Source organism: Catenuloplanes japonicus (assembly GCF_000717135.1).
GTDB lineage: Bacteria > Actinomycetota > Actinomycetes > Mycobacteriales > Micromonosporaceae > Catenuloplanes > Catenuloplanes japonicus.
In genome coordinates, this window is the sequence record NZ_JNXY01000006.1 from 115,344 (window position 1) to 172,682 (window position 57,339).

The 57,339-nt window shown below is 69.1% G+C and carries 54 protein-coding genes (1 of these 54 cut by a window edge); 33 read left to right on the forward strand and 21 right to left on the reverse strand.

Annotation, left to right across the window (positions count from 1 at the left end):
• Both OP04_RS11295 and OP04_RS51585 read right to left on the reverse strand, forming a co-directional pair.
• On the reverse strand, positions 1 to 2,709 hold the 5' portion of the coding sequence (locus OP04_RS11295; protein WP_085066374.1) for a lantibiotic dehydratase. Its footprint begins 354 nt before the window's first position; only the first 2,709 of its 3,063 coding nucleotides appear in the window; the start codon lies at positions 2,707 to 2,709; its stop codon lies off the left edge, out of view.
• Positions 2,710 to 2,778: 69 nt separating this feature from the next.
• Positions 2,779 to 2,940 carry an FxLD family lanthipeptide gene (locus OP04_RS51585; RefSeq protein ID WP_085066375.1) on the reverse strand — a complete coding sequence of 54 codons (162 nt, stop codon included), beginning with the start codon at positions 2,938 to 2,940 and terminating at the stop codon, positions 2,779 to 2,781.
• A gap of 321 nt (positions 2,941 to 3,261) precedes the next feature.
• Between OP04_RS51585 and OP04_RS11300 the strand changes: the two genes are divergently transcribed.
• The gene (locus tag OP04_RS11300) at positions 3,262 to 4,647 is read left to right on the forward strand and encodes a hypothetical protein (protein WP_051797549.1); all 1,386 of its coding nucleotides are present in this window, start codon (positions 3,262 to 3,264) and stop codon (positions 4,645 to 4,647) included.
• Positions 4,647 to 5,174 (forward strand): NUDIX hydrolase, encoded by a 528-nt coding sequence (locus OP04_RS11305; protein ID WP_033339538.1) that lies wholly within the window; start codon positions 4,647 to 4,649, stop codon positions 5,172 to 5,174. The genes OP04_RS11300 and OP04_RS11305 overlap by 1 nt, the downstream gene beginning before the upstream one ends.
• Positions 5,175 to 5,301: 127 nt before the next feature.
• On the opposite strand, the gene OP04_RS51590 is transcribed toward OP04_RS11305, so the two are convergent.
• From OP04_RS51590 to OP04_RS11320, 4 genes are all read right to left on the reverse strand, one after another.
• A complete protein-coding gene (locus OP04_RS51590) occupies positions 5,302 to 6,183 on the reverse strand; it encodes a phosphotransferase family protein (protein WP_085066376.1) in 882 nt (293 codons plus the stop codon).
• Positions 6,180 to 7,541 (reverse strand): hypothetical protein, encoded by a 1,362-nt coding sequence (locus OP04_RS11310; RefSeq protein ID WP_232323553.1) that lies wholly within the window; start codon positions 7,539 to 7,541, stop codon positions 6,180 to 6,182. The genes OP04_RS51590 and OP04_RS11310 overlap by 4 nt, the downstream gene beginning before the upstream one ends.
• 211 nt (positions 7,542 to 7,752) lie before the next feature.
• Positions 7,753 to 7,998, reverse strand: a complete 246-nt coding sequence (locus OP04_RS11315; protein ID WP_332309668.1) for a DUF397 domain-containing protein — start codon at positions 7,996 to 7,998, stop codon at positions 7,753 to 7,755.
• A complete protein-coding gene (locus tag OP04_RS11320; RefSeq protein ID WP_033339539.1) occupies positions 7,995 to 8,876 on the reverse strand; it encodes a helix-turn-helix domain-containing protein in 882 nt (293 codons plus the stop codon). The genes OP04_RS11315 and OP04_RS11320 overlap by 4 nt, the downstream gene beginning before the upstream one ends.
• 654 nt (positions 8,877 to 9,530) lie before the next feature.
• On the opposite strand from OP04_RS11320, the gene OP04_RS11325 reads away from it, so the two are divergent.
• The 15 genes from OP04_RS11325 (at position 9,531) to OP04_RS11390 (ending at position 24,362) form a co-directional block, all read left to right on the forward strand.
• Complete coding sequence (locus OP04_RS11325; RefSeq protein ID WP_085066377.1) at positions 9,531 to 10,343, forward strand: GOLPH3/VPS74 family protein; 813 nt, start codon at positions 9,531 to 9,533, stop codon at positions 10,341 to 10,343.
• A gap of 46 nt (positions 10,344 to 10,389) precedes the next feature.
• The gene (locus tag OP04_RS11330) at positions 10,390 to 11,901 is read left to right on the forward strand and encodes an APC family permease (protein ID WP_033339541.1); all 1,512 of its coding nucleotides are present in this window, start codon (positions 10,390 to 10,392) and stop codon (positions 11,899 to 11,901) included.
• Positions 11,902 to 11,963: 62 nt separating this feature from the next.
• Positions 11,964 to 12,503 carry a GNAT family N-acetyltransferase gene (locus tag OP04_RS11335; RefSeq protein WP_157239641.1) on the forward strand — a complete coding sequence of 180 codons (540 nt, stop codon included), beginning with the start codon at positions 11,964 to 11,966 and terminating at the stop codon, positions 12,501 to 12,503.
• Positions 12,504 to 12,626: 123 nt separating this feature from the next.
• On the forward strand, positions 12,627 to 13,409 hold the full coding sequence (locus OP04_RS49480) for an NADAR family protein (protein ID WP_051797551.1): 783 nt from the start codon (positions 12,627 to 12,629) through the stop codon (positions 13,407 to 13,409).
• Between the two features lie 559 nt (positions 13,410 to 13,968).
• Positions 13,969 to 14,628, forward strand: coding sequence for a hypothetical protein (locus tag OP04_RS49485; protein ID WP_051797553.1), 660 nt, complete (start codon positions 13,969 to 13,971; stop codon positions 14,626 to 14,628).
• Positions 14,621 to 15,364, forward strand: a complete 744-nt coding sequence (locus tag OP04_RS11350; protein WP_051797554.1) for an SAM-dependent methyltransferase — start codon at positions 14,621 to 14,623, stop codon at positions 15,362 to 15,364. The genes OP04_RS49485 and OP04_RS11350 overlap by 8 nt, the downstream gene beginning before the upstream one ends.
• 38 nt (positions 15,365 to 15,402) lie before the next feature.
• Complete coding sequence (locus OP04_RS49490; protein WP_051797557.1) at positions 15,403 to 16,404, forward strand: HAD family hydrolase; 1,002 nt, start codon at positions 15,403 to 15,405, stop codon at positions 16,402 to 16,404.
• Positions 16,405 to 16,519: 115 nt separating this feature from the next.
• Positions 16,520 to 17,830, forward strand: a complete 1,311-nt coding sequence (locus OP04_RS11360; protein WP_157239645.1) for a hypothetical protein — start codon at positions 16,520 to 16,522, stop codon at positions 17,828 to 17,830.
• An 87-nt stretch (positions 17,831 to 17,917) separates the two neighbouring features.
• Positions 17,918 to 18,883 (forward strand): CPBP family intramembrane glutamic endopeptidase, encoded by a 966-nt coding sequence (locus OP04_RS49495; protein WP_051797559.1) that lies wholly within the window; start codon positions 17,918 to 17,920, stop codon positions 18,881 to 18,883.
• Complete coding sequence (locus OP04_RS11370) at positions 18,880 to 19,899, forward strand: LysR family transcriptional regulator (protein ID WP_063746586.1); 1,020 nt, start codon at positions 18,880 to 18,882, stop codon at positions 19,897 to 19,899. The genes OP04_RS49495 and OP04_RS11370 overlap by 4 nt, the downstream gene beginning before the upstream one ends.
• Positions 19,900 to 19,928: 29 nt before the next feature.
• Positions 19,929 to 20,552 (forward strand): GNAT family N-acetyltransferase, encoded by a 624-nt coding sequence (locus OP04_RS49500; protein ID WP_051797563.1) that lies wholly within the window; start codon positions 19,929 to 19,931, stop codon positions 20,550 to 20,552.
• Complete coding sequence (locus OP04_RS49505; protein ID WP_051797565.1) at positions 20,549 to 21,877, forward strand: hypothetical protein; 1,329 nt, start codon at positions 20,549 to 20,551, stop codon at positions 21,875 to 21,877. The genes OP04_RS49500 and OP04_RS49505 overlap by 4 nt, the downstream gene beginning before the upstream one ends.
• 60 nt (positions 21,878 to 21,937) lie before the next feature.
• On the forward strand, positions 21,938 to 22,345 hold the full coding sequence (locus OP04_RS53200) for a hypothetical protein (RefSeq protein ID WP_157239647.1): 408 nt from the start codon (positions 21,938 to 21,940) through the stop codon (positions 22,343 to 22,345).
• A 167-nt stretch (positions 22,346 to 22,512) separates the two neighbouring features.
• Positions 22,513 to 23,652: a CPBP family intramembrane glutamic endopeptidase gene (locus tag OP04_RS49510; protein WP_051797567.1), complete on the forward strand. Its 1,140-nt coding sequence runs from the start codon at positions 22,513 to 22,515 to the stop codon at positions 23,650 to 23,652.
• Between the two features lie 62 nt (positions 23,653 to 23,714).
• Positions 23,715 to 24,362 (forward strand): hypothetical protein, encoded by a 648-nt coding sequence (locus OP04_RS11390; RefSeq protein ID WP_033339545.1) that lies wholly within the window; start codon positions 23,715 to 23,717, stop codon positions 24,360 to 24,362.
• Here OP04_RS11390 and OP04_RS11395 read toward each other — a convergent pair.
• Positions 24,359 to 24,565, reverse strand: a complete 207-nt coding sequence (locus tag OP04_RS11395; protein WP_157239649.1) for a hypothetical protein — start codon at positions 24,563 to 24,565, stop codon at positions 24,359 to 24,361. The two genes, OP04_RS11390 and OP04_RS11395, sit on opposite strands and share 4 nt — an antisense overlap.
• Positions 24,566 to 25,129: 564 nt before the next feature.
• On the opposite strand from OP04_RS11395, the gene OP04_RS11400 reads away from it, so the two are divergent.
• Both OP04_RS11400 and OP04_RS11405 read left to right on the forward strand, forming a co-directional pair.
• The gene (locus OP04_RS11400) at positions 25,130 to 25,669 is read left to right on the forward strand and encodes a hypothetical protein (protein WP_033339547.1); all 540 of its coding nucleotides are present in this window, start codon (positions 25,130 to 25,132) and stop codon (positions 25,667 to 25,669) included.
• 52 nt (positions 25,670 to 25,721) lie between these two features.
• Positions 25,722 to 27,608, forward strand: a complete 1,887-nt coding sequence (locus OP04_RS11405; RefSeq protein ID WP_157239651.1) for a hypothetical protein — start codon at positions 25,722 to 25,724, stop codon at positions 27,606 to 27,608.
• Between the two features lie 212 nt (positions 27,609 to 27,820).
• Here the strand turns inward: OP04_RS11405 and OP04_RS11410 are convergent, their stop codons facing one another.
• From OP04_RS11410 to OP04_RS11425, 4 genes are all read right to left on the reverse strand, one after another.
• Entirely contained in the window at positions 27,821 to 28,864 is a 1,044-nt protein-coding gene (locus tag OP04_RS11410) for a M23 family metallopeptidase (RefSeq protein ID WP_033339549.1), read from the reverse strand.
• Between the two features lie 86 nt (positions 28,865 to 28,950).
• Complete coding sequence (locus OP04_RS11415) at positions 28,951 to 30,177, reverse strand: MAB_1171c family putative transporter (protein WP_033339550.1); 1,227 nt, start codon at positions 30,175 to 30,177, stop codon at positions 28,951 to 28,953.
• On the reverse strand, positions 30,174 to 30,698 hold the full coding sequence (locus OP04_RS11420; RefSeq protein ID WP_051797569.1) for a hypothetical protein: 525 nt from the start codon (positions 30,696 to 30,698) through the stop codon (positions 30,174 to 30,176). The genes OP04_RS11415 and OP04_RS11420 overlap by 4 nt, the downstream gene beginning before the upstream one ends.
• 206 nt (positions 30,699 to 30,904) lie before the next feature.
• Entirely contained in the window at positions 30,905 to 31,477 is a 573-nt protein-coding gene (locus OP04_RS11425; RefSeq protein WP_198153791.1) for a helix-turn-helix domain-containing protein, read from the reverse strand.
• A gap of 79 nt (positions 31,478 to 31,556) precedes the next feature.
• Here OP04_RS11425 and OP04_RS11430 point away from each other — a divergent pair, with 79 nt between their 5' ends.
• From OP04_RS11430 to OP04_RS11475, 9 genes are all read left to right on the forward strand, one after another.
• Entirely contained in the window at positions 31,557 to 31,859 is a 303-nt protein-coding gene (locus tag OP04_RS11430) for a hypothetical protein (RefSeq protein ID WP_033339552.1), read from the forward strand.
• Between the two features lie 66 nt (positions 31,860 to 31,925).
• The gene (locus OP04_RS11435; protein WP_157239653.1) at positions 31,926 to 32,618 is read left to right on the forward strand and encodes a hypothetical protein; all 693 of its coding nucleotides are present in this window, start codon (positions 31,926 to 31,928) and stop codon (positions 32,616 to 32,618) included.
• A complete protein-coding gene (locus OP04_RS11440; protein WP_033339554.1) occupies positions 32,615 to 34,471 on the forward strand; it encodes a hypothetical protein in 1,857 nt (618 codons plus the stop codon). Before OP04_RS11435 ends, OP04_RS11440 begins: the two co-directional genes overlap by 4 nt.
• Positions 34,468 to 36,015 carry an SCO6880 family protein gene (locus OP04_RS11445; protein WP_051797571.1) on the forward strand — a complete coding sequence of 516 codons (1,548 nt, stop codon included), beginning with the start codon at positions 34,468 to 34,470 and terminating at the stop codon, positions 36,013 to 36,015. Before OP04_RS11440 ends, OP04_RS11445 begins: the two co-directional genes overlap by 4 nt.
• A gap of 2 nt (positions 36,016 to 36,017) precedes the next feature.
• Positions 36,018 to 37,520, forward strand: coding sequence for a VirB4 family type IV secretion system protein (locus OP04_RS11450; RefSeq protein ID WP_198153792.1), 1,503 nt, complete (start codon positions 36,018 to 36,020; stop codon positions 37,518 to 37,520).
• Positions 37,521 to 37,524: 4 nt separating this feature from the next.
• A complete protein-coding gene (locus tag OP04_RS11460; protein ID WP_051797574.1) occupies positions 37,525 to 39,318 on the forward strand; it encodes a type IV secretory system conjugative DNA transfer family protein in 1,794 nt (597 codons plus the stop codon).
• Positions 39,315 to 40,097, forward strand: coding sequence for a hypothetical protein (locus tag OP04_RS11465; protein ID WP_157239655.1), 783 nt, complete (start codon positions 39,315 to 39,317; stop codon positions 40,095 to 40,097). Before OP04_RS11460 ends, OP04_RS11465 begins: the two co-directional genes overlap by 4 nt.
• Positions 40,097 to 41,107 carry a DnaB-like helicase N-terminal domain-containing protein gene (locus tag OP04_RS11470; protein WP_033339558.1) on the forward strand — a complete coding sequence of 337 codons (1,011 nt, stop codon included), beginning with the start codon at positions 40,097 to 40,099 and terminating at the stop codon, positions 41,105 to 41,107. Before OP04_RS11465 ends, OP04_RS11470 begins: the two co-directional genes overlap by 1 nt.
• 14 nt (positions 41,108 to 41,121) lie before the next feature.
• Entirely contained in the window at positions 41,122 to 41,382 is a 261-nt protein-coding gene (locus OP04_RS11475) for a hypothetical protein (protein ID WP_157239657.1), read from the forward strand.
• A gap of 131 nt (positions 41,383 to 41,513) precedes the next feature.
• On the opposite strand, the gene OP04_RS11480 is transcribed toward OP04_RS11475, so the two are convergent.
• A complete protein-coding gene (locus tag OP04_RS11480) occupies positions 41,514 to 42,263 on the reverse strand; it encodes a carbon-nitrogen hydrolase family protein (protein ID WP_033339850.1) in 750 nt (249 codons plus the stop codon).
• A 132-nt stretch (positions 42,264 to 42,395) separates the two neighbouring features.
• Here OP04_RS11480 and OP04_RS11485 point away from each other — a divergent pair, with 132 nt between their 5' ends.
• A complete protein-coding gene (locus OP04_RS11485) occupies positions 42,396 to 44,081 on the forward strand; it encodes a hypothetical protein (RefSeq protein WP_033339560.1) in 1,686 nt (561 codons plus the stop codon).
• An 11-nt stretch (positions 44,082 to 44,092) separates the two neighbouring features.
• On the opposite strand, the gene OP04_RS53205 is transcribed toward OP04_RS11485, so the two are convergent.
• Positions 44,093 to 44,278 (reverse strand): hypothetical protein, encoded by a 186-nt coding sequence (locus tag OP04_RS53205; protein WP_157239659.1) that lies wholly within the window; start codon positions 44,276 to 44,278, stop codon positions 44,093 to 44,095.
• Between the two features lie 133 nt (positions 44,279 to 44,411).
• On the opposite strand from OP04_RS53205, the gene OP04_RS11490 reads away from it, so the two are divergent.
• Positions 44,412 to 45,602 carry a hypothetical protein gene (locus tag OP04_RS11490; RefSeq protein WP_157239662.1) on the forward strand — a complete coding sequence of 397 codons (1,191 nt, stop codon included), beginning with the start codon at positions 44,412 to 44,414 and terminating at the stop codon, positions 45,600 to 45,602.
• 33 nt (positions 45,603 to 45,635) lie between these two features.
• Here the strand turns inward: OP04_RS11490 and OP04_RS11495 are convergent, their stop codons facing one another.
• A complete protein-coding gene (locus OP04_RS11495; RefSeq protein ID WP_033339562.1) occupies positions 45,636 to 45,941 on the reverse strand; it encodes a hypothetical protein in 306 nt (101 codons plus the stop codon).
• Between the two features lie 598 nt (positions 45,942 to 46,539).
• On the opposite strand from OP04_RS11495, the gene OP04_RS11500 reads away from it, so the two are divergent.
• Positions 46,540 to 46,842 (forward strand): hypothetical protein, encoded by a 303-nt coding sequence (locus tag OP04_RS11500; protein ID WP_033339563.1) that lies wholly within the window; start codon positions 46,540 to 46,542, stop codon positions 46,840 to 46,842.
• Between the two features lie 276 nt (positions 46,843 to 47,118).
• On the opposite strand, the gene OP04_RS11505 is transcribed toward OP04_RS11500, so the two are convergent.
• The 5 genes from OP04_RS11505 to mobF form a co-directional block, all read right to left on the reverse strand.
• Positions 47,119 to 47,367, reverse strand: a complete 249-nt coding sequence (locus OP04_RS11505; RefSeq protein WP_157239664.1) for a hypothetical protein — start codon at positions 47,365 to 47,367, stop codon at positions 47,119 to 47,121.
• Positions 47,368 to 47,624: 257 nt separating this feature from the next.
• A complete protein-coding gene (locus tag OP04_RS53210; RefSeq protein ID WP_033339565.1) occupies positions 47,625 to 48,068 on the reverse strand; it encodes a site-specific integrase in 444 nt (147 codons plus the stop codon).
• 96 nt (positions 48,069 to 48,164) lie between these two features.
• Positions 48,165 to 48,524: a hypothetical protein gene (locus OP04_RS11515; RefSeq protein WP_157239666.1), complete on the reverse strand. Its 360-nt coding sequence runs from the start codon at positions 48,522 to 48,524 to the stop codon at positions 48,165 to 48,167.
• A gap of 177 nt (positions 48,525 to 48,701) precedes the next feature.
• Positions 48,702 to 49,289, reverse strand: coding sequence for a hypothetical protein (locus OP04_RS11520; protein WP_051797576.1), 588 nt, complete (start codon positions 49,287 to 49,289; stop codon positions 48,702 to 48,704).
• Between the two features lie 142 nt (positions 49,290 to 49,431).
• Positions 49,432 to 53,970: a MobF family relaxase gene (gene mobF / locus OP04_RS11525; protein WP_051797578.1), complete on the reverse strand. Its 4,539-nt coding sequence runs from the start codon at positions 53,968 to 53,970 to the stop codon at positions 49,432 to 49,434.
• Between the two features lie 419 nt (positions 53,971 to 54,389).
• Between mobF and OP04_RS11530 the strand changes: the two genes are divergently transcribed.
• The gene (locus tag OP04_RS11530; protein WP_033339567.1) at positions 54,390 to 54,779 is read left to right on the forward strand and encodes an RNA polymerase sigma factor; all 390 of its coding nucleotides are present in this window, start codon (positions 54,390 to 54,392) and stop codon (positions 54,777 to 54,779) included.
• Between the two features lie 55 nt (positions 54,780 to 54,834).
• Here OP04_RS11530 and OP04_RS53215 read toward each other — a convergent pair whose 3' ends face one another.
• Together OP04_RS53215 and OP04_RS11535 are read right to left on the reverse strand one after the other, a co-directional pair.
• Positions 54,835 to 54,996 (reverse strand): hypothetical protein, encoded by a 162-nt coding sequence (locus OP04_RS53215; RefSeq protein WP_157239669.1) that lies wholly within the window; start codon positions 54,994 to 54,996, stop codon positions 54,835 to 54,837.
• Positions 54,997 to 55,295: 299 nt separating this feature from the next.
• Positions 55,296 to 56,288, reverse strand: a complete 993-nt coding sequence (locus OP04_RS11535; protein ID WP_033339568.1) for a hypothetical protein — start codon at positions 56,286 to 56,288, stop codon at positions 55,296 to 55,298.
• Positions 56,289 to 56,578: 290 nt separating this feature from the next.
• Between OP04_RS11535 and OP04_RS11540 the strand changes: the two genes are divergently transcribed.
• Positions 56,579 to 57,298 (forward strand): hypothetical protein, encoded by a 720-nt coding sequence (locus OP04_RS11540; protein ID WP_157239671.1) that lies wholly within the window; start codon positions 56,579 to 56,581, stop codon positions 57,296 to 57,298.
• The last annotated feature ends 41 nt before the right edge of the window (positions 57,299 to 57,339 follow it).

A 57,339-nucleotide genomic window follows, 5' to 3' on the forward strand; every position in this document is an offset into this window, starting at 1 on the left:
CCATCCGATTGCCGCGCGGGGCGTGCCGAGTAGCCCGGTGAGCAAGTCCAGATAGCTGACCACGGTGAGCACGTCGACGTCGTCTGCAGAGTCGTGGCAGGCTCTGATCTGCGCGGCGGCGGCTACGGAGTCGGCCGCGAACAGATCCTCCGCGGCGGACATCAGCGGGCCGGCACCGTAACGGGAGATCTCCGGCCGGTAGGTGTCCAAGATCAGGTCGCCAGCCAGGCGCAGTTGACGAAGACGGGTTACCCACCGGCCGAGCCGCTCGGCGTCTCGGCCGTAGTCGTTGGTCCGGCACCGTAGCCGAAGGTGCGGTTGCGGGTCGCGGTATCGCACGAACCACCAGCCCATCGACCCGGTGCTGTCCTGCAATGCGGGCAAGTGTTCATCGATGATCATCGACATCGCGTCCAGTGGCCCGTACACCTTTCCGAACAGCAGCGAAGCGCCGGGTGGGACCGTGTGGTCGCTCGGGACGACGGGCAGATGGTGAAGTCGGCGCGCGATGCGTGGTGCAGCCCCGGCGCCGGCGCGTGCGAGGGGGACGATGATCTCGTGCGCACGACCACCACACCAGCCGAACTCCTCGGCTGCAGGGGCCTCGGTGATGCGCGCCGGTCCGCTCGCCCGGTCGATGTAACGGCGCAACAGCGACACGTCCATCGGGTCGTTCAGACTCAGTCTCATCCGCTGCTCCGCACCACCGACGGTGATCATGTGCGGCATATTCCACTCGCGCTGGAATCGGCCCCACGCCTTCCGCCACTGCCCATGTGGAGCCTCCGGACCGGGCAGGGAACCGGAGGGGACCTGCCACGAAGCCGGGGAGAGGATGATGCGGCCGTGCCGCAGCCGAGGAAGGAAGGGCAAGCAGCGGGCAGTGCCCCAATCGAACAGGCTGAGCGCGGTGCCGGTGGCCCGGGGAAGTTCCAGCAACAGCCGTACGACCGGGGGCATCGTGTGCGGGGCCGCCGCACAGGTGAGTACCGGCTCAATGATCCGCCGGTCCGGCAGCGACACCACGTACATCCGGTCGTGGTCAGCGGTGACCGCCAGGTTCCGCAGCCGGATCACCGTGCTTTGTCCGGGGCGGTGTTCGGCGACGCTGAGGACGGCCGGGAGGAGCTGCTGGACTCGGGTCACGGACTCCACCACCGGGCGGTCCGGCGGAAACGACAGCTGTGCGGCCACCGCGTCGTCGACCAGCGTCGGCACGGCCGTGAGCGGCTTCTGTTCGCCTGCGAGCATGTCCAGGAAGCGGCCGGAAAGAGCGGCGAGGCTGCGGCCCAGGCCACCGACTCGCAGGGTGAAATCGCCGCGGCCCACGTCCTCAGCGGAGAAGGCATTCACCTCGACCATCACGTCCAAGTGCGCGGGCCAATCCCGACCCGGCTCGATGCCGCCACCGAGCGCAGCGATGTCGGACTGGGCCAGCGCCACCTCAGTGACACGGTCGTGCGTCGCCTGCTGCGCCAGACGAAGGAGGCGCTCGTCACGGCTGGTGGGCTGGCCTGAGCGCGGCTCAGGCGGCGACATGAAGTGCCGCGGAAAACCGAGCCCGAGGGCAGCATCGACCAGCGCGGGCACCGGCACCAGCGCGCCCGTGCCATAGCGTTCCAGGAAGCGACCGTGAAAGTCCCGCCAGCTCGGCAGGCCGGATGGTGCCGGACTCAGCCGTAGCAGCGTCTCCACGGCGGTTACCGCATCGGCCGCGATCCGGTGCGGCACAGCCGGTGTTCCTGCGAGCCGCAGGTGGACCCCAAGAGGCTGCGCGGAACTGGAAGCGACGGCTCGCATACTCGTGGCAAGCCGGGCTCGGGACACGCGGGTTGAGTCGCCTTCCATGAGCTGGCGGTGTATCGCGCGCAGCTGTCCGACAAGAGTTCTCTCCTCGGCTGTTTCGTCCAGGCCGATCCCGTCCAGTACCCGCAGCACATGCCCAAGCGGATCGGTGTACGTCAGCGGCGCCCGAAGGCTGGTGATCAGAGCGCCTGCGGAGATCAGCTGCCCGAGGAGCGACCGCACCGCCGTTGACGATGCGGCCGGAACATGGCTCTGCACCTTGTCGCACAGATCCGCCACCCGGATCGGCTCCTCGGCAGCAGCCAGCACGAACGCGACCGCCGGGGTCAAGCGCAGCGACACCTGCAACGGGCGACGCTGCTGCGGGTCGCCACTATGCGGCTGCCATAAGACGTGAAGGCGCCTGTCCTGCACAATCACCATGTCGTTCGCGCTGACCGACAGATGGCGCAGCACCCATGGTCGCGCCTCAAGGACAGCGATGACCGCAGCCACCCACTCAGCGCTGGCCTGCGACCACACTTCAGCACGTGGTACGTCGCCGAGCTCAACGACTGATCCAAAGCGCAAGGGCGCGACTCCAGCGAAGAGTCCGAACGGCGTCGCGCGGCCCCGCATCCGAACCAGATACCGTGCCAAGGCATACCCGGTCCTGGTCAACCGCCGCTCGTCCTGCAAGCCCTCATCAAGCACGGCACTGACCTGGGCGGCCAGCGCCGGGGAAGCATGGGAGATCGCGTCCGCGACACCGGCGATGCCCCACGCAACAGCGATCCACTCCCGCCACTGCACGGTATTGCCGTCATCCCCTGGCCAGTCTCCGCGGGCATCGAGTGGTCCGAAGGCACTCGCACGCCACATCGCAGTGCCGATGGGCCGGTAGCCGGGGTGCGCTTTCACCACGATGGGCTCCTCAAACGGCGGATGGCGCCTGTTCCCGGACGGTCGAGCCCGGGAACAGGCAGAAAGGCTTCAGCAGTCGCCGGGCTTCTGGGTGTCGCAGTTGTCGTCGGTGTCCGCGAGCAGGGCCAGCCGGCCCGGCCCACCCTCGACGATGCGCACGTCGAGATCGAAACCGTCGTCGGTGTCGCCGGACACCACCGCGGTGACCACGGAGGACGTGGACAGATCCATCGGAATTCCCTTCCAGCAAGGGAGCGTCTTAGAACGAGACGCTCACGAATGCCCGGTCGCGAACGCGATCCGGACTGTGGTCGATCGGCCGAGGCCAGCCGGCAAGGTAGTGAAGCTCGACGTCCGCGGGATCCCAACCCTTCGGACACCCTGCTGACGAGCTGCAGCTTGCGCCTTGCCTGCGATACGGCGACGAGCTTGACCGTCTCTTCGCCGCGCTCGGCACTTCATTGGGATGACTCAATGAAACCCGCATCCTCACGGGGCCGGGGAGGGTGTGACGCCTGTGGACGGTGGCGGGCTATTCACACGGGGTGTGAAATGGCGGCGACACTTCGCCTCGGCAGCGTGGCCCCGTACGCTGCCGATGTGGGAGAGCCGAACCTATTGCTGGAGGCACTGCTCAACCGCGCCGGACTGTCGCACGCCGGCCTCGCCAAGCAGCTGAACCTCCGGGGAGCTCATCTCGGGCTGCGCTACGACCACGCATCGGTCGCCCGATGGATCCGTGACCATGCCATCCCCCGTGATCCAGTACCCGAGATGATCTGTGACATCGTCAGCGAACGACTTCGGCTGGTGATCACGCCATCGGACGCCGGAATGATGCGCGGCGAGGCCGCCGACCGTCACCTCCCCCTTACAGGCGCAGTCGACCGCGCCGCAGCGCTCTGGCAAGGCGACGCCCGCGGGCGTACCCCCAGCACCCTCATCGCTGGCGCGAAGGCCGTCGCTCCGATCTGGGAGTGGGAGAACCCACCCGACGACGAACACATAGCCCGCTTGGGTGAACGCCGGGTCGATCCTGCCGACGTGACGATGCTGCGCCGCGCCCGAGCGCATTACCAGCAGATGTACCGCCGAGTCGGCGGCATCCCAGTCCGGCCCCGCATCGCCACCCTGCTGACCGAGCACGCCACCCCACTGCTCCGCGCCTCCTACGACAACCAGCTCGGCCGCGACCTGTACCGCGCGGTCGGCGGACTCGCAGCCTTCGCCGGTGTGTGCGCCTACGACGCAGACCAACAGCCGCTGGCCCAGCGCTACTTCTTCACCGCGCTCCGCCTGGCGAAAGCCTCCGCCGACCGTCAGTTCGGCGCCTACATCGTCGCGCTGCTCGCTAACCAGGCGCTCTACCTCGACCAGCGACGACTGGTCGTGCAATACGCAGAAAGTGCGCTGCGCGCGACAGGTCACGGCATCAGCCCCGCGCTCACCACCGACCTGCATGCACTCGCTGGCAAGGCGTACGCGCGCATGGGCGACGCACGTGCATGCCGGCCTCACCTGCACACATCCGAACTCGTGGCCGCGAAACTCAGCGAACACCACGGTCGCGACGAAACGTCCTACATCCAACCGGGCCTCGTTGAAATTCAGGTCGCCGAAGCTCTGCGCCGACTCGGAGACCTTTCGGCCGCACAAGGCTATGCCGAGGAATCAGTGCGCACCGCCACCTCAACTCACCTGCGAGGGCAAGTGCATCGCTATGCTGGCCTCGCCCTTGTCCTCGCTGTCCGTGGTGACCTCGACCGGACCGTCCACTTAGCCGACCAAATGCTCGATCGTGCCGAAGGCATGGAATCCGGCCGCATCCACGACAGGATCAACCAAGTGGTCCAGGCCCTACATCCGCATGCCGGAGAGCCGATCGTCGCCGCATTCCTCGAAAGAGCCAACGAGCACCTGAAACTGAAGGGAATCTAATGCGCTGGACCGTGCACGGCGAGCGAGACCTCTACCGCGACCAGTGGGTCCACGTCGCGTCAGCGGACGTCGAACTGCCTGACGGGCGTCATCTCGACCACCGTGTCATTCGCACGGCCGCACCTGGCGCTGGCATCGTCATCGTTGATAAGGATCGAGTCCTACTCATGTGGCGGCATCGCTTCATCACGGACACCTACGGCTGGGAAATTCCCCACGGCAGTATCAAACCGGGAGAGGAGCCAGCTGACGCGGCTGTCCGAGAAGCCGAGGAAGAGACAGGCTGGCGACCGACGGGGCCGATCCGCCCGCTAATCTACACCCAACCATCGCCAGGTTTGATGACCTCCGAACATCACATCTTTCGCGCCGACTCGGCCACTCACATCGGTCCGCCGAAAGATGCGTTTGAAAGCGACAAGGTCGAGTGGGTTCCCGTAGAGGAAATCTCGTCGCTTATTGAGAAGCGGCACATCGTGGCCGGTACTACTTTGGTTGCCTTGTTATACCTGCAGGCGGGGAGTTGAATAGCCGTGATGCCGAGTCGCACTATTATTGCCTGTCGCGCAACCATCCAACCTCCTGCTCATAGAACACGTGCGTTTGGTGTGGCTGGCGCTGTCAGGGGGTGCACGGCTACGCGGCACCGATTCGCTAGGGGACCGGTTTCCAATGCCATGGTCGCGGTCCAACTTCACCTTGAATGCAGGCAAGTCGGTAATGCGCCTCGCTCACCAGATCTTGCCGCTGGGATGCGATCTGTGCGGCAAAAGTAACCTTTCGCAGTTCGCGCGTATCGCGGAGGAGGGGGTATCCCTCCCACTCGGTGACGTCGCGGCCGTAGCTGCTACTGAAGCTCTTCCATTCGTCTGTGGTGACGGTGCCGAATGTGAAGCAGCTGACGGCGATGGAGGTTAGATCCCATTCCGGCGGGCCGTAGGCGAACCGCTCCAGGTCGAGAACGACAGGTGTTGACTGATCGCATGGTAGAACAATGTTCCCGCCGCCGGCATCACCGTGTACTGGCGAGGGAAGCATCCCCCGGGGTCGATTTTCGTACTGATCCGCGAGCGAGTGTAGATGTGAAAGGAGCCATTTTTGTTGCGCTCTATTGAATGCCGTTGACTCGGCGATGCGCTGCTCCAGTCGAACGAAGGGAGTCAGCTCGGGAAGGATGAAATCAGTCGGTGGCTGTAAGGCGTGTATGCGACGCAGGACCTCGGCTGTCTGTTCCAGGTCCGTGGTGCGGTGAGGCGGTAATTCGTGCCAGAAAGTGACGGCCTGTTGCTTCACTTTGATAGGTTGCGGAATATTCTGAAAGAGTTGCACGGCAGGTATTCCGGACTGGTTTAGCCAGCGGGATACATGTGTCTCCTTGCGTGCTACGTCGGTTTGGCCCGGACGAGAAACGCGTGCGACTATGCCGCCTGCAAGTCGGTAGAGTGTGTTTTCGCCGGCCCGGATGAGTTCCGCATTGTCCGCGGATATGCCAACTTCCTTGCAGGCGCGTGTGAGAATTTGTAGAGGATCACTCACGCTGCGGCCCCGACGGTGGCGTGGATCCGCGTACGAAGTTGCCGAACCTCAGGTAGAGCCGTGTGAAGCGCCGCGAAGCGATGCAGTTCCCGGAGGTCGTCGGCGGCCCGGAGTGAGTGGACGCCGCCAGCGTCATCGAGGGCAAGGTTGCCGATATGCGCGGCCTCAACAGGGTCGCCCTGGGCCATCGTCAACGACGCGAGCTTGGTGCGGGATATTGTTCGGGATCGAGCGAACTCCGGGGCGTGGTGTTTAACCGAGTAGCTGAATCGTTGAGACGCCTCGGTGTCAAGGTCGGAGCGCATCGCGATGTCGAAGAGGGCGTGCGCCGTGTCTCCATGATGCTGCGCGCTGTCGTAGAAGCGCATCCATGTGGGGTCTTCTGTGCGTCGGGAGTGGGCGAAGGCGTCGTCGGCGGTCCCGACGGCAGTCAGCGCGTCCTGTGCGCGGCTCGGACCTAGTTTGGCCAAGGCGCGAGCGCGGATGGTGTGAAGCATGGCGCGTTCGGTGGCGGTCAGCCGTTCTGCTCGGACTAGCCCCATCTCGGCGTAGGTGAGGCCGTCGTCGGGGTTGCCGCACCAGATCTCCTGGCGGGCCATGCGGGCCAGCACTATTGCCCTCTGCTGCCAGTTTCTGCCGGTTTCGGCGCGTTCGAGGGCGAAGGTGAATCTCTTGCGGGCCGCGTCGTGCTCGTATGCGTCGAAGAGCATGAATGCTACGACGCTGGCGAGTTCGGCGAATGCGATGTGCAGGTCGGCCTGTATGCCTGGCGGGCATGGCCGTAAGAGCAAAGGCGCGAGCCGTCGTAGCTTGTCGTCGGCGATCTCTCGGGCTATCGCTCCGCCATGGGTGTTGTCCCAGTGCTTGAAGACGACGGCAGCCCTGAGAACTTCGTCGATATGTTCCCGTCCGATGTGGCGCGGCAGCGAGTCAGGGCTGGTGTTATCGAGCAGGGACAGCGTGGGGGCACCGGCGATGCCGGCGCCGACGATCGCCCCGGCCGTGGTGCTGAGAACGGTTCGTCGATTCACACTCTGCACGGTAGCCGTGGTGGGGTGCCGCGCGCGTGCATCGTAGAAGCCAAGTTCGTCGTCGGTTGCCGCGCCGAGTACCTCTCGGAGCGCGGCGCGGTACTCGTGCTTGGGCCAGTGGATCAGCCCGCCCTCGAGCTTCGCGACGTAGTTGGCGTTGAAAGGGCTTCTCCGCCGCTGCTCCCGGGTCGGAAAGAGTTGTTCGGTGACCATGGCGGCCAGTTCGGAGCGAGACAGAGGCTGACCGGGGGAGATGCGGGACGGCCGGCGTTCGCGCGCCTCGCGGAGGGCGTTGTTCTTCTCGGTCTCCGAGAGGTGGTCATCCACCGCGGGCTCCTAGGTGATCGCTTGCCGACCGCGCGAACCGTGCTGCATGGTGAACTGTTCAGGATGTCTGACTGTGACAGCATGGCATTGTGGAGTTCCCCTTTCAAGCCACCACGTGAGGTGGGCTGTGGTAGTCGGCGATCTCCCTCCGAACGGGTGCGGGGCTGGCCCCAGTGGGCCAGCCCCGCGTTAAGGCAGAGAGTGAGGACTGTCAGGCGGGATTGAACATTCCGCCCTTAGTGTGGTCGATGAAGGCGCGCCAGCCGCCCCGATCGATGATCAACGTGGCCTGCTGAAGGTCTTTGGAGTCCCGGATGCCGACGGCGTGTGCGAAGGCAACCTTTACGCAGTTGCCGCCGCCGCTGCTGTAGCTGGAGGTTCTCCAGTCAGGGAACATCGAGTCGAGCGCTGTTGGCCGCATGTCGACGGTGTGCCCAGGGTCGTGGGGTGCGGTCACGCTGTTGTTCCTGTCAGGGTAGGGATCTGTTCAGCCGTGCGGGTGAGATGCTGCCCGGTCAGCTCAGGAGAGAGCGCCGCGATCTGGAGCCGTTCGTACAGGTCGACGTAGTGCGCCACGGCTTGTGGTTCCGTCAGCACAAAATCGTCGGTCACCGTGTCGACGGCGACGATGACTGGATCGCCTGGGTCGGGATAGGTGTAGATCGAGAAGCCTGACCGCGGCACCATGTGGCCTGCGACCCGGCCGTCGACGGGGAGGACTCGAACGGTGATCTTGTTTGCCGCGGCGGCTTGCTCTGCGATGTGCAGGAGCTGCTCGCGGAGGATCCCGTCCTCTGTCGCCGGCCTCCGAACTGCCAGCTCGTCTATGACGACGTCGTATAGCGGACCGTCCGGCCGATGCAGCATGCGTTGCCGGCCGAGGCGAGCATCGACAGCACGCTCCGGGTCGAAGCTGGTGGACCAATCGGCTCGATCGACGTTCGCGCGCGCATGGGAGTAGTCGCTCGTTTGCAGGAGCCCCGGAAGCAGCGTCATGTGGTACTCGTGGATCGTCTGAGCGCCCGCTTCCAGGTTCGCGATCAGGGCTTGCCGTTCTCCCATCTTCTTTGCGCTGGACTCCCACCAGCCGTGCTCGCTTGCTTGCCGGGCGATGATCATCAGCGCAGTCCAGCGGTCGCCGGTGACGTCGAGCGCTTCAAGGATCTTCATGACGTCATCGGGATCTGGGCGCATCCGCGCGTTCTCCAGCCGCGACACCGCAGGACGAGAGAGCTTGGCTTTCCTCGCCAGGGCGTCCGATGACAGTCCGCTTTCCTTGCGGAGAGCGGTCAGCTCGGCCGCCAGCCGGAGCTGACGGACGTAGGGACTGATCACCCGGGACCTCCATTACGACGCCCACATCTGAACAGTGCAAAACCGTGGACGCCGCCCGGCTGAGCGTACATCGGGGCCTGTGCGAGGCGAAACGCTGCTGGAGGAGGAGGGACGGCGACGTCCGGCACCATCCATCCCTCCCTGAGCATCCCCATCCATCCACAGCCGGGAGGCTTCCGCGCGACTTCTCGATCGACCACGGTTGTTGTGGAGAGCGGAACGGCCGTCTACCTGAATGATGCCGCCGTCCGAACGACACCAAGCGCTCGAATCGAGGAGGCCGACATGAGCAATTTCGTCAATCTCACGGCCGGGGAGTCCGGGGTGGTGACTCGGACCCCGACATCTCGAAAGCAGAGCGAACGGATTTCTGACGCCGGTCCTGACCAGCGACGAGGGGCTGTGCCCGCAGCCGCCTCATACCTTCCTGACCAGGCTGTATGGGTGTGGGTGTGGGCGTACTACCAGTGGCTGCCGGGAGAGGTTGAGCGGTCGTCGGCTCTTTCGATAGGAGTGGTCTATCGCCTCCCTGGTGGCGGGATCGCACACGACGAAGTCATGCCGGAAAACCTGGCGGTCCGAAGCGCGGATACCGCGCAAATAGGAACTGCAGCGCGAACTGCTGCCTAAGCAGCCGACGGCGGAGACAGCGAGATGACGCACCCGTATGGGCGGCATGCCCACCCAACACCGCAGCACGACGACAATCAACTTCGTAGGGTCGGCCGCGCGCCCCGTGGCCTCGGCGATGAGCCGACGGTTTTGGTCCCCACAGTCAGCCCGGCCCACCTCGGGCCGGGTACGCGAGGGGCGGATCAACAACACGCTGATGTCGCCGAGCCGGTCTCGCGGGATCAGTCGGCTTTGGTGGATTTTTGGTGGCTTGCGCATCGGGACGGTACCGGCGCGCCGGTGCTCCGCCGGTCCATCACCTCGATCGGATTGGCGACCGCGCTGCTGTGGGACATGCGCGACCAACTGCTCATCGACGTCAACGGGATCACCGTTTTCGACGAACGCATGTCCTCTGAGCCGACGGAGCAAGGGCTCCTGAACCGCCTTATCACCGAAGGTGCCGAGCACCCGCCCGATACCTGGCTCGACGTCATCGCCGTTGACGGCATCTACGACCAGACCGCCCGACGGCTGATTAACGCTGGCCAGGTCAAGGCGGTCGGCTGGCCCCGCAAGCGGTACCCATATGTGGGCGCGGACCCGACCAGGGCAGCGTGGCCCGCCGGGCGACTGATGAGCAGCTTTCGCCTCCACGGGCAGTTCGAGGACGACGACCTGATCCTGGTCGCGCTTGTCCTCGCCTGTGGTCTGGACGAGTACGTGTTCTACGACGATCACGCGCAGGCCGTCGCCCAAGCCCGCCGCGAGGTACGCCGCGGCGATCAGGTCCTGCGAACCCTTTACGCGTGCACCGAGGCCGCGGTCGCGAAGGCTGTCACGGTCCGTCGGTGACGGCACCACTCTCCCCTCGCACTTCTTCATGTCTGGAGTCGCACGTATGCGTACGCACAGCAAGAGGCCGGTCAGCGTGGCGGACACGCTTGCCGGTGCCCGGCTCGGGATAACCGACCTGGTCGTCATGGTGACCTCGGCCGCCGCGCCGATGACGGTCATCGCCGCCGGAGCCACGTTGCAGTGGGCGGTCACCGGCCAGCTCGGCATCCCGATCGCATACCTGGCGGTCGCAGCGATCCTGACCGTGTTCGCGGTAGGCCTGGTCGACATGAGCAGCCACATCACCAACGCGGGCGCCTTCTACGCCTACATCACCCACGGTCTCGGCAGACACCTCGGCGTCGGTGGTTCCTTCATCGCGGTGCTGGCCTACAACGCCATGGCGGTCGGCATGCTCGGCGGTGCCGGCGCGATCACCTCGTCCTGGCTGGCCGACCAGTTCGACGTGTCTGTGCCGTGGTGGATCTGCGCGCTGGGCTTCTGGGCGCTGGTGACGCTGTTCGGCGTGTTAAGAATCGACCTGAACGGCCGTTTCCTACTGTTCCTGCTCGGCGGGGAAATTCTCGTCGCAGCGGGTCTGGCCGCGGTCCACGTCGCGCATCCGGCGGGTGGGGTGCTGACGTTCGACGCACTGAATCCCTGGTCATTGTTCACCGGCAGCGGCGCGGTGCTGATGGTCATCGGCGTCACCGGGTTCGTCGGGTTCGAGCAGACGGTGGTCTACGCCGAGGAGGCCAAGCGCCCGGAACGCACCGTCCGGCAAGCCACGTTCCTGTCCCTGGCGCTGATCGGCGGCCTGTACGCGTTCGCGTCGTGGGCGATGTCGGTGGCCGCGGGCCCGGACAACATCGTCGCACTGGCCACCGAGCACGGCACCGAACTCACCTTCGTCCTTGCCGGCCCGTACATCCCGGCCTTCATCAACATCCTCGGGCACATCCTGTTCGTGACGTCGCTGCTGGCCGGCTACCTCGCCTTCCACAACACCGCGGCCCGCTACCACTACTCCCTCGGCCGTGAAGGCGTGCTACCCAGCTGGCTCGGCCGGATCAGCGCCCGCACCGGTGCCCCGATGGCCGGCTCGTGGCTGCAGTCCGCGATCGGGTTCAGCGTCGTCATGCTGTATGCGGCGATGAGCTGGGATCCCGAGCTCTACCTGTTCTTCTGGGGCACGTGCATCGGCGGGCTCGGCGTGCTCATCCTGATGACGCTCACGTCCGCGGCGATCCCCGCCTACACCTGGATCCGCCGCCGCAGCGGCCAAGAAGCCAGCCTCCTGCGCGGCGTCATCGCACCGCTGGTCGCGCTGGTCCCGCTGACCTGGATCCTCGTGCAGACCGTCCTCAACATCCACATCATGCTCGGCCTCGAACCAGGAGACCCACTCACCTGGGCGGCGCCGGTCGCGTTCCTGAGCGCGGCCGTACTCGGTGTGGTGTGGGCGACGGTGCTGCGCCGGGCGCGACCCGAGGTGTACTACCGGATCGGCCGCGGCATCCGCATCGACTCCCCTCTCGCCCAGCCCGTCGGCCTGGCGGTCGGGAGCGCGCGATGAGCGCCAGCGCCCCGCCGACGATCCGCAGTATCGGTGCCGCCGAACTCCGGCCGGTGACCGCTGTGCTGGTCGACGCGCTGCTGGACGGCGACCTGGCGCCGTGGCTGGCGGCGGACAGCGTCCGCCGGGCCGCGATCTACCCCGCCTACCTCGGGATGCTCGCCGAACCGCTGCTGGAGCACGGTTCCGCGACCATGATCGGCAACGATGCGGTCGCCCTTTGGATCCGGGTCGACGGATTGCTGCCGCCGGAGCCACGTGACTACGAGGCGCGGTTGCGGGAGATGTGTGGTCCGCAGGTTCAGCGGTTCGCAGACCTCGACTCGGCGATCATCCGTAACCACCCGACCATGCGTCCACACGTCTACCTTACTTTTCTTGCCGTCAGACCGTCCGCGCAGGGGCAAGGGCTCGGCTCGGCATTGCTGGATCACGCGCACGAGCACCTCGACGCGATCGGACTCCCGGCCTATCTCGAAGCGACTGGCTCGCGGAACCGGCAGCTGTATCTACGACACGGCTTCGAGGACTACGGCGATCCGTTCCCAGTCGGGCTCGGCGGACCGTTCCTGTACCCGATGTGGCGGGATCCGCGCACGTAAGACACCCCCAATTTCGCTGGTCAGATAACCGTCTGGCCAGCGCCAATAGCCGGGCGGTGTGCCGGCGCATCCCCCGCGAGCCTTTCGGCACACCGCCCGCCCGACACGAAGACGAGGACCGCCGTGCCATCCACCGACGTACAACGCGGCCCGGACGAGCCGCTGGAGATCCGCCGCATCTACGGCCCGTACGGGATCTTCACCTCCGGCGCCCGGCGCCCGGTCGTGTTCGCCGGCGAGGACTACCTCACCGCGGCACACGCCATCACGGCCGCGAAGGTCACCGATCCCGCGCTCGCCGCACGGATCCGGATGGCTCCCAATCCGCGTGAGGCGAGGAAACTCGCTCGGCCATCGACGGTGCGCCCTGACTGGCCGCAGACCGGCCGCGACGTAATCCGCCGGGTGCATCGGGCCAGGATGATCCAGCATCCCGGGCTCGCCGCGACGCTGCGCGCCACTGGCCGGCGCCCCCTGCTCGTCACCGATGCCATCACCGACGGTAACGAAGTCGGGCAGGCGCTCGAAGAAGTGCGCGACGAACTCGGCAAACCCGCAGACCCGGCCATCGCACACGCGCAGACGCTAATCCCAGGTGTGATAAGCGACTGGCGGTGGGTGCTGTTCGGCACCGACCTCGTGGTCGCGATGCGCACCTGCAGCGTCACCATGCCGGCCAGCACCGCGTTCAAACTGCTGCGCCGCATAGCCGAGACCACGCTGCCGGCCATTCACCACCCGCCGGACCTCACCCGCTGGCGAGTCCCTGGCGCCGCGGTCCTGCTGCACCACCCCGGCCAGCCGGCACCGGCCAGCAGTACCCACCTGGCCACGCTCGTGCCGACGGCCGAGGTCACCTACGTGCACTGGCCGGACATCACCCCCGTCGCCCCGGACGGGCGCTGACCGGCACCGGTGCCGGGCTGCCCGCCGGCCCCCGATCATTTCGGCGAGGCGGTCCCACAGGGGTGGTGCGCCCCGCCACGCCCCCAGACGGCGGGCGCACCACCCCGCCCCTGCCCGTTGCACGTCGATAGGAAAGTCCCGTGCGCCGACCTCCGCCTGCCCTGGCCGGATCACGGCGCTGGCTGCGACCGCCCGCCTGGCGCCGTCCGCACCGGTGACGACGGGCAGACCGCTTGGCGAGCCGATTACCGGGACACCGGCTCGCCGCCCCCGGGGCAGAGCCGACGCGGACCAGCCGCCGCACCCCCTCTGCCCCACCCCGCCTCACGTGCACAACCACAGACTCAAGGAGGACATCGCCGTGCCGCGCACCCGCCTCGCCAACGCCCGCGATCGCGGCACGGCCGGCACCGCGACGCGTGTTCCGGCGCCCGTCCCCGCCACGACGAGCGACCACCCCCACGCTCGCCGTGCCAGCCACCCACCCTGCGCCCTGCGTCGATCTCACCCCTCGCCGTCCGATCGCCCCGACCGGGGCCATCCACCGAGGGAGCCCGCCATGCCCGACCCCGGCACCGTCCCGATCCGTGCGAGCATCGCCGCCGACGAACCCGCCATCGTCACGCTGCTGTCGGCGACCCTGCGCGGCGACCCCGTCCTGGCATGGCTGTACCCCGACGCCAGCGCCCAGCAGCTCGCCGACGCCGCCACGGCCGCCGCCCGGCAAACGATCACCGAAGCGCGCTCCCGAGGCACGATCGACATCGCCTCCCTCGGCCCCGGCCGGGTGGACGGCGTCGCCGTGTGGGCCGACCACACCGAGGCAGCGGCCACAACCCCCGCCATGCTCCGCCCGGCCGACGGGATCACACCCGCGCTGGCCCGTGCGGCCGGGCTCGGGCTGCTGCTCGACGTCGAACATCCCGTCGGCCGGCACCACGACCTGCTGCACCTGGTGCTCGCCCCCACGCTCGCCGGCCGGGCAGGGGTAGTGCCGCGGCTGCTGGGCGCGCACCACGACCGGCTCGACGCCGCCGACCTGGCCGCCTACGCGGTCGTGCACCGCGCGGCCGGACGCAACATGCTCCTGGCGCAGGGCTGGCAGGAACCGCGTCTGCTGAGCCCCGCCGATGAGGTCGGCGCCGCATGCCCGCCAGCGTGGGCGCTGCGCCGCGTGCCGGGCCGCCGCGATCGAGCCGGCCACGAGCCGGGTGCGTGACCGGATGCTCTACGACACCGTGCCCGCGGCCGACGCACCGACCATGGCGGCGCCCGCCGCTCCCGGCACACACCGGGATACGCGCCGGTTCGACGGCGGCGGGACGCTTTCGGCCGCGATCGACGGGTGGATCGAGTGCGCCGTGCTCCTGGCCGGCCGCGGTCTGCAGATCCGGCAGTTCCTCCACGTCGACGCGGGCCGGCTGGCCGCGCCCGCCGTGCACGACCTCGCCGACGTCGTCGTGCGCGACCCGCAGGTCGTCTACACCGACCACGATCCTCGCGTCGCCGCCGACGGCGTCGCGCAGCTTCCCGCCGGCGGCTCCTGCCGGGTGCGGTTCCTGCACGCCGACCTGACCACAGCGGGCTCGAGTGCGCTCGACGATGTCCGCGCCGTCCTCGACCCCCGTCAGCCGATCGCGGTGATCGTCCCCCCGCGCACCGGGCAGCGCGGCCCGCAAGGATATGAGGCGGCGCGGCAGCTGGTCGCCGGGCTACCGGCCGGGTCACTGCTGGCGCTGGCGGCCGCGACCGCCGATGCGATGCCCCGTGCCGAGCGGCACGCGCGGGAGGCCGCGGGGGCGTCGCCACACTGGTATTCCTACGCGCAGGTCGAGCGGCTGTTCGACGGCCTCGATCTGCTTCCACCCGGTGTGCTGCCCGTCCGGCGCTGGACGAGCACCCACAGCGCCACGCAGACGCCGCTGGCCTGGGCCGCTCTCGGACGTCGGCCATGAACCGCCCCCGAATCCGCCGTCACCACTGCGGGAGGCCGGTGACGGCCGACGTGATCCTGCGCTGGCAGCAGACGCGTGCGCGGATGTCGATGTGGTGGTGGCTCGCGGTCGAGACGGTGCTGCCGCCGGCGGTCTCTCGCCGGGTCGGCCCGGCCGCCACGGTCCGCCGCGAATACCTGGCGCTGCTACGCGCTGCCCAGCAGGCCGGCGTGCGGACCGGTGGTGGTCAGGTGGTGGTCGTCGACCTCGACGACACGCTCGTCCACGACGTGCCCGCCGCCCGGCTGGCCGTAAGCCTCACCCTCGCCGGGCTCGGCCTGCCCGCCGATGCGATGTCGACCAGCATCGTGCTGGAGCACGCTCAGCAGGTGTGGAGCGCACATCCGCACCGCCGCACCGGGGCGCTGACCTACGTCAGCTCGTGGGAAGCACTGTGGCTGCCGGCCGAGGCTGGCCTGCCGGAGCCGGTCGCGGCGTCCCTGAGCGGGCACGACGAGCGGGTCTGGTCGGTGGCGCTGACCGCGTTGCGCGCCGATGCGCGCCTCGCGCCGGAAGCGGCAGCAAGCTTCCGGCGGATCCGCGCCGGGCTGCTGCGGCCACTTCCTGGCGTACGGGAGTTCCTTGGCGCCCTGCGCGAGGCCGGTCACGTGATGTGGCTGGCGACCAACGGCCTGGCCACGCACCAATACCGCAAGATCGACGCCGCGGGGCTGCGCGGATACTTCGACGCCATCTTCGTTTCCGAGGTGGTCGGCGCACCCAAATCAGATCCAGTGTTCGCGGCAGCACTGGCCGCGGCACTCGACGCCGCGCAGCGGCGGGTGTGCATGGTCGTGGGCGACAGCGCGGTCCACGACCTCGGGCTCGCGGCACACGGCGGCTGGCCGGCGGTGCACCTGTGCACTGCCACGCCCTGCCCCGACCGAGCCAGCGCAGGCGAGGTCGTGCACACCTCGACGCTGGACCTGGCGCTGGACTACTGCCGCTGCCCGCGCCCGGCGGTGTCGCTCGTGCCCGGTGAACGAGGCACGACGCGATGACCCGGCTGCTGCACGCCGCCCGCCTCGGGTACCGACCGCCGGACGAGATGCGGGCCCGGCGTCCGCGATCCCGGAGGCCGAAAACACGGCCGGCCGGGTGCGGTAGGTGGCGCCGGTGATGGCGGATCTCGCGCTGGCCGCGTACGAGGGGCTGGACCGGGAGGCGGCGCGGTGCTTCCGGCTGCTGGTCCTGCACCCCGGCCCGGATCTGTCCGTGGACGCCGCCGCCGCGATCGTGGGCTGCACCCCGGGCGCCGCCGCCCGGCGATGCGCGCAGCTCGTGGCGGCGGACCTGGCCGCCGCTGCCCCGGCCAGGGACGGCATGCCTTCCCGCTACCGCGTGCCCGCCGAGATCGGTGAGCAGGCGTGCGCGATCGCCGACACGGCGCCAGACTGTGACGAGCTCCGGGCGCGGCTCGCGCAGTGGTACCTCGCCGGCGCCCATACCGCCGATGAGGTCCTCACCCCGTGGCGGCGCCGCGACCGGATCCAGATCACCGGCCTGCCCGCCGACGTCGTCCGGCTGCCGAGCTACGACGCGGCCCTGGAATGGCTGGAGGCTGAAAAGGACAGCCTCGCCGCCGTCGTCACCGACCTCGCCGACCAGCAGCCGCTGCTGGCCTGGCAGATCGCCGACGCCCTGTCGCCGCTGTACTTGCTGCGCGGGACGCCCGTGCTGCGGCGGCGGCTGGAGCAGAACGCGCTGGACTGCGCGGAACAGCTCGCCGACCCGAGGCGGACCGCGCAGGCACTGCTGCGCTACGGCGAAGCCCTTCACGAGCACGGCGAACCGGCACAGGCGCTCGCGCTGCTGCGCGCCAGCCGCGACGCCGCCACCCGCAGCCACGACATGTGGGGCATCGCCGCCGCCACCGAGGCGATGGCGATAGCCGCGAGCAGCATGGGCGCACACGACGAGGCGTACTACCTGCTCACGCCCCAACGCGCCGCGTTTATGCACCTTGGCGATCTGCGCCGGGCCGCGGTCACCGACCTGCACATCGCGGCCGTTCACCACGCGCGCGGCGAAATCGACCAGGCCATCGCCGTGCTCGCCGACGCCGAGACGCTGCTCCACGCCCCGGACGCCGCTCCCGACCCGTACACCCAGGCCATGGTGGACATCGCGCGCGGCCGGACCCTCATCGCGCGCGGCGAGCACGAGACCGCACGTGAGCTACTGGTCGGCGCGCTGATCACGATGACGACCCTCCACGCGCTCGCCGGGCAGGCCCACGCCATGCACCACCTGGGCGAGCTCGCCCTCGCCTGCGGCGACACCGCCCTGGCGCAGACCCGGCTTCACTCCGCCGTGCGCCTGTTCACCGCATGCGGCAACGACTACCAGGCCGCGGTCGTCGCGCGACTCATCGCGGCCCGTCATCCGGATTCTGGCTCCGGCCCTGCAACGAGAGGATCTGCATAGCCCATGTGGGCACGACGAACCGATACTCCACGACCGTCCGCGGCAGGTGAAGCCGCACCGCGTCCGGCACCACGCGCGAGCCGCTCGGTGGCCTCAGCCGCGAGCCCACGCCGCGGCTGGCCGACTGCGATCAGGCCGGCGCCGGGGACCGCGTTCCACGGTCTCGGCGCGCAGGTCTCGTGGCAGCGCACCGTTCTCGCGGTCCTCGCGGTGTTCGTGGTGACCCGGGTGGTGAAGTGGCACCTTCCGCCGCTGGCGGACGGTCTGCACCTACCCGTGCTGGGATCTGCCACCAGCTTCGCCGTCGACCTGGCCGCGGCTGGGCTGTGCGTGCCGATCGTGCTGGCCCTGATCCGGGTGATCGAGGGCCGGCCCGCCGGCACGCTCAGCTCCGTCGCCGGGCACCTGCGGTACCGCTGGCTCGCGGGGTGCCTGCTGCCAGCAGGGCTCTGCCAGCTGGTGTACCTGGCCGTCTTCTACGGTCCCGGATCTCTTGCGGCGACGTTCGTATCCCCGTGGATGGCCCCGTCGCCGCGGACGGCGGCGGCCGTTGCGGTCCTGCTCCTGCCGTTGATCGTGATGCAGTGCGCCTCGGAGGAGTACGTGTCGCGCGGCGTCGCGCTCCAGGCCGTGCGGGTGGGCCGGTCGATGTGGCTGGCTATCGTCGCGCAGGCGGTGGGCTGGACCCTTCTGCACGGCATCAGCGGCCCTCTGACCTGGCCTGGCAGCACCGATCTGATGGTCTGGGGGCTGATGCTCGGCTGGATTACGGTAAGGACGGGCGGTCTCGAGGCTGCTATCGCCTACCACGCCGCCGGGAACACGATCGTCTGCTTCCTCGCGCTGAAGATGGGCGGCCCGCAAGCGCTCGCCGGAAGCGCATCCGCCGGCAGCGCACCCAGCTGGAGACTTCCCGCCGCCGCGCTCATCGCCGGCGCGCTCTATCTGAGCTGGATCGCCGCCCGCGCCGCCAGCCGGAGCCTGCCGGCCACCACCCCGGCCGAGCCGCAGCCGGCCAGCACCACACCGCATCCCGGCCGGTCCGCCCGATGACCGACGACATCCCACAAGTGGTTCCACCAGCACCAACACCACGATTCGGAGACGTCATGGCAGGCCCGAGCAAGCGCCGTGTGCCGACCTTTCACCAGCTGCGACTACTGATCGCGGTGGCGGAGTCTCTGCATTTCGGCCAGGCCGCCCGATCGCTGGGCCTGAGCCAGTCGGCGGTCAGCATGCAGATCAACCAGCTGGAGGAGACGCTCGGCGTCCGGATGTTCGCACGCACCAGCCAGGCCGTGGATCTCACGGAGGACGGCTACACGCTGCTTCCGTCGGTCGCCGAAACCGTCATCGCCCTGGAACGTCTTATGGACGCCGCCGCCACGTGCTCGTCCCGCATCAGCCTCACCGTGGGCGTAGCGGACACCGCGTGGGAGCAGCCGGTCGTCGCAGCGTTCCTGCGCCATCTGCGCGCCGTGCACCCTCCGATCGAGGTGCGGGTACGCCAGGTGCCGTTCGGCAGGCAGTTCCAGAGCCTTGCCACCGGCGAGGTCGATGTGGCGCTGCTCCACCTGCCGGTCCCGGCCGAAAGCCTCGACGCAGTGCACCTGCACACCGGCCCCCGGGCAGTATGCCTCCGGGCGGACGACGCTCTGGCACGGGTCGGCACACCGGTCACCTTGGCCGACCTCGCGCCGTACGCGGTGCTCGACCCGCCCGCCGGATTGCCAGAGCCGTGGCGCGCGTGGTGGGCAGCTGACCCGCGACCGGACGGCACACCGGTCGCCTACGGACCCGTCGTCCGGGACATCCCCTCGACGGTCGACGCCGTCGCCGCCGGGCGGGGAATCGCGATCCTGCCCGCAGGATTACGGAGCAGCGTCGTGCGTCCCCGGGTCGTCATGCGCGAGGTGATCGATGCGCCGCCCGCAGAAACGGCCCTGGTCTGGCGTCCGGACACCACCACCCCTGCTGTGAAGGCGGCCCACGACATCGCGACCGTCCTGGCCGCCACCGATGCGCCGCTGGCCGCGGCCAGCAACCCCCGGCCGGCACACGGCCGATGATCACTACCCGATCAGATGTCAAGGACGTCATGCTGCGCAGACAGACGCTACAGCCCGCGGGCGAGACGGACATCGGTTGGACCACCGGCCTGCTGGCCCTGACCTACGGTGCCAGTCCGATCGCGGAGTGGGCGATGAGCGCCACCGGCGTGCGCGACACACTTGCCACCTTCTACCTGGGACCGATCGTCGAGTACGCGCTGGGCCGCGGCGAGGTCGACGTGGTCGGTGATCACACCGTCGCGGTCTGGACGCCCTCGGCGCAGCCGCTGCCGCCGGAGCAGATGGACCGGTTTGGGCGGATCTGGGGCTCGCGCGCGCTGGAGCGGCTGCCGCTGCTGCATGACATCCTCGCCGCCCGGCGCCCGCCCGGCCATGACTACCTGGCGCTGATCGCGGTCTCGGTCAGTCGGCGCGGCCGCGGAATCGGCAGCAGCCTCCTGGCTCACCATCACGCGCGTCTGGACCGGCGGACCCGCACCGCCTACCTGGAGGCACCACCCGACAGCACGCGCTTCTACCAGCGGGCCGGGTACACGGCCACCGGCGCGCCGGTCCAGCTACCGGGTCCCGGGCCGGTGCTACAGCCGATGGCACGCCCGCCCTTGCCGACAACAACATCCACGACCGCACGCGTGGAGAGCAGCCGATGATCGCCGTCCCCCGCGGGCACACCGATGTGCTCGCCGACCAGGAAGACATGCGCATGGACGCGTTCGATGCCAGCTACGCCGGCCTCTATCCCGCCGCCCGTACCTGCTACCACGCCCTCGGTCTGCACCCCGGCCCGGACGCCAGCCTGAAAACCATCGCCGCCGCCCTCGACACCTCCCTGTTGATCGCGGAACGGCATGTGAAGTGCCTGATCCAGGCGCGCCTGGTCGCGGAGGCGCCGGCCGGCCGGTACCGGATGACCGACCAGGTCCACCAGCACGCTCGCGTCCAGGCCGGCACCGCCCCCGACGCGCACCGGCTGATCGCCCGGATCAGCGAGTGGTACCTCGCCGGAACCCGGGCCGCCGACGCGGCCGCGGCACCGTTCCGGGAGCAGTACCCGGCGGTGTTCGTCCACCTCTCGGCCGAGCACGAGGTGCGGTTCCCGGACCAGGGGCGAGCACTGGCGTGGCTGGAGGCCGAGCGGGAGAACCTTCTCGCGCTGGCGGATGCCTGGGCCGCGGCTGATCCGCACCTGGTGTGGCTGCTCATCGACTCGATGTGGGCGCTGTTCATGTTCCGTCGCCGGCACGACGACCGCGCGCACACCGACGCGCTCGCCCTGGACTGCGCGCAGCGGACCAAGAACCCGACCTGGATCGCGCACGCCTGGCGGCGCCTGGCCTGGAGCTGGTACGGCATCGGCAACCTCGACGGCGCCGCCGACGCGTTCGGTAACGCCGTCACCGCCGCAGCCGGCATCGACGACGAGAACACCCAGGTGGTCGCTACCGCCACCGCGCAAGAGGGCCTCGCAGCGGTCGCGCAGGCCCAAGGGGACCACGTCCACGCGCTCGAACTCCTCGCCGCCCAGCGCGGGCTGCATCTCACACGGGGCGACGACCGTCGGGAAGGGCTGTCCGCGCTGCGCCACGCGGTCGCGCTCACCAACGCCGACCAGCCCGCGCAGGCACTGCCCGTGCTCCACGACGCGTGCACCCTCTACTCCCGCACCGGCGGCACCGACCCGTACAACGCCGCCCGGATCAGCCTGGAATGCGCACGCGCGCTGGCCCGGCTCGGTCGCCACGACGCCGCACGCACCGCACTGGAGGCGGCATCGCAGGAGATGAACGACCTCGGACGGTCCCGCGACCCCACGCTGGCCCAGCACTACCTAGCCGACCTCGCCCGCGCCCGCGGAGACCTACTCCGCGCACGGATCCGTCTGGAGGCCGCCGCGCCGCTCTACACCGACCTCGGCAACCACGAGGAACACGCCGCCCACGCAGCGCTCGCCGCGCTCGACCACGCCGCCGACTGACCCGGGACCCGCCGCCGCCCCGGTCGCCCCCACGGTCATGTGATTGGACATCTCCCCCTGATGGGTTTCCCTCCACCCGCAAGCACCGCGTGCCTGCTGATCACGGCACTGGCCACGGTTGGTACCCCGATCCCGGCCACACCGGACCCCGCCCCCGACCGGGCAGGCACACAGACCGCGATGCTCGCCACCGTGCGCGTCCCGGCCGCGGCCGTCCGCCGGGAAACACCAGCAGCCGGCCGACTGCCTGCGCGAGCGCCGTGCCTGCCCGCGACCGCGGTGCAGCAGAGTATGACGGCCCAGCGCAGGAACCTGATCGCCGCAGCGTTGTCCGCGCACCCCCTGACCTCCATTCTGCGGGTCGCTGCCGTCACCCCGGTCGCGGTGGCAGCCGATGCCGCGTCCAGCCCGCTCGTGCTGTCCTGCCTGCTCCCACCGACCGCCGGGCTGCGCCCGCCGCGACGGTGAGACGAGGGCGACCCGTCAAGGCCGCCATCGCACCACCGCATTCGGAATCTCGCTCCGCGACGGCCCGCTCTGCCCGCTGGGCACCCGCACCACCTCGCAGCACGGACTCAGAAACGCGCGCTCGACCATCCGCCCGTACCCCGGAAACCGGGGTTGTTCTCCAGGAGATGCCTCTCATCATGATCGACAACGAGGTCGACGCGGCACCACCACCCGCCGCCCCGGCACGGCGCGCTGCGATCCGGCTGGAGATGCAGCGGTTACGCCCACACCTGCACGCGCCCGCCAGCCCACTGCGGCACTTTCCCGGGCCGTCGCCGGTGCCCTATCACCGGATCAGCTTCCCGATGCGATGGTGGCGCACGATCGCCGCGACCGCCGCCATCGTCGCCGGTGCCTACTTCGCCGTGCCGCTGCTGCTCAACCTGCTCGTCCGTGCGCTGCCTGACCGGCAGCTCCCGATCCTGGGCGGCGGGACGGCGATGGCGGTCAGCCTGTTCAAGATCGCCATGTTCATTCCCGCCGTTCTGCTCGCCGCGCGGTTCATCGAGCGGCGCCGGCCGGGGAACGTCTCCTCGGTCGCTGGCCGATTGAGATGGCCGTGGCTCGGCCTGTGCCTGGCCGCCGCGCTCGCCTCGCAGGTCGTGCTCTTCGTCGAGCTGTTCGTGCTGGTGCTGGTCTTCTCACCCGAGATGCCCGCCGCTGCCGATGCCGCGCTGCCGGCCCGCCAGGAGCCGTGGGAGTACGTGCTAGCCGGTGGCCTGATCATCCTGGTCCTGGGCGTTTTTCAGTCCGCGGCGGAGGAGTATCTGACCCGGGGCTGGCTGCTGCAGGCGATCCGGTTCGCCTCCCCGTGGCCGGGGATCATCGTCCAAGCGGTGATCTGGACTGCGTTGCACGGCACCGGACCGGGTCCGGGCAGCGTCGGCCTGCTCGTCTACGGGCTCATAATCGGCTGGCTCACCGTCCACACCGGGGGTCTTGAGGCCGGCATCGCCAAACACGTCGTGCACAACGGCACCCTGTTCACCCTGCAAATCCTCATCAGTGGCCTGACGCCGCTGGACCCCTCACAGTCAGCGGCCGACGCAGTGGGCTGGATCGGGACCGCCGCCTGGATCACATCCACCGCCTTCTACGTCGGGGTCGTGGTGATCTTGACCAAGGCTCTCCACCAGTGGCGCGATCACAGCGGCCCGCCCACGTGGGCGCCACCCGGGTTCGCCATCACGACAGGTGAGACCAACGCTGACGCGGCACCCGTTCCCCAGGAGCCGGCCAGCTTTGTGCACCAGCCCGCCATCTGACTCTGCCGACACCACCCCACCCCATCCGCTCGGTGCCTCTTCCCTCAGCAGAAACGACAGACATGATCGACTCCCTGCGCGACCGCTACCACGACCTGCCCGCCCCGGTCAGGGACTGCTGCCACGCCTTCGCCGTCCATCCTGGCCTGGAACCGGGACTGCCGGTGCTCGCCGCCGTCCTCGCCACAGACGAGAGCAGCACCGGCCGGTACATCGGCCAGCTCATCGACGCCGGACTGGTGCAGCCGGAGCCCGGCGGCGGCCGGTTCCGGATGCGCAGCCAGGCCCTGCGTCACGCCACCGTCGACATCCACGCCGATCCACCGCGGGAGCGGCTGCTGACCGCGCGCCTGAGTGACTGGTACCTCGCCCGCACCCTCGCTGCTAGCACGGTCGTGGCACCGTTCCGCACACCAGATCCGGTGCCCGCCGCCTGTCCCGACCGGTGCGCGGCCGGTCTCGCCACCGCAGCGGACGCGCTGACCTGGCTGCACGCCGAACGGGCGAACCTGCTCGCGCTCGCGCGCGCCCGCAAGGACGACGACCCGCACATGGTGTGGTCGCTGCTGGACGCGATGCGGGTGCTGTTCGAGGTGCACGGCTTCACCGACGACCGGCTCGAGGCCAGCGTCATGGCCCTGGACTGCGCCGAGAAGGCCGGCGACCCGGCGAGAATCAGCCACGCCTGGCGCCGGGCCGACTGGGCCTAGTACGACATCGGCAACCATCCCGACGCCACCGACGCGTTCACCTCGGCGATCACCGCCACGACAGACATCACCGACGAGCGCACCCGCGCACTCGCTTCCGCGTCCGCCACCGAGGGCCTGACCACCATCGAAGCAACCGAAGGAAACTCTTTCCACACGCGCTGGCTCTGCTTCACGCCCAGCAGGGCGTCTACGCGGCGCACGGCGACCACCGCAGCGAGGGCCTGTCCGCACTGAACACCGCCACCACGCTCATCAACGCCCAACGGCCGGCCGATGCACTGGAGGCCCTCACCGTCGCCAGCGACATGCTGCGCCGCCCCGGCAACACGGACCCCTACAGCGCCGCCCGAATGAGCCTGGAAGCGGGCGCGCCCTGACCGAGCTCGGCGCTCACGAGGCGGCCCGGACCGTAGTCGCTACCGCGCTGGAGCATATGACACGGCTCGACCGGCCGCGCGGCCGCGCGCTCGCCCTGCACTACCTCGGCGAACTCGCGGCGGTGTGCGGCGACCCAGGCCAGGTGCTACTACTTCCAAACCGCCGCCGACCTCTACGCCGGGCTGTGCGACCACGCCCAAGTCGGCGTGCTGTTCGCGCTCGAAGACCTCCCCGGCAACGCCTGAGCACGTGATCACCAGCCACCATCGCGCCGCCGTGCTGCAGACCATGCGCGGCGGCGCACCCACCTCGATCCGCAGGAGGAATAGCTTGCCCCGTCGCCGCAGCAGCCGCCGCACGCGGGTCACCGCCGTCTGATGGTCCCGATGTGGCTGCTGGCCGCCACCACGGTCGCGGTGGCCACGGCGGCTATCGCCCAAGTGGCCGCGCGCCGGTTATCCCACAAACAGATTGACTCCCGGCATGTGGATACCCCTGCAGAGCCCGATCCTGCGGTGCTGCGCCAGCTGGCATGGCTCGCACCGAGGCTGACCGCGGTACGGGCGCAGAGCGCACGGCCGGAACATAAAGCGGTCGTCCTCGGCACGTTCGCGGTAGCGACGCTGACCGGCGCACTGGCCGTGGTGATCCAGTACGGGCTACCGACCCACCCCATCACCCGAGCCCTGGCCCTGGCCTTGGCCTGGGCGGCGCTGGCCGGCCTCACCCTGCACCACCTCGGCAACGTCGCGGAGGCCACCATCGACATCGGCGAGGGCTTCCTCGCCGATGCACTTCCTCCCGCAGCGATCTTCCGGTATTCCAGCCTCGGCCAGCCCGCGGGATATCTCTTCAAGTCAACTTTTTACGCACTGCGGGAGTCCTGTCCCACCGACTTGCCAAGATCAATTGCTGCGACCGTCTGAATCTGCCGCCGTCAGCTCACTAGGCGCACAGTTTCGGGCCTAAAATGGTGAGATGTCTAAGGGTATGGATGTGTCTTGGTATCAGGGCGATGACCGATTCCGAGAACTGATGCAGTGCCTTACGGAGCCTCACAACATCTGGGCTGAGGACGTCCCGCACATCGTCGCCGTCCTTAACGAAATCCTGGCCTGGTGCGCAGACACCCGGGTCTATAACGAGCGTTTCCACCGCAATAGCTGGGGTTCTGTTATTGCCGACTTTCGCCATTGTGTGAAGAACATTGGGACGACGCTGGGCGCCCTCATGGGATCCACCACGTCGGCGATCGACGCGCATCTCAGGGACGACATCGCGGCGAGTGCCACCGATCTCGCCACCTTGAAGACACTGGTCCGCGACGCGTTGAGCATGCTGGCCACCGACGATGCCCTACTCGCCGGGTGGCAAGACCTGCTTACCAGTTGCAACAAAGACGCCCCGCCGATCGAGTCGGTGTGTGTACGGCACGACACCTTCTGGGCCCTGACTGAGCTAACGGGACGAGTCCCTCAGGAACTTTCGCGGGCGGTGACCGACGTACTCAGCGGCGACTCCTGGGCCCTGCATGAAGCGCGCGTTGTCCTGGGCGAGACCTTGCAGAGCCCTAGCAGCCCTAAGTCATCGAAGCCGCCTGCGCCTGGTGCTCTAGGGGCGCTGTCGGACCCGAAGGAACGGCTGGAGGTCGCGAAGAAGCTGCTCACGATCCCGCCTCGGACGGTGCATCACGTGATTTGGCTCGCCTACGACAATGCCGGTCTGACCAGCACCGTCCAGTCCATCGGCCCAGTGACGTTCTACGAGGGCTATGCACTCGGCCCGGTTCTCGCGGATGAGGACGCTGACCGCAGCCACCTACCCGCTGAGTTCCAGACGACGACGGTGCAGATCGTGGTTCCTAATGGGCCGCACGTCGTCATGGCCCGCGTCGATCTGGGAACCGACGGCGGCGCTGACCCCGCCCGCCGCGCCCACGATCTGGTCTACGCGATGGCCGCGTACGCTGCCGCACGAGCCGGCGGCAGTCTGTGGACGGAGTTCAGCGGGCACATCCACGTCCAAGACGGCAGGGTCGTGCGAGCTGTGACGTTTGGCCTGGACCGCATCAAGACGACGTTCCGCCCAGATCTGGGTGCCACCGCTGCCGGCTTCGCCCGCCATGCTGGCGTTATGTCCTCTGGCTTGCAGGGCACGCTCGCGACTCATCCGGAGTTGATCGATGCCCTGCACTGGTGGCACATCGCCGAGGGTCAGCCCGGCGCACAGGCGGTCTTCCTAAACGTGCGCGTCATCGAGGTCCTCGCCGCTCTGACCTCCGACAAGGACTGGGACCGGTACCTGGAGAAGTACTGGAGGACCGCGTGGATTCGCGAAGAGATCGGCTCCGAGGCCGCCGACATCCTCCTGGAGGCGCTGTCCCCCGGCTACGCCACTGCGGAAGCCGAGGAGCGGCAACGCGAGGTCAGAGGCATGGCCCGCGGAAGCGACCTCGGCCAGACGACCTGGAACACCACGGTTGCGGCTCAACATCTCCAGGAGATCGCGGGCTTCCTGCACCCGCGCACGACGTTGCACCGGCACCTAAGAACACTCGTCCGTCGAACGGCCAGCCCGGCCAGCATCGCCAAGTGGATTAAGAGTCTGGGCGAGCGCTGGGAGCTATCCCTGCACCGTCTCGAGCGCGTCCGCAATTCAGTCGCTCACGGTGGCCCCGTTAGCCCAGACGCGGTCTCGCGAGTCCTGCACTTCAGCCGCCAGCTGTCGGTCTGGGTCGTCATGGACACCCTCGACGCGGTCATGACCGCCAAACCGCTCGACGAGGCGCAGAAGGTGCTGTTGGACGAGGCCGACGCGTGGCGCACGCAGACACAGACGGCGTCTTCGCTTGTGCAGATCCTGTAGCAGGAGTTGCGGGTAGCGCCGCTGAGCTACACGGGCGGGGCCGAGCACGCTTCAGAAATCGTGCCGGGGGTTCTCGGTGCACGCGGCAAGGAGGACTGCCGGCCGGTGTAAGTCGCTGACCTCCCATTTTTCAACGAAGATGGCGGCGCTGCCGATCCTCGCCAGGATCGTGGGAATCGGCCATTGATGATTAAAACCTACAGCTCGGTCGTTCAGAGTTCGATGCCGACGGACCTCATGAATGGCAGGGGGTCGACTGCTGATTGTGACGAGCGGTCGTTGTTGAGGTGGACCTCGAAGTGCAGGTGGGGTCCGGAGGAGTTCCCGCTGGTGCCCATGAGCCCGATCGGCTGGCCTGCGACGACGTGTTGGCCTGCGGTGACGTTGGGGCGGGTGAGCATGTGGCAGTAGCGGGTGATGATGCCGCCTGCGTGTTGGATGTCGGTGTACCAGCCGCAGCCGATGAGGCCGGGGTAGCCGTCTTGGTTGCATCCGTGGCTGGCGGGGACGATGTTGCAGGTGACGATAAGGACGGTGCCTGCGGAGGCGGCGACGATGACGGTGCCGCGGGCGCCGGAGAGGTCGACGCCGTCGTGGTCGGGCCGGCTGTCGATGCGGAACCCGGAGCCGACCGGGGCGTTGACCGGTCTGACCCATTCGCCGGTGGCGGCGGGGATGCAGGTGGTGTCGCGGCCGAGTCCGGCGGCGAGGCTCGCGGCCAGGTCGGTGGCGAGGCTTTCCCATCGGGCGTAGGCGTCGGGATAGGCGCTGCGCTGCACGCGCTGGGCGGCGACGGTGAGCGGTAGCGTCTGCCAGTCGGTGATGTTGATGAGCTTGTCGTAGAACTTGTTCGTCGCGTAGACCGGGTCGAGGATCTGCGCGGGCGTGCCCCATCCGGAGCTGGGCCGCTGCTGAAACAGGCCGAGGCTGTCGTGGTCGACGGCCACGGCGAGGTTGTAGAGCTTCGACTCCTGCATGGCGGTGGCGAGCGCGATGACACCGCCCCGATGCGGCAGGTTCCGCTCGGCCCCGACGCTGTAGATGATCTTCGCGTTGGCCAGCTGGGTCGGGGTGAGATCCGCGAGGCTAATCGGCGATCCGCCGGTGCCGGTCGAACCGGATGGCGTGATGACGCACGCGGCGGCCTGCGGGCCGAGAACGCCGGCGCCGGAGCTGGCGACGGCGATGCCGAGGGCCGCGACCATCGGCAGGGACGCGGCCGCGACGACGAGCCGTTTTAAGATGGCGCTCGCCATATCGCCTCCCGGATCCATCTGCTGTTCGCTGTAGCGAACAGGCTGGTGTGGCGGCACTCTACGGGATTATCACGCTCGGCTGTCAACTACAGCGAACGACGCTGGATGGGAATGCGCGGTGTGGCGTGCCGCCGGGAGGCGTGGGCGGTAGCGGTGCGGCGGGTGGCCGGGCGGAGGTAGGCGGCGCTGACGGTGCGCAGCCAGGCAGCCTCGGTATCAGGGTCGTGGCCACCGGGCGGGACGTAGTCCGGGCGGGGTGCCGGGGCGCGGCCGAGGTGGTGGGCGTGCAGGGCGAGGCGGATGAACGCGGCTTCGGTCGCCGCGGCGCGGCGGCGGGGGCAGCCGATGGTGGCGAACGCCGCGGTGAGGCGCTGGCGGGTGTCGTCGTCGATGTGGCCGCGGAGGTGAAGGGTGGCGTCACGGATTTCGATGGTGCGGCGGATGAGCCGGTGGCGCAGGGCGTGCCGGTCGGTGAGGTCGTCGAGCAGCGACGGGCGCTCGCCGAACACGACGTCCGGGTGGGCTTTGGTCAGCGCCGCCCAGAGCGGCCGGAGCTGGAGGAGGGTGAGCCTTTGCCGTGCGGTGCCGAGTGCGGCGGGCATCGCGGGGACGCCGTGGCCTGCGGCGATGAGCAGGATCGCGACGGCTTCCAGGGGGTCGAGCAGCGCGAGGACCGCGGTGTCGCCGAGGCCGGCGGCGGGGCCGGTGAGCCGGTAGAGCAGGTAGCCGTCGACACCGGTGGCGTAGGCGATGCCGGTGATGCCGCCGGCCGCGTTGAGCGCGAACCCGGTGCGGATCCAGGGTGGTGCGGTGCGGCGGGAGGTGATGAGGGCGCCAGCGTGGAGGGTGCCGATGGCGCCCATGGCGAAGCCGAGGTGCGTGGTGAACAGCACCAGATACAGCGTCGGCAGGACCTGGCCGGGGGCCCGGTCGATGAACAGGCCTTCGGCTGGCGGAGGGATATGGAAGAAGAGCACGGTGAGGGCGAGGACGGTGATCGCGGCGATCAGCAGCCAGATGTCCAGGCGGGGCAGGCGGATGCGGACCGTTTCGCGCAGGTCGGTGACGAACTCGAACGCCCCGGTCGCGGCGAGCACCGTGAAGGCGTGCCCGACCAGCACGGACGTGCCGGGCCAGCCGCTGTGCTGGTCGATGAATCCGGCGACAGCGGGCGTGCGGGCGCTGACCGCGATCGCCATCGCGGTGAACGCCATCCACAGGATCCGGCGCCGCCGGTCATGCGCCGCACCCGGCAGCCGGACCAGCACCGCGGCCCAGAGGAAGACCAGGACGACCGCGTCGAGCGCGTTCATGTGACACGCTCGTCCGGCAGGCCGAGCGTGTCGGCCAGCCGGTGCGTCAGCACGTGCGCACCGAGCGGCTGACGCGCCGGACCCGGCGGCGGGTAGGCGAGGTCGAGGATCATGCCGGCCAGGGTCTCGGCTTCCTGCTCGTGCACCGTGTCGTAGCTCTGCCGGGCGAGCAAGGCGTCGATCGTGGCCGGGGCGAGACTCGGCGCGAGCACGGAGACGAGGTCGGTCAGCACGCCGTGGTGGTCGAAGACCAGGTGAGAGACCTCGTGGAGGCCGATCACGGTCCGGTGCCAGGCGCTGGTGGCCTGCTCGACGAAGATGTGATCGGCGGTCTTCGTGCGCAGGGTCGCACCGTAGGGGTGCGCCGGGGTGAGCGGCTTCGGTAGCGGATGCACATGCAGCGGCCGGCCACGCGCGTGGGCCACGCGCGCGCAGAAGGCGTCGAAGTCGAACGGCTGAGGGATGTCGAGGTCCGCGAGGACGCGCGTACACCGCTGCCGTATCCGGTTGTCGTGCCGCATCCCCGTGAGTGCTCCTGCCACGCGTCCCCGGCGGTCTGCGACCGGCCGCCGGGAGATTTCGCAACGTTTCATCCGCGATCGAGTCCGATCGCGCGGGGCAGCCTAAAACGCGCCGAACCGGGCGGCCAAGCGAAATAGGGTGCGCTGTGAAATCTTCGACGTTGCATCCGAACAGCAACCCTGACCTGCTACGACACGCGGCCTGATCACGCCTCGGGCGGCGAACCGAGCCCTTCGGCCTTACGCGCCATCTCGATCATCTGCAGGATCGTCGCCTTGCTCGCGTCAGACAGCCCATGCGCGCGCAGTGCGATATCCCGCACGCCCGCGTCGCGCAGCGCGGTCACGAACCGCATGTCCTCGTCGCGTGCGCCGGGCGCGGATTCCGGGCCGGTGAAGTAGCCGATCTCGACGTCGAAGAAGTCGGCGAGCAGCTTCAGCCGGCGCGCGGACGGCTCGCGGCGCTCGCCTTTTCGCAGCTGCCAGATGTAGTTGCCGGATATGACCTTCTCGCCGGCGGCGGCGTTGATCGCCTCAGAGACCTCGCGGTAGCTGTACTCCTGGCCGTCCGGGCGCTTCTTCTCCGCGAACAGCTTGTCCAGGCGCGCGGCGAGTACGCCGCGGGCGCCGTCGTCCGGCGATGCGGCGGCGCCGTCCGGCTGCCCGTTCATCGCTGTGAGCTTGCCGTTTCGCTGCAGCGAACGCAAACAGGCGCGACAACATTTTTGTTCGCCACAGTTGACAGAAAAGTGATCAAGGAACGTACGCTGTCGACCCACAGCGTTCGCTGTAGCGAAAACCGCAGGTGGCGTGCCGTTTCGGGTAGGTCTGCTGCGCCTTCATCGCGAGGTGTTCCCCATGATCCTTCTGTCTGAATTGGTCGCGCTGGTCCCGCTGGACGTGCCGAACCCCGCCCCCATCGACCCGACCGGCGGCGCACAGGGGGTCGAGCTGCTGTTCGCCTACCTGAAGTGGGGCGTGCTCGGTATCTGCGGCGCGATCGCGCTCGCCTCGGCCGGCTACATGGCCTGGGGCGCGCTGTCGCACCGGCCGGAGGAAAACCAGAAAGGCAAGCGCGCGTTCCTGATATCCGGCGCCGCAACGGTCGCCGCGGCGATCGCGATCCCGATGGTCAACAACGTCTTCAGCGCGGTCGGCTGACCCATGACCGGGCACAACTCGTTCCTGACCGCTCCCGGCCCGGGGCGGTGGTGGGTGGCGGCCGGGGTGCTGATCGCGGTCGCCGCCACGGCCGCGGTCGCCGGCGCCGCCCTGGCCGGTGGCACTCCGGCCGGCGGCCCGTCGGCTGAAGCTCCGACGGCTGCTCCGTCGGCGTCGGCCTCCGAGCCGGCCCACGAGGACGGCGTGGCCGAGAACCCTGCGTCGGGCGATGGGCCGCTGCGGCTGGTGCCGGCTGGCCGGCGGGTGGACGACGTGCCGGTGGGCTATCCGCACGAGCTGGCCGGGGCGGTGTCGGCGGCGATCGAGTACACGACGCTGTTTTCCTCCAACCTCGATCTGGACCGCGCGGTGCAGATCGGCCGCCTGGCCACCGACGGCACCCACGGCGGTGACCAGGTCTTTCGTGACGGGGCCTCCGGGATGCGCGAGCTGCTCGGCGCCCCGCTGTCCGGGCCGGTGCCTCAGGGGGTCGCGGCGACGCTGGGCGTCAACGCCTACCAGCTTCGCGACGTCTCCGCGGACCGGGTGACGGTGTTGGTCCTCGGCTACATGGTCACCACCACCCCGGTGGCCGGTACGCAAAGCCGGCTCGCGTTGATCCCGGCCGACATGGTCTGGCACCAGGGGGACTGGAAAGTCACCGCCCGCCCGGACGGCGCCCCGGACTACACCGAACTGCGGGTCCAGCCCGGCAGCGCGCAGGCGAAGGCGGCCGGCTGGCTGGACTTCATCCAATGAGCGGCCGCTTCCAGGCCGTGCTGCTTCCCGACTGCAACTTCGCCGACCCGAAGACGTGTCTGGAGGACACGGTCGAGGACGTCGTCGGCGGCGCTGCCGCGTCGGCGTGGGAAACGGTGTGTCGGTCGTTCGCCGACGCGGCCGTGGCGATGCTCGAAGGGTTCGCCAAAGCGTTCGTCGCGTTCCCGCCGGTCGATCTGTCCTCGGCCGGGGTGCAGCAGGTCTACGGCATCTCCCTCGGGATCGCCGCGCTGGTGGCCGCGATGCTGCTGCTGTTCCAGATCGCCCGGACCGCAGTCACTCACGACGGCTCCGGCCTTGCCCAGGGGCTGCTCGGGATCGGCAAAGCGCTGGTGGCGTTCATGGCCACGCTCACTGTCGCCGGGACCGCGCTGGTCGCCGCGGACGAGATCACGGTGTTCATCATCGAACGCGGTTTCGGCTCGACCGAAGGGCTGCGGGACAAGCTCACCGGGGTCTTCGAGTATTCCTCGGCATCGACGTCGATGACGGGGTCGCTGCTGCTGATCCTGGCGCTGATCGGGATCGTGCTGACCGGGGTGCTGTGGTTCGAGCTGCTGCTGCGCAACGCCGCGGTCGCGGTCCTGATTGCCACCTCCCCGATCTCCGCGGTCGGGCAGATGTCGGACGCGACCCGCGGGTGGTGGCCCACCCTCGTCTCGGCGACGATCCGGCTGATCCTGCTGAAACCGGCGATCGCGCTGGTGATGATGCTCGGCTTCTCCATCACCGGCGCGACGGAAACCGCCGACGGCGACGACCTCGTCACCGTCCTGGCCGGCCTGCTCATCCTGCTCCTCGCCGTGCTCTCCTGGCCGGCGATCGGCCGGTTCTTCACCTTCATGACGATCCACACCGGCGGACCGACCGGGCTCGCGTCGATGCTTGGCGCGGGCGCCAACCGTGCCGCCGACGCCGCCGGAGCCCGCGCGGCCAGCCCAGCCGGAGTCGACCCGGACCAGTTCGGGCAGGCCGCCGCCGAGCGCACCATGTCCGCCGTGTCCACCCGCACCGCCGCCGGGGCCGGCGGGGGCGCGACCGGTGCTGGTGGCGCGGCGGCTGGTGGCGCGGCCGCGGCGGGGGCGGGTGCGTTAACGGTCGCGGCGGCCGGACTGGCGCTGGCGCAGAAAGCGGCGAACAGCCTGATGGGCCGAATGGAACAAACCGCCGGGCACGCCGGCCTCGGCGGCGTCTCCCCATACCCGCACCCCGCGGGCTACTCTCGCGGCCCGCTCCCAACCCGCACCGCGCCTGCCCGGCCGGGCGGACCATCAGGGCCGCCTCCGGTTCCCACCGGTCCTGCGCCGGCTGATCCGGCCCCGGCACCCTCGCCTGCCAGCGCGGCCGGAGCATCGGCGTCCTCGCCACCGGCAGACCCGCAGACGCCATCCGGCCACGTGCTGAGCGCACCGGAACCGGCACCCGAGACAGCGAGCGCATCCGCACAATCTGCTGCGGTGCCCGAGCAGACGACACCGGCGAGCTCCGTAACCGCCACGCCGGCCGCGGACACACCGCTTCCACCGGCCTCCGTCCCGGCTCCCAGCCCCGGCGGCACCCCCGCATCCGCGATACCGGCGCCGTCCGAGCCCGGCCCGGTAGCAGTTTCACCGACCGCTGCATCGCCGGTGCCCGGATCGGCACCGGCGTCGGCTGCGCCACCGGCGGCACCCGCGGCCGGGACGGTGTTGCCGGAAAGCACTGCGCCCGAGCCACCGCGCATCCCGGTGCCGCGCGCACCGGAAGCCGACACGCCGGCGCCGGTCGCGCCGCCGATCAGGCCGGTGCGCCCGCCTGCTCCTGCTGTTGACGATCAGAAAGGCCCGCTGTGACAACCACATCTTCTTCACGGCCGCAGGCGGTGCGCGCCCGGACGTTCTTCGGCTGGCAGCCCGAGCGGGTCGCGTTCCTGTACGGAATGTCCGGACAGCGGTTCACCATGCTCGCCGTCGCGGTCCTCGGCGCGATCTGGCCCCTAGCGGTCGCCGACGCCAGCCTCGGGGCGGTCACCTGGCCGATCGCGATCGTGTGCGCGATCTTGGCGTTCCTGCGCGTCGGCGGCCGGACCATGGACGAGTGGGCGACCGCCGCAGTCTCCTACACGACCATTCGCGTGCAGGGGCAGCACAAGTTCGCCTCCGCCGCGTTCACCCCTCCCGCCCGCACCGCCCCGACCGCGGCGCGGCCGCAGGACCTGCCCGGGATCCTCGCGCCGGTCCAGATCCTGGAGGGGCAGATGCCGGGAGGGGAGCCGTTCGCGGTGATCCATCACCGGCATGAGCGCACCTATACTGCGGTCGCCCGGGTGCGGTATCCCGGGATCGGTCTGGTCGACACCGCCCGCCGGGACCAGCGTGTCTCCGGCTGGGGGAGCCTGCTGGCCGGCCTGTGCACCGAGGGCGGGCCGATCGTGCGGATCCAGGCGTTGCAGCGGCTGCTGCCGGAATCGGGGGCGGCGTTGCGCCGCTGGCACACCGAGCACTCCGACCCTGGCGCCCCGGCCGTGACCGCGGAGATCACCGGTGGGCTGCTCGGCTCGGCGATCCTGGCCACCTCGCACCGGGAGGCGTTCCTCGCCTTCACCATGGACCACCGGCGCGCAACCAGGGCGATCCGCCAGGCCGGCGGTGGCACCGTCGGCGCGGCTGCGGTTCTCGCGAGGCAGGTCCGCGCGCTGGCGTCGGCGATCTCGGGCGCTGACCTGCAGATCGAGGCGTGGCTGGCCCCGCGGGAGTTGGCCGAGGTCATCCGGGTCGCCTACGACCCGCACTCCGTCCGGGCTTTGGCCGAGCGTCGCGCCACCACCGCCGATCTCGACGACGGCCTGCCTGCAGGCGCCGATCCTGCGCTGGCGGGTCCGGCGGCGGCGGTCGCGAACGCGGGTAGTTACGTCCACGATGGCGCGGTCTCGGCTACGTTCTGGGTCCACGACTGGCCCCGCACCGAGGTCTACGCCACTGCCCTGGCACCCCTGCTCGGCGAAGGCGCCCATCGGCGCGCGTTCTCCCTGCACTTCGAGCCGCTCGGCCCCCGCGACGCCGAGCGTGAGGTGATGCGCGAGCGGACCGCGCGGAACGTGGCGGTCCGGATGCGGCAGAAGACCGGGCAGATCGTGCCCGAGCATGAGCAGCAGGCCCTCGACCGCGCCCGCCACCAGGACGCCGAACGTGCCGCCGGGCACGGCTTGGTCCGGTTCACCGGCTACGTGACCGTCACCGTCACCGACCCGCACCTGCTCGAAGACGCTTGCGCCGAGCTGGAGGCCGACGCGGCCGCTGCGCGGATCGAGTTGCGCCGGATGTGGATGGCCCAGGACGTCGGCTTCGCGATGTCCGCCCTGCCGGTCGGCATGGGCCTGCCCCGGAAGCGGTGGTGACGATGCGTTTGCGCCGCAAGAACACCGCCCTGCCCGTCGCTGACCTCTCGGGCGTCTTCACCACCCCCGAAGCCACCACACCAGAGGTCTCGCGACGGCGGTCACGCCGTCGCGAGCGGGCGGCGGTCGAGCCGATCCCGCCGCAGCGCGGCTGGGCCCGCCCGTTCGGCGGCCGCGCACCGATCGTCCCGGCCGTGCCGACGTTCCGGGGCTCGTCCGGGCAGGTCCAAGGCCTGTATCCCTGGCTGTATGGGGCGTCGATGCCACCAGTCGGCGCATACCTCGGGGTCGACTGCCTGTCCGGCGGGGCGTTCTCCGTGCATCCGATCGAGTGGCTGCGCCGCGGCTTGATCTCCAACCCGAACATGCTGATCACCGGCGTCCCCGGCTCCGGGAAGTCCGCGACGATCAAGGCGATCGCGCACCGGTTGATGCGTTATGGCGTGAAGGCGTTCGTCGTCGGCGATTTGAAGAACGAGTACGCGCCGCTCGCGCGGGCGCTCGGCGTCGAGCCGGTCGAGCTCGGCCCTGGCCTCCCGGCCCGGCTCAACCCCCTTGATGCCGGACCGCTCGGCCAGAACCTCCCCAGCGGAGGGGATGAGCTGCGCGAGCGTCTCGCCGAGATCCACCGCCGTCGGCTGACCTTGCTCGGCTCGCTGCTGGTCGTGCGGCTCGGCCGCTCCCTCGACCCGACGGAAGAGGCCGCGTTGTCCCTGGCGATCCAGTACGCCTCTGGGCAGGCCACCGGCAACACCCACCTGACCGATCCGACGATTCCGCAGGTGTGGGCGCTGCTGCGCGACCCGACTGACGAGATGGCCGGCGAGCTGCGTGTCCGTGATGGGGATGTGGCGGAGCTGCGGGAGATGATCCGCCCGGCCGCCGATGCGCTCGGGAACATGGTCCAGGGCTCCCTCGCCGGACTGTTCGACCGGGCCACGACGGTGCGGATGGACTTCGACGCCTACATCCAGACCGTCGACCTGTCCCGGCTGGACAATCGCGGCGACGACACCGTGGCCATGACCCTGGCCTGCGTCTCCTCCTGGGGTCAAGCCGCGATCGACGCTCCCGGCGGCCCGGTCCGGCTCGTCATCCGGGATGAGCTGTGGCGGGCGATGCGGATCCCGGCGATGGTCCGGAAGATCGATTCGGATCTGCGGTTGTCGCGGGCGCAGGGCACGATCCAGCTCCTCGCCTCGCACCGGCTCGCGGACTTCGAGGCCGTCGGCGCCGAAGGCTCCGCCGAAGTCGCCATCGCCCGGAACCTCATCGGCTCCTGTGATGTGCGGATCTGCCTAGCCCAGGACACCGCACCCCTGGCCATGACTCGGGACGCGATCGGGCTGACCGACACCGAATGCGCGCACATCGCCTCGTGGTCCGGGGAGCAGATCGGGCGGGCGGTGTGGAAGATCGGCCGCGCTGACTCCCGCATCGTCCAGGTCGTTCTCCACCCGACCGAGCGGCAGCTGTACTACACCAACGAACGCATGGCGGTGTAGGCCGATGGGAGGCAACACCACCCGCATGTCCGGCGCCGGCTGGACCAGCGGCACCGACCGCGCGCTCGGCGCCGCCGCCGCGGCCGTCGGGACGCTGGTCGCGGGGACCTGGCTGTCCGGCCAGGTCGCCGGGCTGATCTTCGGCGGGGCGTGGCCGGGGGTGACGATCGGCGACGCGGTCGACATCGCCTTCGCGATCCCCGGCACCTGGCAGGACCCGCGCCAGGCATGGCCGGCACCCACGCGGAACCTGCTGCCCGGCCCGGCCGGTCTCTACACCACCGCCGTAGTGGTCTTCGCCGTCCTCGGCGCGCTGGCGGTGATCGGGTGGCGGGTGTTCGCGGGCGGGCAGCAGCGGCGCGGGATGGCCTCCCGCGCCCAGCTCGACAAGACAATGTCCCGCACCGCAGTCCTCGGGCGTGCGTCCCGGCTGCGGCCCGGCCTGGCCGGCACACCGCGCTGGCCGGACGTCGCCGTCGAACTCGGTCGCGCCGACGGCGGGATGCCGTTGTACGCGAGCCTGGAGACGTCGGTGCTGCTGCTGGCCGCACCCCGGCAAGGCAAAACGTCGCAGGTGATCATCCCGTGGCTGCGCACGTTCCCCGGCTGCGCGCTGGTCACGTCCGTGCGGCATGACGTCCTGGAGGCGACCGCGACGCTGCGCGCCGGCCGGTCGTGGGTGATGGAGCTGACCGGAGAGCTGACCTGGCCGCACCGCCTCACCTGGTCCCCGGTCGCCGGCTGCGACTCCTACGACCTCGCGCGCAAACGCGCCGACGTCATGATCCAGGTCGGGAAGACCAGCGACGGCTCCGACAGCTCCAACTCAGGGTTCTTCGGCCTCACGGCCACGAATCTGATGGCGGCGTGGCTGCACACCGCCGCCCTGACCGGCCGCACGATGGCCGACGTCCTGGCCTGGTCTCTGGACGACACCAACGACCAGCCGCTGAAGCTGCTCCGTGACGCGGCTGGTACGCGGTCCGGGGTGCTGGAAATGCTCGACAGCTTCTACCGGCAACCCGACGTCACCCGCAAGAACCTCTGGACCACGGTCCAGACGGGCACCAGCAGCCTGCTCGGTGACGTCGCGCACGCGGTGTTCTGCGGACCCGTACACACCTCCTTCGACGTCGAGGCGTTCCTGGCCTCCGGCACCGACACCATCTACCTGCTCGTCGACGAAGACCAAGCCGAATCCCTCGCACCGCTGGTGACCGCGTTCGTCGACCACCTCATTGCCACCGCGCGCCGGATCGCGTTGCGGTCGCCGAACGGACGGCTCGACCCGCCGCTCGGGCTGATCTTGGACGAGCTGACGAACGTGGTGCCGTTGCCGCGGATGCCGAAACTCGCCTCGACCGCGGCCGGGTTCGGGATTTTCGTCGCCGGCGTGCTCCAGAATGCGGCCGCGGCCGAGGAACGCTGGGGCCAGGTCGGGCGTCGCATGCTCTGGGCGAATTCCACCATCAAGATCGCTCTCGGCGGCTTGGCAGGTGAAGACCTCACCGCGTTCTCCGAGCTCGCCGGCACCTACCGCGAAACGCTGCTCATCCCGCAGTACAACCGGCAGGGCCACAGCGTCCAGGCGTCCGTGAACGACCGGAAAGCGATGTCGTCCGAGGCGATCCGGACCCTCGACGAGGCCCGCCGGGAGGCGCTGGTTATCCACGCGACCACGCCGCCGGTGAAGGTGCGCATGGTCCGCCACTACGAAAGCCCGTACCGCAAGGAATACGCCCAGGCCAGCCGTAATGCCCGCCGTTTGATGGGCCTGACCGACGGAGAAACCCGATGACCCTTCCCGCACTACCCGCATCCGCCAGCACGCCACCGCCCGGGGGTGAGGAGGCGCCGCCGCTGATCCGCGAATGGCACAGCATGGCCACCGACGAACAGCAGACCGAATGGGCCGCCCTGGTGGCCTGGGTCGCCTGGCTGTATGACCAGTACGAGCTGTCCCGTGAGGAACGCCTGCCGCTGTGCTGGCCGCAGCATCCCGGACTCGTCGAAGAGCTGCGGTCGCTGAAGGTGTGGCGCGAGCACGTCTACGACACTCCGGACGCCGGTGCCGCACACGCGGCGCGGTCGTGGCACGGGGAGCTGCGGCAGACGATCGCGGCCGCGATCAGCTTCTGGGCGCCCGGCTGCCGGGTCGGCCACAAGCCCACCGGCCAGCTCGCCGACGCCGACTCCGGCCTGCGCCAGCGGTGGCTCGAGACCGGACCACCACAGCCCGGCGCGGCCCCCGAGCCGACACCGAAACCCGTTGCCACGATCGCGATCCCGGGGTTGCAGATGAGCCTGGCGGACATGGACGCCGCGCTCGCCGACGGCCGCGCGGTCCCGCACAGCGACGGGCTGCCGCAGTTCGTGAAGTACGACGGCTGCTGGTGGATCCGGCAGTTCGACCCCGGCCTGTGGCTACGCGCCACCGACCCGCTCCAGCACGCCCGGCTCGACGAGTCCAGCGTGAAGATGCGCCTCGCCGACGCCGCCGTCGGCCGGCACCGCGCCAAAGAAGAGACCGAGGGTGCGCCTACCTCCGGTGCTGAGCAGAAGAAGGGGAATGCCTGATGTCGCAGCTGATCATGCGGGCCGAACAAGGCGTCCTCGGCGTCATGCTCACCGGCGGCGACCAACCCCCGATCCGCGACCACCTCACCAGCAGCGACTTCGGCCACCCCGTCCACGCCGCGGTCTACAGCGCGCTACGCGACCTCGACGGCGCCGACCTCCCACCGGAGCGCCTGCGTGCCGTCGTCGCGAGCACGCTGGAGCTGCCCGAGGTCACCGAACAGTGGCTGGCCGAACTCGCCGAGCGCGCACCCGACCACTACCGGGCGCAGACCTACACCAAGATCGTCATCGATGCGGCATTCACCCGCGAAACCGCGGACTGGGCCGAGCCGTACCGCGACGCGGCCGCCTCGACGACCGACCCGGTTAACCGCGAGCACCTACTACGAGTCAGCGACGCACTCGACGCCCAAGCCGAGGTGTTCCTGCCGACCGCTGCCATCGACCACGAGCGCACGGTCGACCTCACCGCCGGCAGCCGGGCCACCGTGGAGATTGCGTCCGAGCTCAGCCGCGAAGATCTCGTGATAGCGGATCTGTTGCAGCATCCTGACCAGGCGCGTGAGGTCGCCGCGTGGCTCGACAGCGCGGTTTTCACCAGCGAGCAGCGGCGGCTCGTCTTCGAGATCACTGCCAGCACCGGCTATGACGGCGACCCGATCGACGCGGTCATCATCGCCTGGCAAGTCGACCGTGAACGGCAGACCGCCCACCTCTGGGGTGAACGCACCCAGGAACGTGATCCCGGTGCCGGCTGGGCGGTGGACGGGCCGGACGTCGAGGCGGATTTCGCGTACGTGACCCGCCTGGAACGGACCACGGTCACTCGCGGCACCGCCGTCGTCGTCGGCCGGGAACTGCTTATCGCCCACGTCCAGACCGAGATTCACGCGAGCACCACCACGATCAGCGCCCAGGCCCGGGTCGTGCAGCCCGCACGGCAGGTCGGCATCGAGCCACCGTTGCAGATCGCGCCGACCGTCGACCAGCCGCAGATCGAACGCTGACCGGGGGAGTCATCATGAACGACATAACCCCGGAAAGCACCAGCGGCGATGGCCCGCCCACAACCCCTCGATTCATCACCCACGACCAGATGCGTGACATCGAGAGCAACACCGCGACATCCCTGCCGTCATTACGGGAACGCGGCTTCGTCCGGCATGACGGAAGGTGGTGGGTCCGCGACCGCGACGGATACCACGAGATCACCGACAATGCGCAGAATACGAAGCTCGACCGCTGGCACGTGCGGCTCGCCGAGGGTGCGCTGTGGACTTGATGGAGCACCTGGAGCGGTATATCCCCTTGTGACACATGCGTTGAGGGTCGGGGTCGGATGGCCCCGGCCCCCTCCTTCTGATCACACGCGACGTGGCGAGAGCGAAGGACGATGCGATCACGCACAGCGTGTTACGCAAGGGGCGCTTGCTCGTAGGAGCCGGTGGGGATTTCCGAGACGGCGGTGCCGGTGCGCATGAGCTCTACCTGGTCCAGGATTCGTCCGGTCGGGGCGATGACGCTGGTTGGTCCCCATCCGATCCGGTCGCTGTCGCGGGTGCCGGTGACGTCGGCCGAGATCACCCACATCCCGGTCTCCCGAGCCCGCGCGGTCCTGATCTGGTGATGCCGGTCTTTCCAGTGCTCCGCGGCGGCGCGACGCATCATGTTCTGCGCCGGCACCAGCAGCACGCGGGCTCCCTGAGCCGCTACTGCTGCTGCGGCGTCCGGGAATCGAGTGTCCGCGCAGATGTTGATGCCGACGCGGATGCCGGCCACCTCGAAGACAGGGAAGTGGTTGCCAGGGGTGAAGATGGCCTCGCCCTCGACGAGATGCACCTTTCGGTATACACCGAGTAGCCGTCCATGGCGGATGAGTACGGCCGTGTTGTGGAAGCGGGACCCGGCCCGCTCGATGAGCCCGATGACGATGGCTTGCCGGAGCGGAGAAAGCCGCCGAAGGACGGTCTCAAACTCCGGTGAGTCCAGGGGTAGGGCGTGCTGGCGGACATGGGGCTCCGTGACGAGATACCCCTGAAGGAAGCACTCCGGGAACAGCAGGAGATCGGCGTCGGCCTGGCTGGCGAACCGCTCGACACAAGCCAGCGCCGCGTCGGTGTCACCGAGAAACTCGGGGGTCTGGCAGGCAGCGATACGCACCATGTCGATGAAGCCTCCCACTTTGTCGGGGCGAGACCGATGATTTCAAGCGTCCGGGAGCGACTGTCTGAGGATCTCCGAGCAGTCGGGGTCTCCTGTCACACCAACGAAACTGTCGGATCTGGGGGCTATGGTGTGACGCTGACCCGGCAGCGCGCGTTCATGGAGCGGTTCATGATCCGTTGGCAAGATCTCGATCCCCTCACCGTCGAGCGGGCCATCAAGCTGCTCATCCGCCGTCTGCACCCAACGGCCCAAGGCATCGACGGCGCCGGCGGCGACGGCGGACGCGACATCCGATGGGACAGCGCCGAAGGACTGGTCATTTTCGAGGCCAAGTCCTACCCCACCCGACTCCTCAAGAGCGCCAAGCGCAAGATCGAAGGATCGCTGACCGAGGCCGCAGCTCATGGCCCGGTGCGGTGGGTGCTCGTCATACCGCTCGATCCCACTCCAGCCGAAGAGTCATGGTTCGACGACCTCCGTGCGAAGTTTCCTGGGATAGCGCTCGAGTGGCGCGGCCGGGACTGGCTCGACGGGCACTTCGCCGAACATGCGGATCTTCGCCGGTATGTCGAGGGATCGGACTACGACCTCCTGCAACGGGCCCGGGAACTCGATCATGAACGCGCCGCGCTGGCCAACGGCGCCACCGATCTCGTCGCGAGGGTGAACGCCTTGGTCCATGGCCGGGCCCGCGAGTTGTCCCCGTTCTGGCGCGTCGACATTACGACGGACGGCGATGGGACGACCTTGCGCTACTCCGCACGTGTACCGGGCGCGGCCACCCTCGATCCGGTGGTGTTCACACCGCGTTTCACCTTCCCTGCGGGGGATCCGGAAGCGGAGGTGACCATGCGGCAACTCCGGCGCGCCTTCGACTACGGTGCCGGAGCCACAGTAAGCGGCCGTTACATCGAACGATTCGATATTCAGGCGTCGGAACAGGCCCGCCAGCTGTTCGCGATGGAGGACATGACCGAGAGCGGTCATCTCAAGTTCGGTGAGGCCGAGAACAACGAGGGCCTCCCGCTGCCCATCTCCCTCACCGTGGTCGCTCCGGACGGCATCGTCGTCGCCTCGATCGACATCATCTTGACCAAGCGTACGGAGGGTTTGCGAGGCATCCGACTAAGCGGAACGGATCCCTCCGGCGTCATGATCGTGACTCACGTCATCGACCACGTCGGGGAGGACGGCTTCCGCGCCGGCCAGTTCGACTTTGCCTTTGAGGAAGCCGTTGGACGATATCCGTACGCCGTGCAGCCGGCCATGGACTTCGTCCTCGCCATGAAGCCTGGAAACCAGCTTCTCGCCCACCTCGGACCTGCCCGCATCGGCTACGCCGACATCGGGGACGACTGGATGGCCACGGTGCGGCCCGTCGCCCGGCTCGTCGTAGCCCTGGACAAGCTCCAGCGTTACTACGGTGAGCCGTTTCCCATTCCGGACGGGCTCACCGTCAGAGACGGCGCGGAACTGGAGATCGCGAGTCAGCTTGTCGCTGATGAAACTGTGCAGTGGCTGGACCACACCGTCACCGTGGAGGTGCGGGCCGATCACCTTGAGGATTTCCTGGCCTCGGAACCCATACTGCGAGAGTCCGGGCACCTCAAGATGGGATATCCGAGTCTGACATTTTCCTGCGGTGACCGGTCGTTCGACGTCGGGCCGATCGAATCGTGGGCGAACGTCCGCCTGGTTAACCGCCCCGAGCTGGAGGCGGCCGTCGGGACAGGCGTCAACCCCGTCGCACGATGGCGATGCGTCGAGGGCGAGCACATCTACATCAAGCGCATCCGCAGTATTGAGCCCGACTAGCGGAAGGCAGCTCATCGCGGCCGGCGGCTTTCGCGAATCGCCACGAACAGGGCGGTAGCGGTGCCGATCCCGATCGCCCACGCGGAGTCGTATACGGCCAGCAGGCCCGCCGCGCCGGCGGTAACGGCCGCGAGTGCGGTGCCGCCCCCGCGCTGCTTCATCGGGCTGGGGGCCGAGGGGCCAGATGCGTCGGTCATGCTGCTGTTCACTCCTTGGTGTCAGCGAGGCTCACCGCCCCGGCTGAAACTAGGGAATCAGCGCGCGACACCGACCTCCCGAACGAGCGCGCGGGGCTCCAAACGCGGGTCTGGGCCGGTACGGTCGCAGGCCATGGTCCGGAAGAAACCGAGTGCCGCCGACGCGGCGTTGATCGCTGCCGCAGGCGAGCGTGGTGTGCCGCCGACACCCACGCAGCTCGAGCGCTGGCGCGCGAAAGGTCTCTTGCCCCGCAACGCACAGCACGGAGCCGGACGGGGCTGCGGCAGCGTCTCCGTCGCTCCGCCGGAAGCAGTCGAGCTGGTGGCGTGGCTGAGTATCCACGCCCGTCCTGGCCGACCGTTGGAAGATCTCGCGCTGGGGGCGTTCGGCGCGGGTCTGCCGGTCCCGGAGCCGGCCGTGCGCGCCGCCTGGATCGCCGCTGCTACTGACTTCGGGCCCATTCCCTTTTTCGGTCCTGGGCCGGGAACGGACGGCGACCGCAGCGACTGGATCGGCGATGTCGCGGAGAACATCGTGACGCGATACGGCGATGAAGCGATCTTGCTACCGCGACGTATCCGCGATATCGACGCGCGCATCGCGGCCGCGGGCATTTCCTTCTCCGCGCCGGAGATGATGGCGTTCGACAAGGGCACTCACGTTACTGAGACCTATACCGGCCGTGATTTCCTCACGTCGGCCGTGTCGATCGTGCTGGGAGGGATCGGCGAGCTGACAGAAGCGGATCTCGCCGCGCTCGCGCGAGCGCTGATGCCGCCGCGCGCGGCGGTCGTGGTCGCCTCCATGCTCGAACACCCCGATGACGCCCCGCGCCTGGCCGACATCAACGACGGCCACGGCCTGAGCCTGCTGCCAACCGGTGACGTGCGCGAAGACCTGACCCGGGTGCTCTCCGAGGCATCACTTGAGCAGCTACGGGCTGCATGGCACGCCGTGCACAACATGCAGGACTGGGCGATCAAGGTATGCGACGACGTCGAAGTCGAGCTGGATCTGCTGGCGGCCGGGCAGACCGCGCCGGAGTACCCGGGCCTGTCCCAGTGGCTCCTCGGCGTCGTCCTCGGCCTCAACCGGATGCTGCTGCGTGAGGCGCTTCGCGAGCCAGAGCCGTCGACCCGGGCTCAGGCCAGCACGGCGGCGACACTGCTGTTCATGGCGACTGCCATGAGCCGACTGCGGGTCATGGTGCCCGACAGCCAGTTTGAGCTGCTGCCGATGCTCCTGCCGCCGTTCCTCAACCAGCTGACCGACTTCGTTGCCGCTGATCCGCCGACGAGCATCCGCCGACCCGAATCCTGCTGATCCACGCTTCGACCGCGCCGGCGAATGCCGCACTCACGGCGCGAGGGTCCGCGCGCTGGGGTCGGCCCACGCGCGGTAGGCGCCGGGCGGGGCAGCGGCGAGGATCCCGCCGGGCTGCACGTAGAACACGTTCGGATTGTTATTGTGCGGCCCATATCCGTTGCGGCCCTGGATGAGCAGGGTGGCGCCAGACGCGGGCCAGTAACCCCAGAACCAGGTGTCCTGCCGGGCATCGGTAGCGGTCCAGACGATGACGACCTTCGCACCGCGGCGCGCCCGCTGGTAGACGTGCGCGACATAGCAACGGTGCGCACCGGGCGCCTGTTGCTCGACGACCAACAGCTGTTGCCAGGCCGCCGCGGCCCGCTCGCGGCGTCGACGCCTCGATCCGCGCGTCGGACAGGACCGCGGCCAGGATCGCCAGCACCGGGGGCAGCAGACACATCAGCGCGTACAGCACCGCGCCGACGTCGTCTGGAGTGAATCAGACATCGATCGCCGAGATTGCCATACGGTCGCGGACCGGTGGGGGCACCAACGCATGACTCCCGCCACAACCTGCACCGGCTTCACCGGAACCGGAAGCTGACCGGTTGCTACTGGAGGTGGCGCGTCGGCGGAGTTCCCGCAGAGGTAAGGGGTAGCTGGTGCCGGCGCGTCGTTCGCGAAGGATCGCGACGTCTCCGAGGACGGTGCGCAGCTGCTCTTCGTGGGCTTTCGCGGCGGCGAAGCGCTCCGGAGCGACGGCCAGCAGATGTCGCCACTGCTTCTGGCCGGCGCGTACACACATGCCGAAGCAGTTGTTGTGTTCTCCAGATTTCGGGTGTCTCGTGAGACAGGTCTTCAGGTAGAACCCGGGAGCAAGATGACGCTTTGCGGATCAGACCGATCGTTTCCTTGATCCAATGGATTCCTGGCTGCGAGTGAGGGCGGGGAGATGGACGAGCGGCAGGTAATCGTTGGAGGTCTTTCGGCAGCTGTAGTCTCAGCCTTCGAGATGGGCTTGGACGCCGGCACCGTGAGGGACCAGCTGGTTGGAACGATGGCTAGTCTGGGTGTGGCCGGTGATGCTTCCATTCTTGACGACGTGATCAGCGATATCGACAACGGCCCGCACTATCCCGCAGGTCATCCGATGGCGCCGAAGATCCAGGCTGCTGAGCTTGCGGCGAAGAATCTGGTCCAGGCTGTTGCCGCCGAAATCAGGGACGGCACGGGCTCCGGAGGATCCGCCGCGTAGCAGTAGCGAGGTGACCGATTCCTAGAATGGGTGCTCGTCGAGCTCGTTGCTGAAAGGCAGAACGATTGCCGCAGGTCGTGGAACAGCCATGGCCGCGCCGACAGCACGGCGCGAGTGGGTCGTCCGCAGCGTGCCGCTGTATGCGCCGCCACGCATCCAGCCGGATCCGATCCCAAGACGACGGCCCCAGCATCAGACCACCGTGTCCGAGGAACACGGCCAGCGCCTCCAACCCGGCGCCGGTCTCACGCACCGTGATGCGCCGCAGCGCCGGGCTCATCGCCCCTCCATCGCGAAACTGCGCCGGACCCCGTCCAGAACGCCGCCAAGACGGCCCGTGGCGTGATCGACGCGGTCGACCACGAACAGATCCACGCGCCGCGCCGTCAGCGCCCGTGCCGATCGCCGGACCAGGTCCGGGCGCTCCAACAACAAGAAGGCGTCCAGCATGCGCAACGCCGCGATCGGCACGTAGACCACACGCCGGCGCCGGTACTTCGCGCACGCCCGCAACACAAGATCCACCGGGCCGGCCTGCCGGGCGACGCCAGCCCTCACCCAGCTCAGGCAGCAACAGCGTCGACCACTCCTGCTTGCGCATCCCGATCAACAGCGCCAACTCCACCGCGACGCGATGCCGATGCGGAGCCCACCCCCGAAACCCCGGATCGACCTCGGCGACCGGCCCGTGACCACCCATCCCCACGTCCCGCCAGTACTGGTACTGCGGCAACGTGAGGTGCCGGATCTGTATTTCCTTGGCCGGAGCGCCGCCCAGCGGACTACCACGCGGCGGCACCCGGGCGCCGCCGCAGACGGTCCTGGTCCAGCAACCAGGAGAACAACGCGTTGAGCACCGCGGCCTCGCGTCGCCAGGTCGCGTCATCCACCGGCTGCTTTTGTAGCTCCGTGTGGGCCGCACGGTTCGCGATGAGATCTACCTCGGTCGCGGAGAGGACGTCACTGCCGCGCTCGGCCAGAAACACCACCAGCCGCCGCGCGATGTAGGCGTAGCAGCGCAGCGTCTCCGGCTCCAGCAACGCGTACGCGAGGTGCCGGAACCAGGAGCAGACCGGCTCGACGGGACGCATCTGGGCGTCGACCAACATCGGCAAACCGTCGGGCAGAGCACGATGATCCAGGATCTCCCGGACCTTTACGCCGGACGGGCTGTCAGGCACCGCAGGCTGCTGGGCCAACTGTCGGCGTACGAAGAACAGCTCCACTTGTCACCCGCACTATCACGGCTTATCCCGTCTTCATGATTAACTCCGCGAGTGGCGCTCGGACACGGCGACGTCCCTCGAGTGGGCTGAACGTGTCTAATTCGCTGCGAGGGAGAACGCCAAGGTGGCAACGCCGACGGCCAGAACGAGGAGATGCAAGGTGGACCAGACCTGGTTCAGCCGTATCCGGGAAACGATCGGATGCTGTCGAGCGTTCGTCTGCTCGCCCGTCTTCTTGCTCGTCGCGATCTTTAGTGCCTCATCGACCTCGTCCAACAGACGCTCGAACTCGACAGCGATCGCCACCGATCGCTCGGCCCGCTCATAGTGCTTGGCGGAGAGCAGGAAGCCAAAGAGGCCGAGTAAGACCAAAGCGAGCGCGAGTGGCACGGTGCGGTAACCAAGATGCAGCGTCGCCATAGCTCCGAGGTCGGCAGAGGCGAGGAGCAGGATCATGTTGGTCGCAGTAGCTCGCTGAGCTTCGTGCTGTCGAGCGTGCTCTCGGGCCTCTTTCCAGACCATCATCCACGTCTGCCTCCGGCTCTCAGTGTCCATGGGATAGACCTGCTTCGCGGCTCTCATCACTTCAGCATGGAGTGTGCCCGCTACCCGCCCAGCATCTGCGAACTTCAGTCATCGGAGCCCGATCAGCCAGTTGAGACGCCTCGGAGATGTTCGTTCCGTCGATGGAATTGAGACACCACCGAACTGTGGAGAGAAGTTGTGCGAGAGCCCTTCGGCGTAGGCGCGGGGCGGGTGGAGCCCTTCCGTACGTGCCCAGTCGAGCATGTCGGTCTTGGTCAGGAACGGTGGTTCGCACATCGGAAACTTCACCGTCCATGGCGCCCAGCCGCGGGTGATGCCTGGGGTGCGGTGCTGTTCGCTCCGGTCGATCCCGACGTAGAGGATCGTGTCGGCGGGGTCGGCGTGCGTGGTCAGCCAGGCGCGGCAGGGTCGTTGTTTCAGGAAAGTCGAGCACGGGGCGATGCGGCTGTTGCCGAGAAAGCGCTGGTCGGCGAAGACCTGCCAGGGTGTGCGCCCGTCCGCGACGATCACTGGCTGAACTCCGAGGAGCGCGGCGGCGTCGTCGACGAAGCGCCACAGGTCAGGGTCTTCGGCCTTGGTGTCGGCGGCGAGGAGGACGAGGTTGTCGGTGCCGTGTTGTGCGGCGACGCGCATGGCGGCGGCCCACGAGCCGATCCCGCCGGAGAACTGGACCACGTGCCGGACCGTGCGAGCCGGAGCCGGCTGGACAGGTGACGGTGAGCGGCTAATCGGAGACACAGGAATTACTTTCGCGTTCAGGGTTTGAAGCGAGACGTTCGGGTGCCGGTGGCGGCCTGGATTCGGCTGTGGGCGAGGGCTACCAGGTGACCTGGATGCCGGGCTGCGAGACGGCTTGGCCCATCGGCAGAGCCGGCCCGCCTCGGCCCCGGCCGAGGTGTGTTTGTGCTGGTGGCTGGCCGGTCGTGACGGCCTCGGCGGATGCCGGTTCGTGTGCGGCTGCCGGGTCGAGGTGGCCGCGGGTGGTGAGTTCGGCGCGCAGGTGCGTGGCGTAGGTGGGGGTGGTGATGAGGGTGTCGGCGGTGCGGTGCCGGGGTCCCAGCCAGTCGGGTCCGAGCCGTCCGGTGACGGCTTGGGTGACGTCTTCGCGTTCGAGGTCCGGTAGCGCCAGGTAGATGTCCGCGGTGACCCGCACGTCGATGACGTCGGGTGTGGCGGCGTGCGGGTGGCGGGTGGCGAGGACCGCGTCGGCGGCGTGCAGGAACGCGCGGTGCGCGGTGCTGTCGGCTGCCGGGTACGCGCCGAGCGGCTGGTGCGGGTCGTCGGTACGGACCTGGTACTCGTCGCGGTACGCGGCGATCACCTCCACCCGCTGCTGCCACTGCTGTGCGGCGTGCGGGTCGGCCGGCTGCGCGCCGAGCCCGGACATCCAGGCGGGCTGCCTGGTGATCGCGCCGGCCGCCAGTGCCTGAACGCGGTCGCGGACCAGGTGCCCGGCAGCGTCGAGGTAGGTGCGCCATTCGGCGTCGACCTCGGTCGGGACGGGGGCGATCCAGGGCAGCGGGCCGTGCGCGGGGGCGGGGCGGGTGCGTTCGTGGACGAGGCGGCGGACGTCGTCGAGCCCGCTGTCCGGCCGGGTTCCGGCCAGCAGCCGTTCGACGGGTTGGCCGCTCTGCTCGGCGGCTTTGAGCGTCCAGGCCAGGGTCCGCCAGCTGTCGGTGTTGCCGGGAATGGTGGGGGCCGGGTTGGTGTCGAGGTGGCGGGCTATTCGCCAGGCCAGGACGTCTGAGATCGAGCGTGCGGTGTTCAGCGGATGCGTGAGCACCGTGGCGGCCAGGACATCGGCGGGCTTGTACCCGGCGTGTTCGGCGCGCTGGAGTGCCTTTTGCAAGGCTGGCCACGATGGTTCGGTGACCGCCCGCTCCGCGGTCTGCTCGTCGAGAACGAGGCGGACGAGTTGTTCGGGGTTGGTGCGGCCGGTGGCCGGGTGGGTGTGCAGCGCGGACGGCGGTGTCGTGGCGTGTGCCGGGTCGAGCGCGGTGACGCGCGGGGCGTGCAGGTGGACGAGCGCGGCGTACCGCGCCGCGTCGGTTTTGCTCGGTGCGGCGAGTGCCGGGGGCGGGGTGCGGCCCTCGATGTGGTTGTCGATACGCCACGCGAGCAGTTGGGCTGGGGACTCGCCGCGGGTCAGCGGACCGCGGCGTGCGGTGCCGGCGAGGACCTGTGGAAGGTCCCATCCGTCGGCCTCGGCTCGGTGCAAGGCGCGCATGACCGCCGGCCACGCCGGATCCTTCGCGACCCCGGCGGCGTCGTGGCCGAGGACGCCGGTGACGAGCGCGCGGAGCCGGATCGTGTCGGCTTTCTCGACGGCGAACCGCAACCTGGGGGCGAGCATGGCGAGGGATTGGGCGTCGTCGTGCGCCTGGGCGATCGCTTCGGTTGCGGAGGGTTCGGCGCCTTCGCGGGCGAGGACGGTTTCGAGGACTTCCCGGCCGGCGCGGTTGTGCCGGTCGTAGATCGTGCGGTCGAGGCGCGCGTCCTCATCGACCGGGAGGACGTGGTGGGTGATCGCGTAGAGGGTGGTCTTCTCGCGGGCGCGGGTGGCGGCGACGTAGAGCGTTTCGCGGGTCATGTCGTCGCTGATCAGTGCGTGCGTGGTGTCGACGGTGGCGCCTTGGGCGCGGTGGACGGTGGTGGCGTAGAGCAGCTCCACGTTCCCGGCCACATACGCGGCGGGCAGGGTGATCGTGCCGCCGTGGCGCATGTGCTGGACCTTCAGCGACCCGTCGGCCTTCCGGGCGGTGACGGTCCAGGCATCGCCGTTACGGACCCAGTCCTTCCCGCGGTTGCAGGTCATCTGCCGGTCGTTTACGCGGGTGACGATCCAGTCCCCGCGCCCGGCCCGGGTCCCGTCGTGCAAGGTCACGCCGTCGGCTTCGACCTGTCCTTCGGCGACTCGGTCGGCGCGGGCACGGGCGGACAGGGCGGTGACGCCGGTGGTGGTGGAGGCGGCCATCAGAGTCCGACGCCCGGCGCTCATGTCGGTGTGCCAGGCGGTGTACGCCTGCTCGATAATCGCCTCCGCCGACCCGGCCCGGATCCGATCGTGCTGCTGGTAGTAGTCCAAGGCGGTGGTGTCGCCGTCGCGTAGCCGGCGGGTGGTGTCGGCTTCTGCGGGGTGGGTGAAGCGGTGGAGGGTGTTGAGTTCGACGGCGCCGGCTTCGGTGGCGAGCAGCCGGAGTGCGCCGCCGGATTCGACGGCGGACAGCTGGCGGTAGTCGCCGAGCAGCCGGATCGTCGCGCCGTGCTGCTGCGCGATCGTGTGGAGGGTGTCGAGGTTGCGGGTGCCGGCCAGCCCCGCCTCGTCGACCAGAATCACGTCACCGGCGCGGACGTGGAAGAACGCCTTGTGTGCCGGGATCGCGCCGTCGCGGCCCGGTGCGGGTTGGCCTTCGACGAGGTGGTGGTAGATGAACTTGTGCAGGTTTTCCGCCGGCACCCCGAGATCGTCGCCGAGGACTGCTGCTGCGGCGGCCGAGGTGGCGAGCGGGATCAGGCGGCGGTTCTGGGTGGTGAGGACGTGCTGGTAGGCGTGCATCGTGGTCGTCTTCCCGGCGCCGGCCGGGCCGAGTCCGACGACGATCTGCCGTGCATCCGTGGCGAACGCGGCCACCATCGCCCGCTGCCCCGCGTCCAGCACCTTGCGCTCGGCGGCCTCGTACCCGTCGAGAATCGCGTGCACCTGCGCGACGGCGCTGGCCGGGCCGGTGGTGGTGCGGGCGGCGTCGAGGAGGCGTTGTTCGGCGTCGAGGATCGCGCGGCTGGTGTGCCGCGCGGCCCCGTGCTCGACGAACACCGACACGCCCGCACGCCGGAGCGCGTCCGGCTCGTCCAGCGGCGGCTGGACCGTGACCGGCACGCACTCCTCGCCGATCGACCGCGCAACGACCGCCTCCACCAGGCGCGTCCGCGCCTCCGTGTCGGCGAAACGCAGGCCGCCCGGAAACAACGAGTCGGGTGGTTCGCGCAGCAGCCGGTCGGCCTCGGCGCGCAGATTCCAGACCGTCCACGTCGAGCGGGACTGCTCCGCTCGCCCGACGGTCAGTTGCGCCAGCGTCGCGATGTCTGCTGTGGACAACATTGTGGATGAGACGATGACGGGCTGCTCACGGCTGTTGACAGCGACCACGCCGCCAAGCTTCTTCAGCGCCCGCCGGCCGTGCGCGTCGACAAGACGTTCCTGCCATTCCGCGCGCAGTTCGGCGAGCGAGCGCGGCAGTGCTTTGTCGCGGCGGGTGTCGAGGTTCGCGCGTTCGGCGAGCCGGAACGCGGTCTGGTTGTCCGGGTCCCGGCCGTGCGCACGCCGGAACTCGACCACGAGATCGTCGTAGCGGGCCTCGATCTGCCCGCGCCGGGAGGAGAACGTGCCGATGAACTCGACCGGTACCCCGGCCACCTCCCGGACCGGCTGCCGTTTGCGGGCGGTGTCCGGCCGGACCGCGAATTCCAGGCCGAGCCGGGCGGCGCCGAGGGTTTCGATCTGAGAGTTGTAGTGCTCCGACGCGGCGACTGCGATCCGGTGCAGCGCGCGTCCGTCGAGGCTGCGCCATCCACCGTCCGACCCCTGGATCTTGTTACTGATCGCCACGTGCGAGTGCAGGTTCGGATCGCCGTCGCGGGAGTCAAAGTGGTCGAACACCGTGTAGATCAGACCGCGGGTGGCCAGCTGTGCCTGGCCGACGTCGCCGATGCGGGTGAACGCCGCGTGCTCTTCCAGGAGCGCGATCGCGGAGTCGCGGGCCTGCTCGTGAATCTCACGGATCGCATCCCGTACCCACTCGCGGTCGTCGAGCGCCCACAGCAGCACGAGGGATTTAACCGGGGTGAAGACCAGGTCGTACCCGGCGACCCCGCCCCGCGCCCGACGTGCTTCCTCCGTGCGGACCGTGCCGATCTCCGCCTGCGTCGGCTCCCGCCCGGTCTCCTCCCGGATCACACCCAGACGAGCCGCCACACGTAGGTCGAAGTGCTCCAGAGTGGCGTAGACCGGGAACCGGCGCCCAAGCGTCGCCGCCCGGATCGCCTCCTCGGACAGCTTCGCCAGTGCCTCAGCGTCCATCCCGTCGCGGACGTGCTCGCGCAGGTAGTCGGCGGTGATTCGGTCCGCGTCCGGGTGCATCCCCTGCCCGAACAGATGCTTCATCTGCGTCTCGGTCACCGTCCCGGAGAGCCCGAGCGCGTCCAGACCGCGGCCTCCCCAGCGGCCGGGCGGGTTCCCGCGCGCGGTGTAGTAGTCGGCCGCGCTCTGTTCGGCGGTGCGGGTGCTGTCGCCGCCGGCGACGTGCCGGGTCAGGTAGGTGTAGCCGTCCCCGACGGACAGCTTGTGCAACGTCATCATCCCGGCTCGCCCCCTTCACCCATCGCATGACAATGCCCGCGAATGGTGTGCATTCGCGGGCTGTTTTAGTCGGCCATTTGCATCATCTGCGTGACCAGCTTACCGGCCGGGTTTTATCCATGACAAGAGCATCTGCAAGAGGTGTGTCGGCTAATTCTTGTTGGCCTCGGGATCTGGTATTTGTGCAGCTATATGGCGTGCTTGTGTGGATTTGACTTGTGGTTGTATTCGGTTGTTTGGGGTTGGCTTGATGTGGCTTGAATTTGCGACATGGTCTTGATGGAATGGCGTTCTGGTGGCTAGTTTTTGTGGCTATGGCGAAGCGCGTGAGTGGTGCTGGGGTTAATCGTTCGGCGGCGCGGCGGGCGTCGGAGGTCGCGGCGTTGCGGCAGGCCCGTCGGGCGGCGCATGAGGCGGCGGTGACCGCGCAGGTCGGTATCTACTTCGACCGGTCCGAGAAGGCGACGCAGGTGATGCAGGACGCCGGCGAGCGGGCGCTGCGGATCGTGCACGAAGCCCAAGTGGTCGCGGCGCAGCTGCACGGGCAGGCGGACGGGGCGCTGCGCGAGTTGCGCGCACTCGGGGAGCCGGTGGTGGAGATAGCCGGGATGGTCGACATCCCGGTGAGCGAGGTGAAAGCCGCGCTCGCCCGCGCGAAGACCACGTCCACGGCGAGCGGACCTGGCACCCCGGACGTGGAGGTCGTGGAGGTCGTGGAGAAGGAGATGCCGGCCGGGCTCGGCGCCGGGCCGGATGACGTGGGTGAGGAGTACGGGTGGGCGCCGGACGGCGTGCTGGTCGGTGAGTGAGCATGGTGAAGGGCCAGCCAGCATGAACGGGCTGGCCCTTGCGGTGGTGCGGGTGTTATGCGGTGCGGGTGTAGGACAGGACGAGGTGGTATTCGGCGAGGTCGTGGGGGTTGGCGAGGTCGTAGACGTCCCTTTCTCCGACGGTGACGGGGGTGCCGGGACGGCCGCGGCGGTTGCGGTCGCGGTGGTCCTCGGCGATCTCGAGTGCGTGGAACATGACGGGAGCCTCCTTGCGGCGGGCACGGCGACCGAGCGGCTCCGGGTTGGGGCCGGGCGCCGTGCTGACGGGCCGGTGAGAGACCGGCCCGCCGCCAGGGCAGGTCAAGCAGGCCGCAGGCCAGACCGGGAGCTGGCGGGCCAGCGGCAGCGACGGCGATGCGAAGCGAGCCGGGGCACGGCAGGTCCCGGGTGGCGCTTGCCGGCCCTCGCGCGGCCGGTCTTCACTGAAGCCCGACGGCCGAACGCCCGGCCGCCCCGGGGCGGGTCGTGGACTGCGCGGGCCGGGTGACGTGTGCGTTAGCGCGCCGCAGCAGGTGTGGCTGCCAGGGTTCCAGGCCCGCAACCCCAATGCCGGCGCAGCGCGGCGTGGCGTTGGACGCGGGCTTCGTCACTGGACCGTTCGCGGTATTCGCTCCAGCCGTATCGACACCGTCGAAGATTCAGCACGGCGCCCGGCGCGGCCTGCGTCGTCAGCTCAATCGACCAGCAGCGGTCACCGGACGTGCAATGGCAGCTACCGCTGACGACTCCGGGCACGCCGAGGACCGGGTCGAGCAGGGTGTCGATGACGGTGGCATGGTCGGGGCCGTCAGCCCACTCCAGTTCGATGCGTTCCCAGTTCTGCCATAGGTCGACAGCGGCGATCGACGGGTGACGGAACACCATGTGCCGGCGCAGCAGCACGGAGGCCAGCAGAGCAGGTTCTTCAAACCGTGTCTCGGTGGTGTAGCCGGACCCGAATTGGTGAGCGAAGGATTCTTCCTCTGGGTGCATCCGCTGCGGATGGGTGAGCCAGAGAAGTTGCATGTCGCGCGGTTCATGCTGGGTATCGAGATAGGCGGCTGCGGCGCGCCACCACTGGGCGGGGCGAATCCCGGCCAGCCGGATGACACCGGGAAGCCCGAGCCGCCGTAGCTGCACCCCATGAGGCAGCAGCTGCGCGCGCAGTCCCCAGAGCCCGCGGGGCTCGTCGTCTGGGCGGTAGGTCGGCATGAGCGCGCCGAGGACGTCGGGCAGCGCGGTCAACTTGACGCCGATGTCGAGTGCGTCAGAGGACGGCGAGACCCAGCTGATTCCGAAAGGGTCATCGCCGGGCCTCCAGCCGTGACCATCGGTTTCTCCGCGACGCCCGAGAAGCTTCAGCACGCTGTACTCCAGACTCGCCTGCATCGCCGACGCGGCCGGCATCAGCACCGGATCCGCTCGCAAACGCTGTAACGCGCGCGCGTGGGATTCACCGGTGACGGTGCGGAACAGCCGCGCGAACGCGGACACCCGGGCTCTGGGCATGACGACCTCCTGCGCTGCCCGGTCAGCGTGTGGAGAAGTCGGCACACAACGATGGCGCGATCTCAGAGATGTGACGATGCAGCCGGGTAAGGCGGTGGCCCTTTTGGCGGACTGACCGCATACCGGGTCATGCGGCTCCGACCTGGCGCCCAACGTCGCCAACCGCAACATCCCACAACGTCTGTCCTCGCGGACGCGCCGCCACGCGGATCCCGCCGAGGTTTCACCCGGGCGGGGACCGCCTACGGTGGCGCTCGCTGATGTGGCGCGGTCGCAATAGGATGCTCGGTATGGGTGACGTGGCGTGGTGGATCGAGCAGGGAAACCTGCTGTCGCCGCGCCCCACCCTCAACCACGATCTGCCGCCGATGGAGGACCCGCCACGGTCGCAGGGACACTTCCGGTTCGTAGGCGACGCGGGTATCGGGAAATCTGCGGTTCTCTTACAGGCGCTGGCTGCACTGCACGATGCGGATAAGGCCAGCTCGGTGTTCTCCCCGATACACCAGCTAACTCAGCGTCCTGGTCGCATCAACCGCTACCCCGGCGAGTTAGCGCAGCCTGAGTACCGCGTCTTCTTTATCAACCTTGAAGAGCCGGCCGGTGTGGTCTGGCAGCCGCCGACCGGCCCGGGAAGCTCCTACACACGGCTCAGCGGCTCGCTGCCGGACTTGTTCGCCAGCGCCGCCGCGACAAGCCGGCCGACACCGCCACTTGAGCAGCTGTTCGCCGCAATGGTTGATCGTTCGACGCGTCGGTCGCTCGCCCGGAAGTTGACCGTCAGCTCACACCATCTCGGCGTTCCTGTATTCGCGCTTGCGGCCGTGCTTAAAGCGGTGCTGCTGAGGCTCGCGGTGCTGCTGAGCCGCTGCGCGGCGGTTTTCCGTACGACACCGTTGGTCAGGCCACCGGGCACCCCGAACTTCACGAGTCCGCACCGGACCCGAGGACCCGACAGGCGGCAGGAACCGCGCGTCCTGCCCATCACCCTCGGAGCCACACCGGCCTGACCCGGCCTGGTTACAGCGCTCCTGAGGTACGCCTTCGGAGC

Coding starts and splice junctions, on each gene's coding strand:
- OP04_RS51585 (WP_085066375.1), bottom strand. CDS start 2,940: ATGGATCTGTCCACGTCCTCCGTGGTCACCGCGGTGGTGTCCGGCGAC.
- OP04_RS11300 (WP_051797549.1), top strand. CDS start 3,262: ATGGCGGCGACACTTCGCCTCGGCAGCGTGGCCCCGTACGCTGCCGAT.
- OP04_RS11305 (WP_033339538.1), top strand. CDS start 4,647: ATGCGCTGGACCGTGCACGGCGAGCGAGACCTCTACCGCGACCAGTGG.
- OP04_RS11325 (WP_085066377.1), top strand. CDS start 9,531: ATGACGCACCCGTATGGGCGGCATGCCCACCCAACACCGCAGCACGAC.
- OP04_RS11330 (WP_033339541.1), top strand. CDS start 10,390: ATGCGTACGCACAGCAAGAGGCCGGTCAGCGTGGCGGACACGCTTGCC.
- OP04_RS49485 (WP_051797553.1), top strand. CDS start 13,969: ATGCCCGACCCCGGCACCGTCCCGATCCGTGCGAGCATCGCCGCCGAC.
- OP04_RS11370 (WP_063746586.1), top strand. CDS start 18,880: ATGACCGACGACATCCCACAAGTGGTTCCACCAGCACCAACACCACGA.
- OP04_RS49500 (WP_051797563.1), top strand. CDS start 19,929: ATGCTGCGCAGACAGACGCTACAGCCCGCGGGCGAGACGGACATCGGT.
- OP04_RS49505 (WP_051797565.1), top strand. CDS start 20,549: ATGATCGCCGTCCCCCGCGGGCACACCGATGTGCTCGCCGACCAGGAA.
- OP04_RS53200 (WP_157239647.1), top strand. CDS start 21,938: ATGGGTTTCCCTCCACCCGCAAGCACCGCGTGCCTGCTGATCACGGCA.
- OP04_RS49510 (WP_051797567.1), top strand. CDS start 22,513: ATGCCTCTCATCATGATCGACAACGAGGTCGACGCGGCACCACCACCC.
- OP04_RS11390 (WP_033339545.1), top strand. CDS start 23,715: ATGATCGACTCCCTGCGCGACCGCTACCACGACCTGCCCGCCCCGGTC.
- OP04_RS11400 (WP_033339547.1), top strand. CDS start 25,130: ATGTGGCTGCTGGCCGCCACCACGGTCGCGGTGGCCACGGCGGCTATC.
- OP04_RS11405 (WP_157239651.1), top strand. CDS start 25,722: ATGTCTAAGGGTATGGATGTGTCTTGGTATCAGGGCGATGACCGATTC.
- OP04_RS11410 (WP_033339549.1), bottom strand. CDS start 28,864: ATGGCGAGCGCCATCTTAAAACGGCTCGTCGTCGCGGCCGCGTCCCTG.
- OP04_RS11415 (WP_033339550.1), bottom strand. CDS start 30,177: ATGAACGCGCTCGACGCGGTCGTCCTGGTCTTCCTCTGGGCCGCGGTG.
- OP04_RS11420 (WP_051797569.1), bottom strand. CDS start 30,698: ATGCGGCACGACAACCGGATACGGCAGCGGTGTACGCGCGTCCTCGCG.
- OP04_RS11430 (WP_033339552.1), top strand. CDS start 31,557: ATGATCCTTCTGTCTGAATTGGTCGCGCTGGTCCCGCTGGACGTGCCG.
- OP04_RS11440 (WP_033339554.1), top strand. CDS start 32,615: ATGAGCGGCCGCTTCCAGGCCGTGCTGCTTCCCGACTGCAACTTCGCC.
- OP04_RS11450 (WP_198153792.1), top strand. CDS start 36,018: ATGCGTTTGCGCCGCAAGAACACCGCCCTGCCCGTCGCTGACCTCTCG.
- OP04_RS11460 (WP_051797574.1), top strand. CDS start 37,525: ATGGGAGGCAACACCACCCGCATGTCCGGCGCCGGCTGGACCAGCGGC.
- OP04_RS11465 (WP_157239655.1), top strand. CDS start 39,315: ATGACCCTTCCCGCACTACCCGCATCCGCCAGCACGCCACCGCCCGGG.
- OP04_RS11470 (WP_033339558.1), top strand. CDS start 40,097: ATGTCGCAGCTGATCATGCGGGCCGAACAAGGCGTCCTCGGCGTCATG.
- OP04_RS11475 (WP_157239657.1), top strand. CDS start 41,122: ATGAACGACATAACCCCGGAAAGCACCAGCGGCGATGGCCCGCCCACA.
- OP04_RS11480 (WP_033339850.1), bottom strand. CDS start 42,263: ATGGTGCGTATCGCTGCCTGCCAGACCCCCGAGTTTCTCGGTGACACC.
- OP04_RS53205 (WP_157239659.1), bottom strand. CDS start 44,278: ATGACCGACGCATCTGGCCCCTCGGCCCCCAGCCCGATGAAGCAGCGC.
- OP04_RS11490 (WP_157239662.1), top strand. CDS start 44,412: ATGGTCCGGAAGAAACCGAGTGCCGCCGACGCGGCGTTGATCGCTGCC.
- OP04_RS11500 (WP_033339563.1), top strand. CDS start 46,540: ATGGACGAGCGGCAGGTAATCGTTGGAGGTCTTTCGGCAGCTGTAGTC.
- OP04_RS11515 (WP_157239666.1), bottom strand. CDS start 48,524: ATGATCCTGCTCCTCGCCTCTGCCGACCTCGGAGCTATGGCGACGCTG.
- mobF (WP_051797578.1), bottom strand. CDS start 53,970: ATGATGACGTTGCACAAGCTGTCCGTCGGGGACGGCTACACCTACCTG.
- OP04_RS53215 (WP_157239669.1), bottom strand. CDS start 54,996: ATGTTCCACGCACTCGAGATCGCCGAGGACCACCGCGACCGCAACCGC.
- OP04_RS11535 (WP_033339568.1), bottom strand. CDS start 56,288: ATGCCCAGAGCCCGGGTGTCCGCGTTCGCGCGGCTGTTCCGCACCGTC.
- OP04_RS11540 (WP_157239671.1), top strand. CDS start 56,579: ATGGGTGACGTGGCGTGGTGGATCGAGCAGGGAAACCTGCTGTCGCCG.